The organism is Agromyces albus, from assembly GCF_004134825.1.
Classification (GTDB): domain Bacteria; phylum Actinomycetota; class Actinomycetes; order Actinomycetales; family Microbacteriaceae; genus Agromyces; species Agromyces albus.
In genome coordinates, this window is sequence record NZ_SDPN01000015.1 from 1 (window position 1) to 55948 (window position 55948).

Here is a 55948-nt window from a genome sequence, read left to right on the forward strand (position 1 = left end):
AGCCAGGGGCGACCACGGCGGCGGCTGCGTCGGCGGCAGTGCCTTCGCCTGCAGCGGCGGTGGCCTCGGTGCCCCCAGCGGCCATGGCCCCGCCGACGGTGGGGCAGCCGCCCGCGGCATCCGTACCCCGTCAGGGCGCGGGCCGCTCGGGCCGCTCCGGCGTGCAGGTGCTGCTGCTGACGCTCGGCGTCGTGCTCATCTCGGTCACGGCGATCGTGTTCCTCTTCGTCGCGTACCTCGTGGCGAGCCTCGAGGTGCGCTCGGTGATCATCGCGGCCGCGAGCGTGCTCGTGCTCGGGGTCGCGTGGCTGCTGCGGGTTCGTCGACTGCCGGGCACCGCAGAGGGCGTGGCATCCGTCGCCATCGTGCTGTTGCTGCTCGACGTGTGGATCGTGCGAGCCAACGGCCTGTTCGACACCGACACGATCGGCGCTGCCGGGTACACGGGCGGCGCCCTGCTCGTCGTCGCGCTGCTGCTCTCTGGGGTGCGTGCCGTGAGCGGCATCCGCGTGGCCGGGTTCGCTGCGGCGGGCCTCGCGCCGGTCGGCGTCTTCCTGCTCACGTTCGAGGCGGCGCCCGAGTCCGAGTTCGCCACCGGCGTGTGGCTCGGATCCCTCTCCGCGTCGCTGCTCGGCACGGCGGCCTTGCTCCTGCCTCGCTCGACCGAGCGCGTGATCCTGCTCTCCGCGGGATTCGCCGCCGGCGGCCTCGGGTTGCTGTCGGCTGCGTGGGCGCTCCCAGACGTGGAGTGGAACGAGCTCTGGACGTTCCTCGCGATCGCGGCAGCGTGGCTGCTCGCGCTCGTCGCGTTGCACCTCCGTGGCGCGGGCGTATCACCCGCGTGGGCGCGGATCGCGGCTCCCGCATTCGGAGCGGGCCTCGCCCTCGCACCCGCCGTCTCGATCGCCTTCGAGCTCGACTCCGACGTCGCCATCTGGCTCGCACCGGCGGGGGCCGTCGCCGTCGCATCGGTGATCGCCGCCGGTACCCGCTCGGCCCGGCCGCTCTCACGGGACGCGTTCCGGGCGTGCATCGCCGCTGCCGCCGTGACGGTCGCCGCGGCGATTCCGGGGGCGTTCTTCGGCATCGGTGCGGTCTTCACGCGGTTCTCCGCGAGTATTCCGCCGTGGCAGCTCGACGCCGATGCACGCATCGAGACCATCTGGCCCGAGTACGACTCGGGCGCTGTGCTCGTGCCGTTCGTGATCGCCGCCGGCGCTCTCATCGTGGTGTGGCTCATGGGCCACGCGCGCCGGCTCGCGGCAATCCCGGTCGGTTCGGCACTCACCGGCGTGCTCGTCACCGGCGCGCTCTCACCGGGCACCGCGGCCTCGGCGGCAGTGCTCCTCGCCCTCGCAGCCGGCGCACTCGCGCTCGCCGCCACGCTGCGGCGCTTCACCGTGCCCGGCCTTCTCGTGACCCTGCTCATCGTCGGCGCAAGCGGGGGCGCACTCGCGTGGTGGGTCGGCTATGCGAGCGTTGCGATCTGGCCGTGGGCGATCGCCGCCGCCATCGCGATCACCATCGCGGGCAGGGTGTTCGCACACAGGGTCTGGACCGCGGATGCCGCGCCTCGCGCCGGTGCAACGCTGCTCGCCATCGCCGCTGCGCTCCTCGCCGCCGCCCTGGTCTCGATCCCGCTCTGGCTCGACGCGGCCGATGTCGAACTCGTCGCGCCGTGGACGTCGCCCTGGATGTGGCTCGCGACCGGCGGTGCCGTGCTGCTGGCGGGTGCGGCGCTCGTGCGGCGCGGCACCCCGCGCGACCAACTCGCCGTCGTCGTCCCCCTCTTCGCTGCATCCGTCGTGGCGCTCGCGGCCCTCGCCTTCGAGCCCGAGCTCGACCTGCGCTGGCTTCCTACGCTCGTGTTCGTCGTCGCGGGCATCCTGTGGGTGCGTGTAGGCACTTCCTCGGCGATGCGCATCTCGTTCGCCGCCGCGACGCCGCTCGCCCTCTCCCTCGCATCATCGTTCGCCGTCGACGAGGTGTTCGGCCCCGAGTTCGCGGGAGTCGGCATCGCTGGAGCGACGCTGCTCTCCGCCGCGCTCGCGCACTCGGCTCCGCCGGCCCACGTGCGGAACCTGCGGTTCGCGTGGAGTGCCGCGGTCGGCCTCGCCGGCGTCATCGCCCTGCTGATGGGCGCAACGGGAACGTCCGCGAACGACGAGCTGTGGCTCGTGCTGCTGCTCCTCACTCCCGTGCCGATCGTGATGGCGGCGTTGTACGGCGACCCCGTCGGCAGCGAGCAGCCGAGTCGGCACCTCGCCTGGCTGAGCCTTGCGCTCGGTGTCGCGACGGTCTGGGCGTGGCTCGCCGGTGACGGCGTCGACAACGTCGAGGCCTACACACTCCCCCTCGCGGCCGCACTGGGCGTGGCGGGCGGGCTGATCACCTGGCGACGAGCCACCGGTGACTCCCGCGCTTCCGGCCGCACCGCGCTCTTCGGTACGGCTGCCGCGATCGCGGTGCTGCCGAGCGTGGGTTCGAGCGGAGACTCCGAGTTGCGCACCCTCGTGCTCGTGTCGATCGGCATCGTCGTGGCCGTCGCCGCCGCGTTCCTGCCGGAGTCGGCTCGTGGGGTACCCGTGCGACTGCTCGGCGTCGTTGCCGGCTGGACCGCGGTCACCGGCGCGGCTCTCGTGCGCGGCTCGGCGATCGCGAACGGCGCCGACGACAGCGTGCTGTTCGTCGAGTTCTGGCCGCTCGTGGCGCTGGCTGCGGGCGCGGCGATCGCGCTGACGTGGACGCGGGTCGAATCGCGGCCCGCGTGGATCGCCGAGGCGTTGCTCGCGGCATCCGTCGCCCTGACAGCCCTGCCGACGGTGCTCGCGATCGTGTCCGGCGAACAGCCGACACTGCGTGCCGCGGTGCTGTTCCCGCTGCTCGCGCTCGCGCACATCGCTGCCACCGCGACGACCGCGCGGCCGATCGCCGGGCCCGCCTTCAGCTGGGCGACGATCGGAGTGCTCGCGCTCGGCGGCCTCGCGGTCCTCCTGCCCGGCGAGGTCGATCCGTTCGACCTCGTCACGGCCTCAGTGGGCGTCGCGCTTCTCGGCGCGGGATGGTTCCGGATGCACCGCTCCCCCGAACTCGGCAGCTGGCCGGCGCTCGGTATCGGTCTCGCGGTGCTGCTGATCCCGTCGCTCGTCGCCGACTTCACCGATCCCGAGCTCTGGCGGAACGTCGCGCTCGGCATCGTCGCCGCCCTCGTGGTGCTCGCCGGGGCCATGCGGCGCCTCCAGGCGCCGCTGCTCCTCGGCGGCGGCGTGCTGCTCGTGCACGCCATCGTGCAGCTCTGGCCGTGGATCACCGACCTCTATGAGGCCGTGTGGTGGTGGCTGTGGCTCGGCATCGCGGGCGTGCTGTTCGTGGTGCTCGCCGCGACCTACGAGCGCCAATTGCGCCTCGCGCGCGGCACCATCCGCTTGATCGCCGAGTTGCGGTAGGAGCTCGTCACCACGGCCGCCTCGCAGCATCCGTCAGAAGCGCTCAACCCACTCCGCACGCCAGTCGGGCGCAGGGAACGGCTGCGACCAGTACGCCGTCTCCTTGGCGATCTTCCCATCGCGCAACTCGAAGATGAACACCGTCTGGTAGATCGCGCCGTCACCGTAGTCGAGGTCGGCCTCGGCGACCCAGAGATCGCCTTCTCCGGTCAGTCGCCGCGGTGTGATCTTCGGCAACTGCGGAAAGGCGCGGTAGACGCCCCGCCGATTGTCACCGCCGACGATGCGCTCGCCCGACTGCGGCCACTCCATGACGGCGTCCTCGTGGAATACGGCATCCATGCCGTCGACGTCACCGGCGTTCAGCGTTGCGATCAGCGCCTCGATCGTCTCTCGACCGCTCATGTGCATGCTCCTTCGAACGGAGGCCGCACGCACACCGTGCAAGGACGGACCCCTGCCGTGTATTACGATGATGCAGTGCCCGCGAGCGGGTGCTCGGGGATGTAGCTCAATGGTAGAGCCTCAGTCTTCCAAACTGATTACGCGGGTTCGATTCCCGTCATCCCCTCCAGATACGGCAACAACGCTCAGTCATCGTGATGGTGGTCGTGCGCCTCGCGTTCGCCCGTGAGCACCGCCACAGGCTCGGCGCAGGCGTCGCCGCGCCACGCCTCCACGCCCTCGCGCACCGCGAAGCCCGCGATCACGAGGGCAGCGACCGCGTCGGCCCACGCCCAGCCGAGCAGCGCGTTGAGGAGAAGGCCCACGAGCAGCGCCGCCGAGAGGTAGCTGCAGATGAGGGTCTGCTTCGAGTCGGCGACCGCCGACGCCGAGCCGAGCTCGCGGCCGGCGCGCCGCTCGATCCAGCTGACCACGGGCATCACCACGAGGCTCACGGCCGCGAGTGCGATGCCCACCGGGCTCGGCTCGGGCTCGCGCACCCCGGCGAGCGAGAACATCGCGTCGACCGAGACCCACGCGGCGAGCGCGAAGAACGACACCGCGATGATGCGCAGTGCCGTGCGCTCGCGGCGTTCAGGGTCGGGCGCCGCGAATTGCCAGGCCACCGCGGCCGCGGAGAGCACCTCGACGATCGAGTCGAGTCCGAAGCCGATGAGGGCAGCGGACGACGCGGCCGCACCGGCGGCGAGGGCGATGATCGCCTCGATCACGTTGTAGGCGATGGTGACGTAGACCACCGCACGGATGCGCCGCTGGAGCACGACCCGGCGCGAGGCATCCGTCGTCTGAAGCACAACTCGACGCTACCTCGATCCACCCTCGCGCCGGATCCTCCGCGTGGATATGCTCGCGCTCAAACGAGGAAGCGACACCGTTCGGAGGCGCCCATGACCAAGACATGGCTCTACCGATTGCGACTCAATCGCATCGAGCTGCTCACCGAGGGTCCGACGCCCGATGAGGCCACGGCACTCGAGGGGCACTGGAACCACCTCGTGCGGCTCCGAGAGGAGGGCCGCGTGATCTTCGTGGGTCGCAGCGACGAGACCGATCCCGAGCGCCTCTTCGGCGACGTGGTCTTCACCGCTCCAGACGAGGCGTCGGCGCGTGCCGTGATGGAGTCCGATCCGGCGGTCTTCGCCGGCGTGCAGAGCGCGACGCTCTATCCCATGAAGGTGTTCATGGTCGACGCAGCGGCGCTGCCGCCAGAGGAGGAATGAGGCGAATCGGCCGGCCCGCCGCATCCGTTCGACGCAGGCATCACACCCCGGTGAGCCGAGGCTCTCCTTCCTTGAAATACGCGGGGGGCGGCGTAGCGTTGACCAGGACATACGCCAGGGAAGGGTGGAATCGATGACCGACACCAAGGATGCACCGAAGACTTCGAAGACCGGATCCAACGCCGACGTCGCCGCGGGCGTCGCGCAGTTCCTGACGCCCGTCGTGCATGAGCTCGTCGCCCTCGCCGTGAACGGCAAGCAGGCGCACTGGCACGTACGCGGCGTGAACTTCATCGCCGTTCACGAGCTCCTCGACGAGGTCGTGGCGCACGCCCAGGAGTGGGCCGACCTCGCCGCCGAGCGAGTCGTCGCCCTCGGCCTTCCGATCGACGGGCGCCTCGCGACCGTGGCCAGCAAGAGCGACGCCGCGAACCCGAAGCTCGGATTCCAGCCCTATGAAGAGGCGATCGCGGATGTCGTCGCTCAGATCGACGTCGCTGCCGAGAAGGTGGGCGACGCCGTCGAGGGTCTCGAGAAGCTCGACCCCGTGAGCCAGGACGTCGCGATCGAGATCCGCCGCGGACTCGACAAGGACCGCTGGTTCCTCTTCTCGCACATCTCCGTGAAGTAACGCCGAGCCGACCCGCGATGGCGGGCTGACGGGCCCGGGTGCAGAATGCCGATATGACCGCGGATGCACCCGGGCCCGCGTCGTCTCCCGACGACGTCACGGGGCTCACCGATGCGCAGAAGTCGCTGCGGGCGCAGATGCTCGCGACCGAGCACTGGAGCCTGCTCGCCTCGCGCTCGACGACGCAGAGCGAGGTGCTGACCCGCATCGCGATCTTCCTCACGCTCGTCTCGGCGGGACTCGTCACCCTGGGCGTGCTCGGAAACGCCACCGAGTTCCGCGGCTGGTTCGGCGTCGCCGCGCTCGCGGTGCTGTTCCTGCTCGTGCTGCTCGGGGTGATCACGCAACTGCGCGTGTTCAACACCGCGACGGAGGACCTGGTCTACGTCCTCGCCATGAATCGCCTCCGCGGTGCCTATCTCGACCTCGACCCCGGGATAGAGCCGTACTTCATGACTGGTACGACCGACGACGGGGCCGGGGCTGGCAAGACGTACTACCCCTTCGCCGACCGCGACCGCTCGCAGGTCTTCGGAAGCTCCATGATGCTGATCCTCGTCGTGAACAGCGCGCTCGCCGGGCTCTTCGCGGGCGCTCTGACCTATTCGCTCGCCGGGTCCGTGGGCTGGTCGATCGCCGCGGGCGTCGTCATCGCGATCGCCGTGTTCCTGCTCTGGATGTCGTGGGGATACCGGGGCTACCTTCGGGTGATGCGGCTGCATGTGCCGATGCGCCGCAGTGACGGCGGATGACCCGACCTCCTAGCGCTGCAGCCAGGTGATCACCGCGAGCACACGTCGGTGATCGGTGCCCGAGTCCTCGAGCGCGAGCTTCTGGAAGATCGAGGTGACGTTCTTCTCCACGGCGCCCACGCCGATGAAGAGCTGCTTCGCGATGCCCGCGTTCGTTCGGCCCTCGGCCATGAGCTCGAGCACCTCGCGCTCTCGCGGGGTGAGCGACTCGAGGGGGTCGCTGCGCCGCGAGAGCAGTTCGCGCACGACTTGCGGGTCGAGCACGGTGCCGCCCTCGCTCACGCGCTCGACGGCGTCTTTCAGCTCGTCGAGCGAGGCGATGCGATCCTTCAGGAGGTACCCCATGCCGCCCTCGCCTGACGAGAGCAGCTCGTGCGCATACGTGCCCTCGACGTATTGGCTCAGGAGCAGCACGCCGAGCCGCGGCCTGCGCCGGCGCAACTCGATGGCCGCACGCACGCCCTCGTCGCGGAACGTCGGCGGCATCCGCACGTCGAGCACCGCGACGTCGGGCCGGGTCTCGTCGAGCTCGGCGAGCAACTCGTCGGCGTCGCCGTAGGCGGCGGCCGTCTCGAAGCCGGCCTCGTCGAAGAGCCGCACGAGACCCTCACGCAAGAGCACCGAGTCCTCGGCGAGCACGACGCGCAACGGGCCGCGGGCGGAGTCGGTCATGCCCCCACATTAGCTGCGGAGCACCACGCGAGGCCGCCCACGGCCCGTCGTCGGTCATCGATTCAGTCGGCGGATGCCGCGAGCGGCACATACGGGATGTGCGCGCCGATCGTCGTCGGCCCGCCCACCGGGCTGTCGATCACGAGCATCCCGCGCAGGCCGTTCACGCGCTCCTCGAGCCCCGCGAGCCCATGACCGGGAGCCGGCGCCGCGCCGCCGCGGCCGTTGTCGATCACCCACAGGTCGAGCCAGTGTCCGGATTCGCCCGTATCGCGGGTCGACACGCGCAAGCGGATGCCGGTGGCTCCTGCGTGCTTCGCGGCGTTCGTCAGCAGCTCGGCGGCGATGAAGTACGCGTTGCGTTCGATGACGGCCGGCAGGGCGGCATCCGTGGGCACCTCGACCTCGCGGGTCACGGGCACCGGGCTGCGCGACGCGAGCGACTCGAGGCCGGCGGCGAGCCCGCGGTCCTGCAGGATCGGCGGGGCGAAGCCACGGGAGAGCGCCCGCAACTCGTCGAGCGCCTCTCGCGCCTGGTCGCGCGCCTCGAAGAGCAGGGTACGAGCCGAATCGGGGTCGCCGTCGAGCTTGCGTTCGATCGCGGCGAGATCCATCTGCAGGCGCACGAGCCGCTGCTGCGGCCCGTCGTGGATGTCGCGCTCGAGACGGCGGAGGGAGGTGTCCTCAGCCTGCACGGCCGCACCGCGTGACGCGGAGAGATACTGCACCTCGCGTTCGAGCGCCTCGGAGCGCCAGGCGCCGAGGACCCCGCGGGCGATGAGGTCGTGGAGCACCGTGAGGCCGCGGAAGACGAACGGCAACATGAGGAGGAACAGCACGCCGAGGATGATCTCGAACACCGTTTCGCCGACCTGCGGGTCGAAGTCGAACGTGTTGCCCGGCACGAGAAAATCGAGCACGACGTCGTGCAGCCAGAAGTCGCGTCCATCGCCATCGGGGATGTACCGCTGCCAGATCCAGCCGGTGGTTCCGGCGAGCGCCACCGAGGTCCACGCGACCGTGATGCTCCAGGTGACGACGCTGACGATGGGATTGATGACCATCCCGTGCAGCAGGTAGAGCCAGTAGTGGCCATCGATGAACGGTGCGAACATCGTGCGCCAGAATCCCTGGTTGCGATCGGCGTGGTCCCACGCCGGGCGCCGCACTTCGGGGCGCCCAGCCCACCGCAGGCGCACGAGCTCGAGCGTGCCGAAGCCGCGCGCGATGAAGAGCGATGCGACGACGATGAAGATTCCGAAGACGATGAAGATCAGGCCGAGCCCGGTGAAGAACGTGGTCGCGAGCACGACGAGGCCGAGGATCGCGATCGGCATCGTGAGGATGAGGAAGGCGAACTCGCGCGGCACGCTCGCCCACAGGGCGCCGTAGCCGGGGCGCCGCCGGGGCGGGGCATCCGTTCGCTCGAGAGTCATCGTGCTCGTCTCAGTGCTCGGCTCAGTGGTCATGGTGCTCATGGCTGGTCTCCTCCGTCATTGTCGCCTGTTGGCCGGGCTCCACGACGGCGAATTGCCCCATCATGCCCTGATCTTCGTGCCACAGCAGGTGGCAGTGGTACATGTACGGCGTGTCGGGATCGGCGTAGTCCTCGAAGCGCAGGATGAGTTCGAACTCGGTCTCGGGCTGCGCGAAGAACGTGTCCTTCCAGCCCGCGAGCTCAGGGGGCGGCGCGGCCCCGTCGATCGAGGCGATGCGGAACTGCACGTCGTGCACGTGGAAGCTGTGCGGCATCGAGCTCGTGTTCGTCACGATCCACCGCTCGGTCGTGTCGACGGTGACGGTCTCGTCGATGCGGCCCATCTCCATCTCGTCGTCGTTGATCTCGAATCCGTTGAGGTCGAACGTGCGGGTCGTCGTCACCGCCGTCTCGTCAACGGGAGGAATGGTGTTGAGTCGCTCGGGAACGGCGGGTGCAGGGTCGAGCGTGTCGGCGGCCCGCAGTTCGAGCACGTCGAACGAGTCGGTACCGCCGTTGCTCGCCGCGATCATCGACTGCATGCCGGCGATCTCGGGGGTCATCTTCGACTGCAGCACGATCCGCTCGCCGGGCACCATGCGCACGAGCACTTCGGCGCGCTCGCCGGGCGAGAGCAGCACCCGGTCGAGTTCGACGGATGCCTCGAGCAGCCCGCCGTCGGTCGCGATGAGCTCGATCGGCCGCCCGTCCGACCAGCCGAACGCATAGCTGCGCGCCGTCGAGGCGTTGAGCAGGCGCAGTCGCACGAGCTCGTCGTCGACGTCGAGGAACGGGCCGCGCGTGCCGTTCACGATGAGCTCGTCACCGAGGGCGCCGGCGAATCCGTGTCCGCGGCCCTCCTGCTCGCCCTCGGCGGAGAATCCGGCATCCTGCACGATGACGGGCACGTCGTCGACGCCGTACTCGCGCGGAAGGTCGAGTACGGCTTCAGCGTCGTCCTGCACGAGGAACATGCCGGCGAGGCCGCGAGCGACGTGATCCTCGGTGTCGCCGTGCGGGTGCGGGTGGTACCAGAGTGTCGCCGCCTGCTGGTCGATGTCCCACTCGGGCGACCACGAGGCGCCGGGCTCCACCATCTGGTGCGGGCCGCCGTCCATCTCGGCGGGGAGGTGCATGCCATGCCAGTGCACGGTCGTGGGCTCGTCGAGGCTGTTGGTCAGATCGACGCGCACGTGCTCGCCGCGCTTCGCGACGATCGTGGGGCCGAGGTAGCTGCCGTTGAAGCCCCACGTGTTGCTCGGCTCCCCCGGCTCGAACTCGGTCGAGCCGGCTTGCGCGTCGAGCGAGAAGACCCGGGTGCCGTCGGTATCGACGGTCGACGCGGCGAGCGGCGGAATGCTGAGCGGGGTGTCGAACTCGACATCGCCGACGGTGGACACCGGAGAGGGGCCGACGAGGCCGCAACCGGCGAAGGACACGGCCACGAGGCCGCCGGCGGCGATGGCCGCGAGGGCGCTCAGCGTCGCGCGCGGGCGGCGCAGGCGTTCAGGTGAGAGACGGGGTGCAACTGGCATGCCTCCAGCCTCGCGAGCGGGGGTTCGACGCCCCAGCCGGTGTGCGCCCGGATCGGGGCGGGGGTTTTCCCCCGCCCGCCGCGGTCAGAGCGAGTCGTGCGTGAAGCGGCCCGCGAGGAGGGTCGCCGCCACGGGCATCCGTCTGAGGTCGTCGCCGGATGCCGCGAAGGGGTCGAGCTCGATCACCGCGAGATCAGCGACCGATCCCGCCGTCACCGTGGCGCCGTGCCCGCCCGTCGACGCGGCGAGCGCGACACGCACGTCGATCGCCTGCTCGGCGTGCCAGGGCTCGCGCCCGTCGCGGCTGCGAGCGACGGCGGCCGACATCGCGATCCACGGGTCGAGCGGCGCCACGGGGGCATCGGAGCCGAGGGCGAGCTCGACGCCCGCCTCGGCGAGGTCGGCGAGCATGAAGGCGCGGTCGGTGCGGCCGGGCCAGTACCGTTCGGCGACGTCACGGTCGTCCATGGCGTGCTCGGGCTGCACGCTCGCGACGATGCCGAGCGCGGCGAAGCGGGCGACGTCTTCACGACGGAGGAGTTGTGCGTGCTCGATGGAGCCGCGGCATCCGACGTCCTCGAAGGCGTCGAGCACGATCGCGTTCGCCTGGTCGCCGATGGCGTGCACGGTGGGCGTGATGCCCGCCTCGTGGGCCGTGCGCATGAGCGGCACGAGCTCGTCGTAGGGCACGGTCGAGAGCCCGTAGGGATGCTCGCCGGGGCCGCGGCCTGGATAGGGATCGAAGCACCAGGCCGTTCGGGTGTTCAGCGAGCCGTCGGTGATGATCTTGTGCCCGCCGACGGTGACGAGGCCGCCGGTTCCCGGCACCTCATCGCCCGTGTGCAGCCCCTCGGCGATCGCGCGATCGAGGTGCTGCGTGTAGATGCCGAAGGCGACGCGCAGCGCCGTCGAGCCGTCGGCGGCGCGGCGCGCCCAGTCGTCGCGGTTCCAGCGCATCTCGAGGTCGACGATGCCGACGACGCCGCGAGCGGCGGCCCGGCGTGCGGCGTCGGCGACCCAGCCATCGAGCACGTCGTCGGCCACGTCGTCGATCTCGCGCAGCATCCGGAAGGCGTCGTCCTCGCGGAGCAGTCCGCTCGCGTCGGTGAGGTGTTCCATCCCGTGGCGGCGCAGCGCCACCGAGTTCAGCCAGCAGGAGTGCAGGTCGGCGGAGACGAGCACGACGGGCACGTCGCCCGAGACGGCGTCGAGCACTGCGCGGCTCGGGGCATCCGTCCAGAGCGCGTCACGATAGCCGAAGCCGATCACCTCGAGGTCGCCGCGGTCGACGGATGCCGCGACGAGCGCCGCGGCCGCGGAGGCCGAGCGGGCCTCGGCGAGATCGAGCCGGCGCGACACCATCGCCCACTGGGAGAAGTGCACGTGCCGGTCGTGGAGGCCCGGCACGACGAATCGGCCGTCGAGCTCGATGCGACGGGCATCCTGCGCGGGCCGCTCGGATTGCCCCGACGGCTCGACGCCCGCGGGCGTGATCTCGGTGACCGTGCCGCCGGCGAGGTGCAGGTCGACCGCGCTGTCGGCGCCGGGCAGCCGTGCTCCGGCGAGGACGAGCGGCGTCGCGCCGCTCATGCGCGGGCTGCCCGGATGGTCTCGTGCGTGCGGCGCATCTCTGCGGCGAGCGCGGGGCTCGCGTAGGGGCCGTCGCCCTCGAGTTCGGCGATGATGCGGTCGACGGTCTCGGCGGGCTTGTTCTGGCTCATCTTGTTCTTCGCGACGAACCGGGTGATGGGAATGCGCAGGCCCACGGTTCCCGTGGCGATGGAATCGGCATAGGCCGAGTTCTCGGCGGTGCCCCGCATGCGACGCGGTTCGGGCATCGGATCCTCGAAGTGGTCGACGAGCGCTTCGAGCACGCGCAGGTTCTCGTCGGCGCTCAGGAGCTCGGGGGTGCCGTAGAGGTGCGCCGTCACGAAGTTCCACGTGGGCACGGCGGGGCTCGCGTCGTACCAGCCGGGCGAGATGTAGCCGTGCGGGCCCTGCACGATGACGAGGATCTCGTGGCGGCCGAGCTCGTGCACGACGTCGTCGGGACGACCCACGTGGGTGAGCAGCACGATGCCCTCGGCGGTCTCGTCGAGCAGCACGGGATAGTGGGAGGCGACGAGGCCCGCGGCGGACGTCTGGCTGACGATCGTCATCCACGGGTGCTCGCGGATCAGGCGCTTGACGGCGTCTTCGCTCGCCATGGTGAAACTCGGGTTCTGTCGCATGTCTGTTCCTGGTTCCTCGGAGGTCTCGTACCGCCCTGCGGGCAGTGCACTCAGCCCACTCTCGCCTCGCGCCGCGCGCGCTGCGCGACGGGGTCGGCGACCGGCGCCGCGTCGAGCAATTGCCGCGTGTATGGATGGTTCGGCGCCGAGAGCACCTGCTCGCGCTGCCCGATCTCGACGATACGCCCGCGCTGCATGACCGCGATGCGATCGCTCAGCGAATCGACGACCGCGAGATCGTGGCTGATGAACAGGCACGCGAAGCCGAGGCGCTCCTGCAGCTCGCGGAACACGTCGAGCACGCGAGCCTGCACCGAGACGTCGAGCGCGCTCGTGGGCTCGTCGGCGATGAGCAGCTCGGGATCGAGCGCGACGGCCCGGGCGATGGCGACCCGCTGGCGCTGACCGCCCGACAACTCGTGCGGATACCGCTCCTGCCATCCTCCGCTGAGCCCCACGCCGTCGAGCAGCCGGTCGACGGCATCGTCGAGCGCGCGCCCGCGGAGTCGCCGGTGCACACGGAGTGGCTCGGCGACCGCGTCGCGCACCGAGAAGCGCGGGTTCAGCGACGTCGTCGGATTCTGGAACACGACACCTACGCGTTGGCGCAACTCCCGCAGCTCACGACCCTTCGCCGTCTTGAGCTCTCGCCCCGAAATCCGGATGGAGCCGCTCGCCACCGGCGCGAGCCCGACGCTCGCGAGTCCCGTCGTGGACTTGCCCGAGCCCGATTCCCCCACGAGCGCGACGATCTCGCCGCGTCGAACGCTGAGGCTCACGCCGTCGACGGCGCGAACCGTGCGTCCGCGGCTGCGGTATTCGACGACGAGCTCGTCGATGTCGAGCACGGGGGCCGGCTCGCGCGGCGGCGCGGTGGCGGCATCCGCTGTCTCCGTGATGGCCCGAGCGGATGCCGGGACCGACGGTCGCTCGGTCACGACCAGACGAGCGCCGATGCGCGGCACCGAAGCGAGGAGCTCCCGCGTGTAGTCGTTCCACGGCTCGGCGAAGAGCCGCTCGGCGCTGTCGCACTCGACGACGACGCCGCGGCGCATCACGGCGACCCGGTCGGCGAGGTCGGCGACGACGCCCATGTCGTGGGTGATCAGCAGGATGCTGCTCTGCAGCCGCCCACGCATGCGACGGAGCACGTCGAGCACCTCGGCTTGCACCGTCACGTCGAGCGCGGTGGTCGGCTCGTCGGCGATCAGGAGCTCGGGGTCGCCCGCGAGGGCCATGGCGATCACGACACGCTGGCACTGCCCGCCCGAGAGCTGGTGCGGATACTGACCGAGTCGGGTCTCGGGATCGGCGATCTCGACGAGACGCAAGAGCTCGATCACGCGGGCGCGCACAGCAGCTCGATCTCGACGGCGATCATGCAGGCGCACCGCCTCGGCGATCTGGAACCCGATCGTGAGCACCGGATTCAGGGCGGCGAGCGGGTCTTGGAAGATCATCGCCACGCGAGAGCCGCGCACCTCGCGCAGGCCCTTCGGGTCGAGGCCGATGAGCTCCTGGCCGTCGAGCATCGCCGATCCCGTGACCGTAGCGTTCCGCGGCAGCAGGCCGAGGAGCGACATCGCTGTCATGCTCTTTCCCGATCCCGATTCGCCGACGAGCGCGAGCACCTCGTTGCGGCCGATCTCGAACGAGACGTCCTCGACGGCGACGTTCCGCTGCCCGTCGACATCGAACTCGACGCCCAGGCCGGCGACGCGCAGCAGCGCATCGGGGGTCGGCTCAGTCATCGCCGAGCCCTCGTTCGGCCTTGTAGGCCTCCCACTCGCCGAGCATCTTGCGGTGGTACTGCGCGAGCCACGTCATGTAGTCGCTTCCGTTGCGGAGGCGACGGCGAACGTCGGTCTCGTCGTCGCCGGCGATATCGAAGCCGTGCTCGATGAGCTCGCGCTGGCGATCGAGATAGCGCCGCTCGCCCGCGAGGAAGCTCCCCCACGGGTCGTCGTCGGCACGGAAGTAGTGGTTGCGATCGCCCGGCACGACGTGCCGCTTGATGAAGCCGGCATCGACCATGCGGCGCGTGGACATCGACACCGACCCCGCGCTCGCGTTCAACACCTTCGCGAGCTCAGCCGACGAGATGTACGGCTCTTTCATGATCATGAGGTAGCCGAGGATGCGGCCGTCCATGCGCGGGCTGCCCGCTTGCTCCCAATAGAGCCCGAAGTCCTCGGCGAACTCACGCCGCCGCCGCTCACGGTCGTCGGTCTCCTGAACTCTGTCCGGCGTCGCGGTGTCGTCGTGTGCTGCCATGGATCAGGCCCGTTTCCCTCGGTTTCGCTGACGTGCTGCGTCGTGCCGCAGCCTATTCGATCGGTCGTGGTCATCGATCTCGCCGACTTCATTGCTGCCTCCTGGGATCGAGGGTCGAACGGAGGGTGTCGCCGAGCGAGATGATGCTGAGCACGGTGACCGCGAGGAAGAGCGACGGGAAGACGAGCAAGTGGGGGCTGCTCAGGAACTGGCTCGACGCACTCGCGAGCTGGAGTCCCCAGGAGATCGCCGGCGCCTCGAGACCGATGCCGAGGTAGGTGAGCGAGCTCTCGGCGACGATCACGGATCCGGTCGTGATGGTCGCGATGACGAGCACCGGCGCAAGCGCGTTCGGCAGCACGTGGTGCGAGATGATCCGGCCGGTGCCGATGCCCATCGTTCGCGCCGCACGCACGTAGTCGGCATTCCGCACGGAACGCACGGAACCGCGAACGAGTCGTGCCATGAGCGGCCAGCCGAACAGCGAGAGCACGAGCGAGACGGTCAGCACCGACCGCTGGCCGATGCTCGTCAGCACGACGATCGCCCCGAGCAGGAACGGGAAGCCGAGGAACACGTCGGTGAGGCGCGAGATGATCCAGTCGGCCGCTCCCCCGCGGTACCCCGCGATCGTGCCGAGCACCACGGCTGCGACGGTCGCGAGCATCGTCGTGAAGACGCCGACGGCGAGCGAGGACTGCGTGCCGTAGATGACGTTGGCGTAGACGTCGCACCCCTGCAGGTCGTATCCGAACGGATGCCCCGGGGCAGGCGCATCACCGCTCATGCGCAGATCGCAGACGCGCGGATCCCCGTTGCCGAAGAGCCCTGCGAACAGCGACGGGAAGAGCGCGATGACCACGAGCAGTGCGAGCATCGCGGCAGGCACGAGGAAGCGGATGCTGCGCACGGTGCGCCGCCACGGGGTGCGCCGCCACGGGGTGCGCCGCCCGGCCGGAACGGGCGCGGGTGCGAGGTCAGCGAGCTGGCTCATCGGCGGATCCTCGGGTCGAGTGCGATGTGCAGGCCGTCGACGATGAGGCTCGTGATCAGGAAGATGACAATGAGCGCCGTCGACACGCCGACGACCGTCGGGCCCTCGTGGCTGCGGATCGCCTGGAACAGGAGATTCCCGACGCCGGGAAGGTTGAAGATCCCCTCGATGATCACGGTGCCGCCGAGGAGGAATCCGAGGTCGGTCGCGAGATAGGTGACCGCGGGGATCATCGAGTTGCGCATGACGTGCACGCCGATGACCTTCCCCTCGTCGAGGCCCTTCGCGCGCGCCGTGCGCACGTAGTCGGCGTTGATGTTCTCGAGCACCGAGGTGCGCATGAGTCGCGAGACCGCAGCAAGGCCGAAGACGGCGATGACGAGCGCAGGCAGGAGGTAGGCGGTCGGCCAGCCTGCAGCCGTGCCGGCAACGGGAAACCACCCGAGGCGAACCCCGAGCACGAGCTGCGCCGTGGATCCGAGCACGAAGACGGGAACGGCGCTCGCCACGATCGTGACGCCGAGGATCGACTTGTCGACGACCGTGCCGGCCCGGATCGCCGCGATCACGCCGAGCACGAGTCCGACGATGAGTTCGATGGCCCAGGCAGTGAGCGCGAGGGCGATCGTCACCGGCCAGCGCGCGGCCATCTGCCCACCGACCGATCGGCCCGTGAAGTCGATGCCGAAGTCACCGCGCAGGAGTCCGGCCAGATAGTCCACGTACTGCTGCCAGAGCGGCGCGTCGAGGTTGTACCGCTCGCGGAGGGTCGCGACGACCGAATCCGTGAGCGGCCGGTCACCGCCCAGCGCCCGGATCGGATCGCCCGGGAGGCCGAACACCATCAGGTAGATGAGGAACGTCACGCCCACGAAGACGACGAGCAGCCCACCCGCTCGCGTGCCGATCCCGACGGCGATCTTCATGCGCCGGAGTCCCGCACGGCGACCGCGGCAGCGAGGGTGGCGCCGTACTGCACGCCCACGAGCAAGGCGAGCGGCACGACGGAGGCGTCATCGGCGATCGAGGGACGCGACTGCCACTCGCGGTAGAGCTCGGCCGTCTCCGCCGCCAGTCGATGCAGTTCGGGTCCTGCCGTGCCGGCCGAGGTCTCGGCCTCGAGTGCTCGCAGCAGCATGCCGCCGTAGCGGAGCCGGAAGCACTGCAGGATGTCCTCGCAGCCGAACCGCTCGGCGACGGTCGCAGGGCGCGCGGCCGCGGCATCCTGTGCGCGCGCTTCGTCGGCCTCGGCCGCGCTTGCGAACATCGGCACGAAGGCTCGCGTCGCCTCGAGGAACGGCGTCTCGAGCACGAGGTGCGGTTCTGCCCGCTCGAGGATCGACGCGAGGCTCGAGTGCAACTCGCGCATGCCGTGAGCGGTGCGCCGGAGCAAGTGTGCGTACGTCTCGTCGATCGGACTCACGTCGTCGGAATCGGGGTGCGTCCAATACGGCAGCTCCGCGATCAGTGAGAGCGTGCCGTAGCGCGAGGCGTATTCGCTCGAGCTCGATCCCCCGACGACGCTCACGGGGTCGACGCCAAGGGCCTCGTAATAGTCGTAGGTCTCGCCGATCGTGCCCATGCCGAAGATCGCCGGCGCGAACGACTCGAGGTGCGGCGCCTCGGGCTCGCCCGTGTCGAGCGGGAGACCGAGACCGGCCGGGATCGCATGCAGCACCTCATGGAGGGCCGGCACCGGCCGTGAGAGGTAGTAGTAGACGCCGCCCATCTCGCCGTTGTGGAGCGCGACGTAGAGGTCGGGCTGCACACGGTCGATGACCCGCATGAGTGCCTGGCTCTCGGAGGTGACCTCGTCGAAGTACGCGCGCTTGTAATCGGTCGGGAACGACCACTCCACTTGCTGGGTGGGCGCCGGGCGGTAGAAATGCCGCCCGTAGTGCCGGCGGTCGCCCGGCTCGGAGAACCACGCCTCGTTCAGCCGTGCCCCGTCTGGGTCGATGCAGGGCACGATGTGCCAGCGGGCGTCGAGCGCCTCGAGGAACGGGTCGCGATCGGCGAGCGCCTGGGCGAGGTGCAGCGCCGTCAGGGCTCCGATCGGCTCGTTCGGATGCACCCCGCCGACGACCAGGTGGTTGCGTCGTCCGGAGCCGACGGAGTACATCGGGATGGGCTCACCGCGCCGGCTCGTGCCGATCCGCCGACGCTCGATCGAGCCGGGATGAGCAGCGGCGATCGCATCGAATCGTGCGATGAGCTCATCGACGCCCGGGAACGAGGTTGCCGCGGGCACTGCGCCGGCCCGGTGGAGGATCTCCTCCACCGAGCCGGCGAGCGCAGGGCCCTCGCCGGAGCGGGCGGTGTTGCCGATCACGCGGTGCCTATCCTTCCGAGAGCTCGACGAGCGAGAGCACGACGCTGCCCGACACGGCCGGGAGCTCGGCGATCTTCGGCGAGGTCACGTACGGGTACTTGTTCGAGAACGTCGGCACCGTCGGGAAGTCCTCCAGCACGACCTCCTGCACCTCGGCGTACAGCGCGTAGGACTCGTCGAGCGTCGGTGCAGCATCGGCCTCGGCGAGCAGTGCGTCGACCTCGGCATTGCTGTACGCCGTGCAGTCGTAGCATCCGCCGGTCTCGGTGAAGAGGCTGCGCAAGGTGTTCTGCTGGCTCGCGTAGAGCGCGCCCCAGTGACCGAAGTGCGGCCCGGTCACCGTCTTCGAGGTCAGCGACTCGTAGTACTCGGCCCAATCTGTCGTCGGCTTGGCCACGACGTCGGCGATGCCGAGGTTCTGGCGGATCTGGTTGGCGTACGCCTCGAAGAGCGAGTCGATGCCGAGGCCGCCGGGATAGATGATCTCCATCGTGCCCTCGAAGCCGCCGGCCTGCTCGAGCAGCGCCTTCGCGGCGTCTGGATCGAACTCGCAGTACTCACCGCAGACGCCTTCGGGAGTGCCGGCCATGCTCGGCGCCGTGAGCGCCGTGGCGGGTTCGTGGATGCCGCCGTAGATCGCCTCGTTGACAGCGTCGCGGTCGATCGCCATCGAGATGGCCTGTCGCAACTCGGTGCTCGCGTAGCGCGGATCCCACAGCGGGAAGCCGAGGTAGTCCACGCCGGGTGCCTCGAACGCGTACAGGCGGTCGCCGAAGTCGGCCCCGGCGTTCGTCATCTTGCCCGCGGGCACGAAGACGACGTCGGCGTTGCCGGCGAGCACGTCGGTGTAGGCGGTGTTCATGTCGGTGTAGCTGCGGAAGGTGACGCCGTCGATGGTCGGCTGCTCGCCGGCGTAGTCGTCGTACGCACTGACCGTGAACTCGGCGTTGTCCTCCCACGGCTCGGTCATCTCGAACGGGCCGTTCCCGATGGGCCGACGGTCGTAGGCATCGAGGTCTTCGTACGCGGCCTCGGGCATCGGATAGAACCCCGTCTGGCCCGAGCTCAACTGCAGCGGGAACTGGCTGTCGGGTCCGATGAGCTCGACCGTGAAGGTGAGCTCGTCGACCACGGCGAGGCCGCTCATGGTCTCGGCGACCGGCTCTCCCTCAGTGGGGTTCAGGTCGGCGTAGCCGGAGATGGAAGCCAGCTGTCCACTGTTCTCCCATGAGTTCGGACCATAGGCGGTGTGGTTCCACGCGTCGACGTAGCTGTGTGCCGTGACCGGCTCGCCGTTGTGGAAGGTCCAGCCGTCCTTCAGCGTGATCGTCCACGTCGTCGCGTCGTCGGACTCGATCGACTCGGCCTGCACGTACTCGAGCTCGTTCTGCTCGTTGAGCGTGACGAGCGGGGCGAAGACGCTGAGCACCTGGTCGAAGGCGACGGTCTGGCGACCGGGCGTGAGGTGGTCGGGCTCCCCCGTCGCGAAGACGATCGTGCGATCGCCGGTGGCGTCGGCGCCCTCGCCTCCGCTCGTGCACGCAGAGAGTGCGAGAACCACGACGGACGCCGCGCCCAGGAGCGCAAGTGCTGGGTGTTTCACAGTTCCTCCTCATGGACCGGCGACTGGGATGTCGCGGCCGCCCGGGCCTGAGCCTGCAGCGGGGGTCGCCGGCTCATCGTTGAGGCAATGGTAGGGAGCGGGACACCAAGAGTCCATGCTTCGTTCATGAACTTTCAGAATTCATTGAACTTTTAACGACGCGGTAACACCATGGATGACCCGGCGACATGTTCGGATTCCCGCCGGAAGCTGCGACCTACGCCTGGCAGTACGGGCACCAGTAGAGCTTGCGGGCGCCCAGCTCCTCGAGCACGATGTTGGTGCCGCACACCCGACAGGGCAGCCCCTCGCGCTTGTACACCCAGTGCCGATCGGCACGATTCGCCATCGCTGCACGGAAGGCTTCGTCGTCGAGGTCGTCCATCGTCATCATCTGGCCGGTCTCCACGCCGAGGCGGAGCAGCTTCGCCCAGTCGCGCCACAAGTGCCGCACGTGCTCTTCCGGCACGAGCCTGCCCGGCGTGTGCGGATTCTGCCGCGCGCGGAACAGGAGCTCGGCGCGATAGACATTGCCGATGCCCGCGATCACGTTCTGGTCCATGAGCAGCAGCGCGATCGGGGTCGGCTTCTTCGTGACGGATGCCGCGAACCGGTCTTCTGCGGCCTTGCCCTCGTCGATGAGCGGATCGGGCCCGAGCCGGGCCACGACGGCCTCGACCTGCGCGGGATCGAGCACCTCGCACGCCGTGGGCCCCCGGAGGTCGGCGCTCACCGTGTCGGTCAGGAGCCGCACGCGCACCTGCCCCACGGGTTCGGGCGGGAAGGTCGTGAGTTCGTTGCTCTCCTTCTCGGACTCCGACATCCGCAATCGGGTGCGCCGAGGCGCGCCGATGGAGGTGATGGAGTTCTCCCCCGCCGTGTCGAATACGACCGCATCGGGGTTCGAGCCCTCTAGGAACGTGCCTTTCTGGCCTGTGTGCCCCATGCGGCCGTTGGCCGAGGCGATCGTCGCGTCCATGAGGATGTCGCCGGCGAAGTCCCACGCGCCGTACATGCCGAGGTGCACCCGGAGCCAGCGGTCGCCCTCGAAGCCGAGGAACATCTGCTTGCCGACAGCGCGGGCATCCGTCATCCGTCGCCCGTCGAGCTCAGCGGCGCCCGCCGCGAACCTGCCCTGCGGACTCGACGCATGCACGACGTGCCCCACGAAGTTGCGCTCGAACTGCCGCGTGATGCGGTGGACGGAGTGGCCCTCGGGCATTGCGCTCGTCTACTCCGAAGCGGCGGTCGAGCCCGTCGAGACGTCGACGCCCTTGCCCGCGATGTCGCCGGTCTCCTCGTACTCGGCGAGCTGCGCGATGCGGCGCACGTGGCGTTCGTCGCCCGAGAACGGCTCGGCGATGAACGCGTCGATGTAGCGGATGGCCTCTTCGACCGTGTGCTGGCGCGCACCGATCGAGATGACGTTCGCGTCGTTGTGCTCGCGCGCGAGAATCGCCGTGTCCATGCTCCAGACGAGGGCAGCACGGATGCCGCGCACCTTGTTCGCGGCGATCTGCTCGCCGTTGCCCGAGCCGCCGAACACGATCCCGAGCGCGCGCACGCCCGCGGCCTGGTCTCGCACGACGGCGAGCGCCGCGTTGATGCAGAACGCCGGGTAGTCGTCGAGCGGGTCGTACACCGACGGCCCGTGGTCGAGCACCTCGTGCCCACCGTTGGTGAGGTGGTCGACGAGGGTGCGGCTGAACTCGAGGCCGGCGTGGTCGGTCGCGATATGGATGCGCATGCGCCAAGTCTAGGGATTCGCGACCCAGCGGAGCGCGCGCCCGTGCGGTTGCGCCCACGCGAGCTGTTCGCCGTCGAGCGCGAGCACGAACTGGGTTCCGTCGCGGGCGGAGTCCTCGCGCACGGCGATGCCGGGCACGATCGTGCGTCCCTCCACCGAGACCCAGTGACCGGGCAGCCCGCGCACGGTGCCGACGAACTCCGCACGCGCGGCCTCGTCGAGGTAGGCGAGGACCGCGGTGTGGAAGACGACGAGGGTCGCGTCTGAGGGCGCCTCGGCCGCGAGGCCGGCGAGACGCTCGTTGAGGTCGCCCGCGACGATGTGGGGCGGGTCGGCGGCGGCGATGCGCGCGGCAGCCTGCAGCCGGGCCCTCCGATCGTCGTGTTCGGGCCAGATGAGCGCATCGAGCCACGCGAGGTCATCGGGTCGCCGTACGTCGAGCGGGTTCAGGTCGATGCCCGCCCGCCAGACGACGTCGGGGAGCAGCTCGGGAATCGGAACGGCGGCGGATGCCTCGCAGTCGAGCACGACCTCGCTCGGTCCGTCGACGGGGTCGAGCTGCGGATGCCCCGTGTACCGGTAGCTGTACCGGTCGGGGTAGAGGCAGAGACCCGCCGAGGCTCCCACCTCGAGCAGGGCGAGCGGGCCTTGCAGCCGGGCGAGCACCGGGAGGTGGAGCGCGCAGCGCGCGGCTTCGTTCGTCTGGGTGGCATGGGTGAGCGCGGTGGCCCGCACCTCCACCCAATGCGCGTGCAGCCATTCCCGGAAGAGGGAGTAGGGCCCGGCCGGCACACCCTGGAACCGCGCCGCGGCGAACACGAGGTTCGGCTGGCGCTTCGCCGGAGGCAGCTCGTCGATGAGCCGCAGCGTGGCCGGGTCATCCGCCGCACCGAGCGCCCACGCCTCATACGTCGTCGACATTCCTCGGGACTCGACCTCGGCGAAGGCCCGATACCGATCGGGCGTGGGTGCACTGGGATCGACGCTCGTGTGCATATCGCCACGCTAGATCCGGGGCGCGAGACGGTCAATGCGCAGGGCCTGCTGCGCGGGCCGCCTGCGGGCTAGGCTGATGGGCATTGCCTGCGGCCACGAGCCGCGTCGATGACCGCGAAGGAGCCCCACACGTGCCCGGAGAGAACCTCACCCGAATCGAAGCCGAGGAGCGCGCCGCGCTGGTCTCGGTGCACGACTACGACGTCGTGCTCGATGTGACCACCGGTCCGGAGGTGTTCCGCAGCCAGACGACCGTGCGCTTCGCCGCCACAGAGGGCGCCTCGACGTTCATCGATGCGATCACGGCGACCATGCACTCGGTGACGCTGAACGGCGCCTCGCTCGACCCCGCCGAGGTCAGCGACGGCGTCCGCATCCAGCTGCCGAACCTCGCGGCCGAGAACGAGCTCGTCGTCGTCGCCGACGGCAACTACATGAACACCGGCGAGGGCCTGCACCGCTTCGTCGATCCGGTCGACGAAGAGGTCTACCTCTACACGCAGTTCGAGGTGCCCGACTCGCGCCGCATGTTCGCGGTGTTCGAGCAGCCCGACCTGAAGGCCTCGTTCCGGTTCACGGTCACTGCACCGGCGCACTGGGAGGTCGTGTCGAACTCGCCGACGCCCGAGGCCGTCGCCGCGGGCGCCGACGCCAAGACCTGGGCCTTCGCGCCCACCCCGCGCATCTCGAGCTACATCACCGCCCTCGTCGCGGGCCCGTATGCCGTCGTGCGCGACGAGCTCACGAGCCGCGACGGCCGCGTCATCCCGCTCGGCGTGTACAGCCGCAAGAGCCTCTCGCAGTACCTCGACGCCGACTACGTCTTCGAGAAGACGAAGCAGGGCTTCGAGTACTTCGAGTCGAAGTTCGACCTCGCGTACCCGTTCGAGAAGTACGACCAGCTCTTCGTGCCCGAGTTCAACGCGGGTGCGATGGAGAACGCCGGCGCGGTGACCTTCACCGAGGCCTACGTGTTCCGTTCGAAGGTGACCGACGCGATCAGGGAGCGCCGCGTCGTCACGATCCTGCACGAGCTCGCCCACATGTGGTTCGGCGACCTCGTCACGATGAAGTGGTGGAACGACCTCTGGCTGAACGAATCGTTCGCCGAGTGGGCGTCGACGATCGCGACCGCCGAGGCCACTGAGTGGCACGAGGCCTGGACGACGTTCAACTCCATGGAGAAGAACTGGGCATACCGCCAAGACCAGCTGCCCTCGACGCATCCGGTCGTCGCGACCATCAACGACCTCGAAGACGTGCAGGTGAACTTCGACGGCATCACCTATGCCAAGGGCGGCTCGGTGCTGAAACAGCTCGTGGCCTGGGTGGGCATCGACGCGTTCTTCACGGGCGTCTCGGCCTACTTCAAGAAGCACCAGTGGGGCAACACCACGCTCGCCGACCTGCTCGCAGAGCTCGAGACGGCGAGCGGCCGCGACCTCTCCAGCTGGTCGGAGCTCTGGCTCGAGACAGCCGGCGTCAACACGCTGCGTCCTGAGATCGAGACGGATGCCTCGGGCACGATCACCGCGTTCACGGTGCTGCAGTCGGCGGCCGCCGACTACCCCACCATCCGCCCGCACCGACTCGCGATCGGCTTCTACAACCTCAAGGGCGACAAGCTCGTTCGCGAGCACCGCCTGGAGCTCGACGTCGACGGCGAGCGCACCGACGTCGCCGAGCTCGTGAGGCTCGCCCGCCCCGCGCTCGTGCTCCTGAACGACGACGACCTCGCCTACGCGAAGATCCGCCTCGACGAGGCGTCGCTCGCGGCCGCGACCGAGCACCTCTCGGGCATCGAGAACCCCCTGGCCCGCGCCCTCGTCTGGAGCTCGGTGTGGGATGCCACGCGCGACGCCGAGACGAGTGCGACCGAGTACTTGCGGCTCGTGCTCGGGAACATCGCCACCGAGACCGAGTCGACGACGCTGCGTATCGTGCTCGGGCAGGCGGTGCTCGCTGCGAGCTCGTACACCGCGCCTGAGCGCCGCGTCGAAGCGCTGCGCAGCCTCGCCGACACGTTCTGGGATCTGGCACGCGCCGCGGCTCCTGGCAGCGACGCGCAGTTCCAGTTCGTGAAGTACTTCGCCTCGATCGCGGAGTCCGGCTCGAACGTCGACGTGCTGCAGGCGCTCTTCGACGGTTCGCTCGCGCTCGATGGACTCGACATCGACACCGATCTCGGCTGGGAGCTGCTCATCGCGCTCGTGGCCGCCGGTCGCGCGGGCGACGCCGAGATCGATGCGCGCCTCGCGGAAGACAACACGGCAACCGGACAGCAGTCGGCCGCGCACGCCCGAGCGGCCACTCCCACGCTCGCGGGCAAGCAGCGCGCCTGGTCGTCGCTCATCGACGTCGACACCGCGCCCAACACCATCGTGCGCACGACCGCGCTGGGCTTCCTCCGGGCCGCAGACCCGGCGCTGCTCGAGCCGTTCGTCGAGCGGTACTTCGCGATGCTCGAAGACGTGTGGGAGTCGCGCAGCTACGCGATCGCCGAGAAGCTCGTCGACGGTCTCTACCCGTCGACGCTCGCGAACCGCTCGCTCGCCGACGCGTCGCGCGCGTGGCTCGACTCGCACCCCGAGACGCCGGCGCTGCGCCGCCTCGTGATCGAGAACCTCGCCGGAGTCGAGCGCGCGCTCGCAGCGCAGGAGCGCGACACGCAGGAACGCGGCGCGTCGGAGTTCGCCGCGCGGGAGCACGCCGCGCGGTAGTCGCTGCCGTACTTCGGGGCGGCGGCGGGTGGTACCTCGGTACCATCCGCCGCCGCCCCGAAACCATTCCCCCGGCCGATGCCCGAGCGTTCGGCGATCCCTAGCGTTGCTAGCATGATCACCGCAGAAGGACTGGCCAAGCGCTATGGCGCGAAGACGGCCGTCAACGACATCAGCTTCACCGTCCGCCCGGGGCAGGTCACCGGCTTCCTCGGCCCGAACGGCGCCGGCAAATCCACGACGATGCGCATGATCGTCGGCCTCGACCGGCCGAGCGATGGCCGCGTCACGGTCAACGGCAAGCCGTACGCGGCGCACCGGGCGCCGTTGCACGAGGTCGGCGCGCTCCTCGACGCGAAGGCCGTGCATACGGGCCGGAGCGCGTTCAACCACCTGCTCGCCATGGCCGCCACGCACGGCATCGGCGCGCGCCGCGTGCACGAGGTCATCGAGCTCACGGGGCTCGAGTCCGTGGCGCGCAAGCGCGTCGGCGGGTTCTCGCTCGGCATGGGCCAGCGCCTCGGCATCGCGGCGGCGATGCTCGGCGACCCCGCCACCCTGATCCTCGACGAACCCGTCAACGGGCTCGACCCCGAGGGCGTGCTGTGGGTGCGCCAGTTCGTGCGGCACCTCGCCTCGGAGGGCCGCACGGTCTTCCTCTCCTCGCACCTCATGAGCGAGATGGCCGTCACCGCCGATCACCTCATCGTGCTCGGCCGCGGCGAGATCATCGCCGATGCGCCCGTCGCCGACATCATCGCCGGCGGAACTCGCCCCCGGGTCCGGGTTCGGTCGCCGCACGCCTCGGAACTCGCCGACCTGCTCGCCGCACCCGAGATCGCCGTGGTGCGCTCCGAGGCGGGCGTGCTCGAGGTCACGGGCGTCGCGGCATCCGGTATCGGCGACCTCGCCGCCGAGCACGGACTCGCGATCCACGAACTCACCCCGCAGAACGCGTCGCTGGAAGAGGCCTACATGGCCCTGACCGCCGACTCGGTCGAATACCGCACGGAGGCCGTCCGATGACCACGATCACCCCAACCACCGCGCGACCCTCGCAGCGCACTCGCCCCACCTCGCTGTCATTCGGCGGTGTGCTCCGCTCCGAATGGATCAAGCTCCGCAGCCTCCGCTCGACGATCTGGTCGTACGTGATCCTCGTGGTGCTCTCGCTCGGCATGGCGCTCATCATGACGCTGAGCTACGTGAGCGGCGGCGGCCCAGCGGGCGAAGCGGATGCCGCCGGCCTGTCGAGCGAGGCGCAGGCCGGGTTGCTCGTGCAGGCCTCGACGTTCGGCGCGTTCTTCGGACAGCTCGTCGTCGCCGTGCTCGGCGTGCTCGTGATCACCGGTGAGTACTCGACCGGGATGATCCGCTCGACGCTTGCAGCCGTGCCGAACAGGCTGCCGGCCCTCGCGGCCAAGGCCGTCGTGCTGTTCGCCGTGACCTTCGTGATGGCGACGATCTCAGCAGTGGGCGCCTTCTTCGTGGCGTCCGCGGTGTTCGCCGACTCGGGCATCGGCGCGAACCTGCTCGACGCCAGCGTCATCCTGCGGATCCTCGGCGCCGGGCTCTACCTTGCCCTCATCGCGTTGTTCGCGCTCGGGGTGGGCACCATGCTCCGATCGAGCGCCGGCGGCATCGCAACCGTGGTCGGGGTACTGCTCGTGTTGCCGCTCGTGTTGCAGATGATCCCCGCCGACTGGGTGCAGGACGTCCTGCCGTACGTGCTCCCGAACGCAGGGCACAGCCTCTTCGCCGACACCTCGGCCGCGGCTGACGCGGTGCCGTTCTGGGAGAACCTCCTCATCGTGCTCGGCTGGGTGGGGGCACCCATCGTCGGAGCCGTCGTGCTCCTGAAGCGGCGAGACGCGTAGAGTCCAGTCCATGACGGAAGCACCGCTCTCCCCCGGCTACCCGGCATCGGTAGTCGGGGGAGAGCTTCGTCTGCCGAAGCCGCCGGGCGTCGTGCGCCAGTTCTGGGGGCGGCATCCGCGGCTCACCGATGCACTGATCGCCGCGCTCTACTTCGTGCCGACGCTCCTCGGCACGCTCTCGTTCGCGTTCGAACCGTCTGGGCCGTTCTGGTTGGGACTCGCCCAACTCGGTTCCGTCGCCGCATCCGCCGCCGCGATGCTCTACCGCCGAACCAGGCCCTGGCTCCTCATGGGCGTCGGCTGGTTCAGCTGCCTCGTCATCTACCCGCTCGGCTCGATCGACCTGTTCCCGGTGCTCGTCGCGCTGTACGCCCTCGCCGTCTACCGGTCGACGAGAGCAGCGTGGGTCGGGTTCGGCGCCTCGGTCGTGGTCGGGACGGCGTCGGCGTACCTCTCCGTCGCGGCACAAGCCGACGACATGGTCTCCCCCTTCGACATCGGCGCCCCGGAATCCGCCACGCAGTACGCAATCTTCATGCTCATCGCGACGCTCATCGGCGTGACCGTCGGCAACCGGCGCCGCTACCTCAACGCCCTCATCGCCCGAGCGCACGACCTCGCCCGCGAGCGCGACCAGCAGGCGCTGCTCGCGACCGCCGTCGAGCGCTCTCGCATCGCTCGCGAGATGCACGACGTCGTCGCGCACAGCGTGACCGTGATGGTGACACTCGCCGAGGGCTCCGCCGCGACGGCCGAACGCGACGCAGCACGAGCCGGCGAGGCCATGCGGCTCGTCGCCGACACCGGGCGAGGCGCCCTCGCTGAGATGCGCCGCATGCTCGGCATCCTCGCCGAGTCCGAATCCCGGGATGCCGCGCGGTCACCGCAGCCCGGCACCGCCGACCTGCCCGAGCTCATCGAGGGCTTCCGCGGGGCGGGCATGCCCGTGCGGCTCACGACGATCGGCCGCCCCGACGCCGACCCGGCCCTCGAGCTCACGATCTACCGCATCGTGCAGGAAGGCCTCACGAACACGCTCAGGCATGCTGCCGCGGCGAGCCGTGTCGAGGTGACGATCGAGTATCGCGGCGATGCCACCGAGGTGCTCGTGGTTGACGACGGCCATGCACCGTCGACGACGCAGGTCGAGGGCAGCGGCCGGGGCCTCATCGGCATGCGCGAGCGCGTGGCGCTCTACAGCGGCTCGCTCGAAGCCGGCCCGCGCACAGGTGGCGGGTGGCGGCTCCGCGTGGTGCTCCCCCGCGACGAGCGTGCCGCGATCCCCACGATCTCCGAGGTCGACGCGTGAACACCTCGCCCATCGCCATCCGTGTCGGCATCGTCGACGACCAGGCGCTCGTGCGCATCGGATTCCGCATGCTGCTCGAAGCTGAGCCCGGCATCGAAGTGGTCGGCGAGGCTGCCGACGGCCGCGGCGCGATCGAGCTCGCTCGCACGCACGAACTCGACGTGCTGCTCATGGACGTGCGGATGCCGGGCATCGATGGGATCGCCGCGACGGAGACGATCGTCTCGACCGTATCGAACGGCGGCGGCGCAGCACCGCCCCGGATCATCGTGCTCACGACCTTCGACCACGACGAATACGCGTTCGCTGCACTCCGGGCGGGTGCGAGCGGGTTCCTCCTGAAGGACGCTCGCCCGCAAGAGCTCATTACCGCCATCCGCACCGTGCACGCCGGCGACGCGAGCCTTGCTCCGAGGGTGACGCGACGCATGATCGAGCTGTTCGCGGCCCAATTGCCCACGCCGACGGCGCAATCGGATCAGGGCGCGATGGTGCTGGCGACGCTGACCCCTCGCGAACGCGAGATCCTCGTCGCGGTGGCGCAAGGGCAGAGCAACGGCGAGATCGCGTCTGCGTTCCACCTCTCGGAGTCGACGGTGAAGACCCACGTCGGCCGTGTGCTGCAGAAACTCGACGCGCGCGATCGCGTGCAGCTCGTGATCTTCGCGTACGAGAACGGCGTCCTCCCGGCGCCGGGCGCGGCGGCGAGCTGAGTCAGGAGGCTCGCGAACTGAGTCAGTAGGCTGGCGGTCGACCCGATCGATGGAGGCTACTCGCCGATGCCCGCTGCCAACCTCACGCGCACCGAAGCCGAACAGCGCGCCTCGACCGTCTGGGCCCCGCGCTACGAGGTGCTGCTCGATCTCACCGGCAGCGGCGAGACGTTCCGCAGCGAGACGGTCGTGCGCTTCGAGGCGACTTCCGGAGCGTCGACGTTCATCGAGGCGTGCAGCGACGCAGTGCACGAGGTCGTGCTCAACGGACGCACGCTCGAGCCGAACGCGGTGAGCGACGGCACCCGCATCCGGCTCGACGGTCTCGATGCCGAGAACGAGCTGCGCGTCGTGGCCGAGGCCCGGTACATGAACACCGGCGAGGGACTGCACCGATTCGTCGATCCCGTCGACGGCGAGACCTACCTCTACACAGAGTTCGCCGTCGCCGAGGCGAACCGGGTCTTCGCGGTCTTCGACCAGCCCGACCTGAAGGCCTCGTTCCGCTTCACGATCGCGGCTCCCGCGCACTGGCAGGTGCTGAGCAACGCGCCGACGCCGACGGCCACGGCCGGGCCGGTCGACTCGCGCAACCCATCGTCGACCGCAGTCTGGTCGTTCGATCCCGGCCCGGTGATCTCGAGCTACATCGTCGCGATCATCGCCGGCCCGTATCGCGCCTGGCACGCCGGCGCGCGAAGCGCCGACGGCCGCGACATCCCCCTCGGCCTCTTCACGCGTGCCTCGCTCGCCACGTACGCAGAGCCCGACGTGATGTTCGAGACCGTGCAAGCCGGCCTCGCCTTCTACGAGAGTGCCTTCGGCGTTCCCTACCCCTACGGCAAGTACGACCAGATCTTCGTGCCCGAGTACAACTGGGGCGCAATGGAGAACGTCGGCGCGGTCACCTTCAACGAGTCCTACCTGTTCCGCTCGCGAGTGTCGGATGCGCGTCGCGAGCAGCGCGCCATCGTCGTGCTGCACGAGCTCTCGCATATGTGGTTCGGCAACTCGGTGACGATGAAGTGGTGGAACGACCTGTGGCTCAACGAGTCGTTCGCCACGTGGGCGTCGACGCTCGCGACCTCGCAGGTCACCGAGTTCACGGGCGTCTGGGCCACCTTCGCGAGCGACGAGAAGACCCACGCCGCCGAGCAGGACCAGCTGCCGTCGACGCATCCCATCGTCGCCGACATCGACGATCTCGCCGACGTCGAGGTGAACTTCGACGCGATCACCTATGACAAGGGTGCGTCCGTGCTGAAGCAACTCGTCGCGTGGGTCGGCCTCGACGCGTTCCAGCGTGGGGTCGGCGCCTACCTCACGGCCCACGCCGGCGGCAATGCCACCCTCCGCGACCTGCTCGACGAGCTCGAGCGGGCCAGCGGTCGTGACCTGACCCGCTGGTCGGAGTTCTGGCTCGAGACGGCGGGCGTGAACACGCTGAGAACGGTGGTCGAGACGGATGCCGCGGGCACGATCACCGCCGCACGTGTCGAGCAGACGGCGAGCGCGTCGCATCCGACGCTCCGCCCTCACCGACTCGCGATCGGCTGTTATTCGCTCGGCGACGCCGGACTCGCGCGCACGCACCGCGTCGAACTCGACGTCGACGGCGCGACCACCGACGTGCCCGGCCTCGTCGGGCTCCCCCGGCCCGAGGTGCTGCTCGTGAACGACGACGACCTCACCTACGCCAAGGTGCGCCTCGATGCGCGCTCGCTCGCCGCCGCGACGACGCACCTCGCGGAGCTGAGAGACCCCGTCGCGCGAGCGGTCGTGCTCGGGTCCGCTTGGGACGCGGTGCGTGACGCCGAGGTCGCCCCGAGCGACTTCGTGCGGCTCGTGATCGGCAGCATCGGGCACGAGACGCAGTCGGCGGCTCGCGGACTCGCGCTCTCGCGCCTCGAGCTCGCCGTGGGCCGGTATCTCGCCGAGGAGCACCGGGAGCAGATCGCCGCCGAGACCGGCGACGCGGTGTGGGCGCTCGCCGAGCTCGCCGGCGCCGGCTCCGATGCGCAACTGCAGTTCGTGAAGGCGTTCACTCGCATCGCGGCGACGCCGGCGCACGCCGACGTGCTCGGGAGCCTGCTCGATGGTGCGATCAAGCTCGATGGCCTCGAGATCGACCTCGACCTGCGCTGGGAGCTCGTGATCGCGCGCGCGGCCCTCGGCGCGGCATCCGACGACGAGATCGACGACGCACTCGCTCGCGACGACACCGCGAAGGGCCGCCAGCTGGTCGAGACGGCACTCGCTGCGCGGCCCGACCAGGCCGTGAAGGACACCGCGTGGCGGCGGGTGGTCACCGACACGAGCCTGTCGAACGACCTCGCCCGCGCGATCGCCGACGGATGGCGACGCACGCTGTGGCCAGAGCTGCTCGCCTCGACCGTGAACGAGTACTTCGCCGAGCTGCAATCGGTGTGGGCGAGCCGCGGCTTCACGATGGCCTCGCTCGTCGTCTCACGCCTCTACCCGGCGCCGCTCGTCTCGCCCGAGGTGGCCGCGGTCACGCGCGCGTGGCTCGACGCCAACCCCGAGCCGGCACCGTTGCACCGGCTCGTCGCGGAGCAGCTCTCGGAGCTCGAGCGCGCCCTGGCCGCGCAGGCCCGCGATGCCAGCGATCTCTCGGGCGACGCTCAGTAGACTTTCACACCATGTTCTTCGCAGAGGTCCTCCCAGACGATACGCCGCTGAGCGTCGATTTCTGGACCGGCGTCGCGCAGTTCTGGGCCCAGAATTGGGGCACGATCGTCGGCAAGCTCGTCTCGGTCGTCGTGATCGTCGCGATCGCGTTCCTCATCCGCTGGGTCTTCCACTTCGTCATCGACCGGGTCGTCACCCGCATCGTCTCGGGAGTGAAGAAGAAGCAGGACGTCACCGACACCCAGGCGCTGCAGGCGTCGCCGCTCGCCGCAGTGCGCCTCGTGCAGCGCACCCGCACGCTCGGCACCCTCCTCCGCAACGTCGTGAACGTGACGCTCTTCGTCGTCGGCACGCTCATGATCGTGGGCGTCATCGATGCGACCATCCTCGGTTCGTTCGCGCTGCTCTCGGCGGCGATCGGCGCCGGCCTCGGCTTCGGCGCGCAGAACATCGTGAAGGACGTGCTCAACGGCCTGTTCATGGTCATCGAGGACCAGCTCGGCGTCGGCGACGTCGTCGACCTCGGCCCTGCCACGGGCATCGTCGAAGAGGTGCAGATCCGCATCACGAAGGTGCGCGACGTGAACGGCACGCTCTGGTTCGTGCGCAACGGCGAGATCCTGCGGGTCGGCAACATGTCGCAGGGCTGGTCGCGGGTCATCCTCGACCTCGCCGTTCCCTATGAGGCCGACATCGAGACGGTCGAGGCCGAGATGCTCCGCACGGCCGCCGAGCTCGCCCAGACGACCAAGTGGCGCTCACGCGTGCTCGAGAAGCCCGAGGTATGGGGGCTCGAGTCGATCTCCGACGACGCGATGGTGATCCGCATCGTCATGAAGGTGCGCACCTCGTCGAAGGACGACATCGCCAGGGAGCTCCGGATGCGCCTGAAGCGTACGCTCGATGCAATGGACGTGAAGCTTCCGAGTCTCAACAGCGTCGTGCTCACCGGCTTCGACGGCGCCACCCGGGTGAAGGGTGCGAAGCCCCCGAAGACCGCGCCGAGCGCGGTCGTTGCGGGCCCCGACGACGCCGGCGCCGTCAAGGGGCGACAGCCGAAGGCACCTCGAGCTGCGAAGACGAAGACCCCGCCGAACGGAGGCACCGCGTGACCGACCAACCGCAGAACATCGCACCCGGCTCGGGTCCTGCGCAGCCCGCCACCGTTCCGCTGCGGGGCAGCGAGCACGGTGCCGCCGTCGGCCAGTCGTTCTACGAGTCCGTCGGCGGGCGCCCGACCTTCGAGCGGCTCGTCGCCGAGTTCTACCGGGGTGTTGCCGACGACCCGGTGCTGCGGCCGATGTATCCCGAAGACGATCTCGGTCCTGCGGCCGAGCGCCTGCTGATGTTCTTGGAGCAGTACTGGGGCGGACCGGGCACCTACAGCGAGCAGCGGGGGCATCCACGTCTCCGGATGCGCCACCAGCCGTTCAAGGTGAACCCCGAGGCACGCGACCGCTGGCTGGCGCACATGCGGGCCGCCGTCGACACGCTCGATCTCCCGCCGCTCGCCGAGGCCACCCTCTGGGACTACCTGCAGCGCGCCGCCCTCGCTATGGTGAACACCTTCGACGACTGACGCCGCACAGGCAATCGCAGCACCACCCGAGACGAAGGAGTCCATGTGGCCGCCACCCCCTCCCCTGCATCCGCGCCCGACGCGATCATCGTCGGAGCGGGCCTGTCGGGGCTCGTCGCGGCCGCGGAACTCGTCGATGCGGGCAAGCGCGTCGTGATCGTCGACCAGGAGCCCGAGGCCACCCTCGGCGGCCAGGCGTGGTGGTCGTTCGGCGGCCTCTTCCTCGTCGATTCGCCCGAGCAGCGCCGCATGGGCGTGCGCGACTCGCTCGAGCTCGCGCGACAGGACTGGGACGGCACGGCGGGCTTCGACCGCGACGAAGACGAGTGGGGGCGCCGCTGGGCCGACGCCTATCTCGAGTTCGCCGCCGGCGAGAAGCGCGCCTGGCTGCACGAGAAGGGCGTGCGATTCTTCCCCGTCGTGGGCTGGGCCGAGCGCGGCGGGTACAACGCGATCGGGCACGGCAATTCCGTGCCGCGCTTCCACATCACGTGGGGCACGGGTCCCGGCGTGCTCGCGCCGTTCATCGCGCGCGTGAAGGCCGGCGAAGCAGCGGGTCTCGTCGAGATCCGCCATCGTCACCGCGTCGACGAGCTCATCGTCGAGGGCGGCGCGGTCGTGGGCGTGCGCGGTGCCGTGCTCGCAGACGATCCTGCCGAGCGAGGCGAGCCGAGCAATCGCGAGGTGACCGGCGACTTCGAGTTGCGCGCTCCGGCCGTGGTGGTCGCTTCGGGCGGCATCGGCGGCAACCACGAGCTCGTGCGCCAGTTCTGGCCGAAGCGCATGGGTGAGCCGCCCGCCGCGATGCTCTCGGGCGTGCCCGCGCACGTCGACGGCCGCATGCTGCCGATCTCCGAGACCGCCGGCGCACGACTCGTCAACGGCGACCGCATGTGGCACTACACCGAGGGCATCACGAACTGGCATCCGGTGTGGCCGCTGCACGGCATCCGCATCCTGCCCGGCCCGTCATCGCTCTGGTTCGACGCGAACGGCAAGCGGATGCCGGTGCCGCTCTTCCCCGGCTTCGACACGCTCGGCACGCTCGAGCACATCGTCGCCACCGGGCACGCGCATTCGTGGTTCGTGCTCACGCAGAAGATCATCGAGAAGGAGTTCGCGCTCTCGGGCAGCGAGCAGAACCCCGACCTCACCGGCAAAGACGTGCGCCTGCTCGCGCAACGCGTGCGACCGGGAGCCCCGGCGCCCGTCGAGGCGTTCAAGCAGCACGGCGTCGACTTCGTCGTCGCCGAGACCCTGCCCGAACTGCTCGAGGGCATGCGCGGGCTCTCCCACAGCACCGAGCTCGACACCGCGAACATCGAACGCGAGATCGTGGCGCGCGACCGCGAGCTCGACAACGAGTTCTCGAAGGACCTCCAGCTCATCGCCGTTCGCGCCGCCCGCAAGTATCGCGGCGACAAGCTCATCCGCGTCGCGACGCCGCACAAGATCCTCGACCCGAAGGCCGGGCCGCTCATCGCCGTGAAGCTCCACCTGCTCACACGCAAGAGCCTCGGCGGCATCCAGACCGACCTCGAATCGCGAGCGCTCGGCGCCGACGGCGCGCCCGTGCCCGGCCTCTACGCGGTCGGCGAGGCCGCCGGGTTCGGCGGCGGCGGCGTGCACGGGTACCGCGCGCTCGAGGGCACCTTTCTCGGCGGATGCCTCTTCACCGGGCGAGCCGCCGGGCGGTCGATCGCGAGCGCCTAGGCCTTCAGCGTCCAGGGCTTGCGGCGCACGAGCACGTGGCCGCGCCGCGAGGAGAGCCGGGTCCATGGGCCCGTCTCGAAGAGCTTGACGGTGTCGTCGCCGAGGAACCCCAGGCTGTATGCGGCGAAGGCCGCACCGGTCGGCACGTACTCGAGCCCCTCGACGCCGCGCCCCCAGACCTCGGAGCGCACGCGCTGCACGAGCTGCTCTCCGGTGCCCGCCGGGATCGCCTGGGCGACCTCGTCGATACCGCGTCGGGCCGCCGTCTCGAGCGTCGCGGCATCCGTCTCGCCAAGGGGCCGCCAGCCTCCGCGCGGCGGCGAGATGCCCGCCCACGTGACCGTGTTCACCTCGGGCGGTCGCGACATCGACACCGGGCGCGACTCGTCGTCTTCGCCGATCTCGGCGCGCGCACGCACGATGCGGTCGACGAGGGAGCGCATCGGCACGACCGAGTCGAACTCCTCGTCGTCGGCGAGCGCGAAGGTGCGCAGGCCGAGCACCGTGGGACTCTCGTCGAGGATCCCGCGCGGATAGAGGATCGCGGTGTACACCGCGAGGATGCCGGAACCGGCGATAAGGCGCACCGAACCGTCTTCGACGCGGCCTGCGCGTTGAAGATAGGTGTGCAGGTCGCCGAGTGAAAGGCTGTCCGCGAGCGTGAGTTGTTGAACCATCTCCTGTCTAAACTACCAAGGTGCGCCGCCGCCACCGGCGACCCGCGCTCCGCCGGCGATCGGGCGGCCCCTGCCAACCGACACGGAGGAACGATGACCAGCCCCATCGACGGCCTGCTGAGCACCCTGCACCTCACCGACACCGGCGCTCGCACCACCGAAGACATCTTCACCGGGCCGTCGCAATGGATGCCGCTCGGGCGTGTCTTCGGCGGGCAGGTGCTCGCGCAGTCGCTCGTCGCCGCCATGCACACGGTGCCCAGCGACCGTGCGATCCACTCGATGCACGGGTACTTCCTGCGACCGGGCGATGTGCAGCATCCGATCACCTTCTCGGTCGACCGCATCCACGACGGACGGTCCTTCTCGACTCGCCGCACACAGGCCTTCCAGCACGGCGTGCCCATCCTCTCGCTCATCGCCTCGTTCCAAGACGGCGACGAGGGCATCGAGCATCAGGTCGACATGCCCGACGACATTCCCGACCCCGAGAGCCTGCCGTCGACCGCCGACGTGCTCGGCGGCATCGACCACGACGCCGCGCGCTACTGGTCGAACGATCGGGCGTTCGACGTGCGGCACATCCCCTCGCCGATCTACCTCTCAGTCGAGGGTGAGCGGATGCCGCGGCAGGCCGTGTGGATGAAGGCCTTCGGTCGTCTCTCCGACGATCCGAAGCAGCATCGCGCCGCGCTCGCCTACGCGAGCGACTACTCGATCCTCGAGCCCGTGCTGCGCGCACATGGCGTGCCGTGGGCGACTCCGGGGCTCAAGGTCGCGAGCCTCGACCACGCGATGTGGTGGCACCGCGACGCGCGCGTCGACGAGTGGCTGCTGTTCGTGCAGGAATCGCCCTCCGCCAGTGGCGGGCGCGGCCTCTCCCTCGGCCGCATCTACACGCGGCAGGGCGTGCTCATCGCGAGCGTCGCCCAAGAGGGCATGGTGCGCGTGCCGGGTTTCGATGCATTCGACTGAATAAATCCTGTGGGATTCCGCATGTGCTCGCTCGGATAGCCCACAATTGGGGCATTGGGCGCGCACACTGCGCGAGCGACTCCAGCGAAGGAGTTCCTGCGATGACCGATCCCACCGACATCACGAGGCGCACCGCACTGACCATCGGGTCGGTCGGCGCGATCGGGGGTGCACTCGCACTCGCCGCGTGCTCGACGGATGCCCCCGATGGCGCGCCCACCGCGACGACGACGCCCACTCCCCCGCCCACGGTCACCGACGAGGCGCCCGTGGAACCGACCACTGCGCCCGACGCGCCGCCTGCCGGCGGTGATGTCGCCGCTCTCGCGGATGTGCCGGTCGGCGGTAGCATCGATGCGATCATCGATGGAGAGAAGGCGCTCCTCGCGCAGCCGACCGCAGGCCAGGTCGTCGCGTTCAGCGCGATCTGCACGCACCAGAAGTGCACGGTCGCCGCGGCCGGCGCGGAGTTCCATTGCCCGTGCCACGGTTCGATGTTCGACGCGGCGACGGGCGACGTGATCCAAGGCCCCGCCCTCGAACCGCTCTCACCCATCGCCGTCGCCGTCGCGGGCGACCGGATCGTCGCGGCGTCCTGACCATGGGCGACTTCGACTACACCTTCGCGGGTCTGCCGCTGCACGTGCTCCTCGTGCATTTCCTCATCGTGGCGACGCCGCTCACTGCTCTCGCCCTCGTGCTCATCGCGGCGTGGCCGGCGGCGCGACGCGTGCTCTGGCTTCCGGTGCTCCTGGCCGCGGCCGCCCTCCTCCCCTTCGGTCTCTTCACGATTGAGGCGGGCAAGTGGCTCGAGCAAAGAGTGCCGCCGGCGCCGCTCATCCAACAGCACACGGCGCAGGGTGAGGACATCGTGCCGTGGCTCATCACGATCCTCGTGCTCGCCGGGGTGGCCGCTGCGTGGGCGGTGGTGGAGCTGGTCGTCGCCCGGCGCGCAACGCAGCCTCAGCATGTGGTGCTCGGCAGGGGCATCCGGACCGCGGTGGGTGCTCTGCTCACCGTTGGGGCGATCGCGGTCGCCGCGGGCTCGACGTGGACGCTCGTGCAGATCGGTGAGGCCGGAAGCCGGGCCGTGTGGGAGGGGTCGTTCAGCGACGAACCGCTCGAGCAGTGATGCTCAGCGTCGGCGGAACTCGATCGGCTCGCCGAGGTAGGGCTGCCACGCCGCGCGCTCACGGTCGTCGATGCGCCGCGGACGCTCGGTGGCGGCGTCGACGAGCACGATCGTCGTGACGGCCCGCGTGTAGAGCACCCGGGGGGAGTTGCCGTCGGGCGAGTACACCTCGTAGCAGACGTCGAGGCTCGCACCGCCCATGTGGCCGATCCAGAGCTCGATGTCGACCGGTTGGCGCTGGTATGGGATCGGCGCGAGGTACTCGACCTCCTGCCGGGCGATGAGCGTGATCGTGTTCGCGCCCGGCGTCGCGTCGAGCACCGCGGTGCTCGCGCCGACCGCGTGCTCCGACGTGTCGTCGCTGATCCAGAAGGCCTGGATGCGGGCCTCTTCGAGCAGGCTCAGCATGCGCGCGTTGTTCACGTGCCCGTACGCATCGAGATCGGACCACCGCAATGGTGTGGGCACATGCAGGCGCATGTCAGTCCCTGGTGAGCTTGCGGTACGCCGACCGGTGCGGCTTCGCCGCGTCGGGGCCGAGACGCTCGATCTTGTTCGCCTCGTACGACTCGAAGTTGCCCTCGAACCAATACCAGTTCGACGGGTCGTCGTCGGTGCCCTCGTAGGAGAGGATGTGCGTCGCGATGCGGTCGAGGAACCACCGGTCGTGGGTGATGACCACGGCGCAGCCGGGGAACTCGAGCAGCGCGTTCTCGAGGCTCGACAGCGTCTCGACGTCGAGGTCGTTCGTGGGCTCGTCGAGCAGCAGCAGGTTGCCGCCCTGCTTCAGGGTGAGCGCGAGGTTCAGGCGGTTGCGCTCACCGCCCGAGAGCACGCCGGCCGGCTTCTGCTGGTCGGGTCCCTTGAAGCCGAACGTCGACACGTAGGCACGCGACGGCACCTCGGTCTTGCCGACCTGGATGTAGTCGAGGCCGTCGGAGACGACCTCCCACAGGGTCTTCTTCGGATCGATGCCGCCGCGGCTCTGGTCGACGTAGGAGATCTTCACCGTCTCGCCGACCTTGAGCTTGCCGTCGTCGAGCGGCTCGAGACCCACGATCGTCTTGAACAACGTGGTCTTGCCGACGCCGTTCGGCCCGATGATGCCGACGATGCCGTTGCGCGGCAACGAGAAGCTCAGGTTGTCGATGAGCACTCGCTCGCCGAAGCCCTTCTCGAGGTTCTTCGCCTCGAGCACGATGTCGCCGAGACGCGGGCCCGGCGGAATCTGGATCTCCTCGAAGTCGAGCTTCTTCGTGCGATCGGCCTCGGCCGCCATCTCCTCGTATCGCGCGAGACGGGCCTTGGACTTGGCCTGGCGGCCCTTGGCATTCGAGCGCACCCAGTCGAGCTCTGCGGAGAGGCGTTTGGCGAGCTTCGCGTCCTTCTTGCCCTGGACCTCGAGCCGCTCGTGCTTCTTCTCGAGATAGGTGGAGTAGTTGCCCTCGTAGGGGTAGAGGCGACCGCGGTCGACCTCGCAGATCCACTCGGCGACGTGATCGAGGAAGTACCGGTCGTGGGTGACGGCGAGCACGGCGCCGGGGTACTTCGCGAGGTGCTGCTCGAGCCAGAGCACGCTCTCGGCGTCGAGGTGGTTCGTGGGCTCGTCGAGGAGCAGGAGGTCGGGCTTCTGCAGCAGGAGCTGGCAGAGCGCCACGCGACGCTTCTCGCCGCCGGAGAGCACGGCGACGAGCTCGTCGCCGGGCGGGCAGCGGAGCGCGTCCATCGCCTGCTCGAGCTGTGAGTCGAGATCCCACGCGTCGGCGTGGTCGATCTCCTCTTGCAGGACGCCCATCTCGGCGAGCAGCGCGTCGAAGTCGGCGTCGGGATCGGCCATCGCGAGTGAGATCTCGTTGAACCGGTCGAGCTTCGCCTTGATCGGACCGACGCCCTCCTGCACGTTCTCGAGCACGGTCTTCGTCTCGTCGAGCACGGGCTCCTGCATGAGGATGCCCACCGAGTAGCCGGGGGTGAGCTTCGCCTCGCCGTTGGACGGCTGGTCGAGCCCCGCCATGATCTTCAGGATCGTGGACTTACCGGCACCGTTCGGGCCCAGGACGCCGATCTTCGCTCCGGGCAGGAACGCCATCGTCACGTCGTCGAGAATGACCTTGTCGCCGACCGCTTTGCGGGCGCGCACCATCGAGTAAATGTAATCCGCCATATCGCCTACCAGTCTATGGGGATCACGTGAGCGACCCGTCCAGACGTAAGGTCGACGATCCGCCTACCAGTCGATGGGGCGCGTCTGGCCGACGAGACAGGTGCCCGTGCCGAGCACCGGGCGTACCACGCCGTGGTAGCCGCCCGATTTCGGCCCGTACTGGCCCACGAGGCATTCGCCTTGGAAGAGCACCGAGAATTGCACCGAATCGGCTTGCAGGTCGACGGTGGTGCGATCGGCCGTGACTTGCATCTGCGACTTGTCGAACCCGGCGGCGACCAGGGCGTCGATGAAGTCACGACCGCCGGCCCCAGGGTTCGCTGCGACGACGGCGATGCCCACCGAATCGAAGAAACCGAGGTTCTCGGATGCCGAGAGTTCGGGCCGCAGCGCCGGTGGTGCACTCGGCTCGGGGCGGGGAGACGCAGACGGCGCCGTCGTCGTGGGCGTGGGCGTCGGGTCGGGCGCCTGCGTCGTGCACCCGGCAACACCGAAGATGATCGCGACTCCGGCCATCGCCAGAGTCGCGGTTATGCCGATTCGCCGAGCCATTGTTCCCCTTGTCCGGCGGTGGCGACCGCCCGAGCAGAGTCTATGCGGTGTGCTCGACCTGCGCCCGGGCGGCCGCGCCGAGCGCGATCAGGAGGCGACTCCTGCGGATTCGAGCTCGCCGGCGGGCTCGAACGGCTCGAGCGCCGCGGCTGCATCGGTCGCCGCCTCCTCGCCGGCCGCGTCGGCATCCGGCTCCGCAGCGGTTCCGGCCACGCCGGGCCATGCACTTCCATCGCCCGCGGCTGCGCCGGCGCGCTCGTCGTCGCCCCCTTCGGAGGCACGCGCGAGCCGCACCTTGGTGAACGTCGAGACACCCCACGTGAGGTCGTGACCGATCGCGTCGGCTTCGATCTCGACGGCGGTGCCCGACTTCTCGCCCGTCTCCCAGGCGCGCAGCCGCAAGCGCCCGTGCACGACCACGCGCTCGCCGCGAACGATCGAGGTGCTCGCGTTGAAGGCGAGCTGGCGGAACGCCGAGACCGTGTACCAATTGGTCTCGCCGTCTTCCCACGTGCCCTTGCTGCGGTCGAAGTAGCGCCGGGTCGACGCAAGGCGGAAGGACGTGATCGCGAGCCCCTGGCTCGTGACGTGGTGCTTCGGGTCGCTTCCCACGACTCCGGTGACGGTGATGGTGTCGGTCATGTGCACTCCTCGGTTCGACGCCGGCGGAATCGACGGCTCGCGGCATCCGGGGCGCCCTCGTGCCGGACGACGCCCCGGACCCGCGTCGCACCAGCATCACGCGCAGGCCGCAGCGCCGGACGCGATCGAGGGCTCTCGTGCACACGCGGTCGCTCGGCGGCGCTGTGGAGGAGAAGTGAGGCTACGCGAGCACGTACTCGGCGTACGAGCGACGGATCTTGTTGACCTTCGGCAACGCGACGGCGAGGCAGTAGCCCTGGCCGGGATTCTTGGCGAAGAAGTCCTGGTGGTACTCCTCGGCATCGTGGAAGGCGCCGAGCGGCTCGATCGTCGTGACGATCTCGCCGGGCCACCACTCGGCGGCCCGTGTGCGAGCCTGCTCGAAGCGCTCTCGCTGCTCGTCGTTCGCCGGGAACATCGCCGAACGATACTGGGTGCCCACGTCGGCCCCCTGGCGGTTCAGCTGCGTCGGGTCGTGCAGCGAGAAGAACACGTCGAGGATCACGTCGCGCGGGATGACCGCTGGGTCGAACTCGACCCTCACCGCCTCGGCATGACCGGTGGTGCCGGTGCAGACGGCCTCGTAGTCGGGATGCAGGGTCTGGCCGCCCGTGTAGCCCGACACCACCTCGTCGACGCCCCGAAGCGTGCGATACACGGCGTCGAGACACCAGAAGCAACCGCCGGCCAGAACGTAGCTTTCCATCGCTCTAGAGTATCTGGATGACCTATGTCGCCTCCCCCGAACGGTACGAACGGATGCGGTACAACCGCGTCGGACAAAGCGGCCTGAAGCTGCCGGCGCTCTCGCTCGGCCTATGGCACAACTTCGGCCACGACCGACCGCTCGACACGCAGCGCGCGATCGTGCAGCGCGCCTTCGACCTCGGCATCACGCACTTCGACCTCGCGAACAACTACGGGCCGCCCGCCGGAAGCGCCGAGGAGAACTTCGGGCGCATCCTCGCGAGCGATCTCGCGCCCTACCGTGACGAGCTCATCATCTCGTCGAAGGCCGGGTACGACATGTGGCCGGGTCCGTACGGCGACTTCGGCTCGCGCAAGTACCTGCTCGCGTCGCTCGACCAGAGCCTCGGCCGGCTCGGGCTCGAGTATGTCGACATCTTCTACTCGCACAGGCCCGACCCCGAGACGCCCATCGAGGAGACCATGGGCGCCCTCGCGACCGCGGTGCGCCAGGGCAAGGCCCTCTACGTCGGCATCTCGAACTACTCCCCCGACCAGACCCGTGCGGCGGCGGCAGCCCTCGAGGCCGAAGGGGTTCCGCTGCTCATCCACCAGCCGCGCTACTCGATGTTCGACCGGCACGTCGAAGACGGCCTCTTCCCGGCACTCGAGGAGGTCGGCGCGGCGAGCATCGTGTTCTCACCGCTCGCGCAGGGGCTCCTCACCGATCGGTACCTCGCGGGCGAGGTGCCCTCCGGCTCACGAGCGGCGACGAGCCGATTCCTCTCGGCCGACCGCATCAGCTCGGAGTACCTCGAGCTCGCTCGAGCGCTCGACGGCGTCGCGCGCGAGCGTGGGCAGACCCTCGCACAGCTCGCCCTCAACTGGGTGCTCCGGCAGCCGCTCGTCGCGAGCGCGATCATCGGCGCCTCGAGCGTCGACCAGCTCGAGCAGAACGTCGCCGCCCTCGACGCTCCGCCCCTCACCGAAGAGGAGATCGCCCGCATCGAGCCGCACGCGGTGCACGGCACGGCGATCGGCTGAACGGGCTTCACTTCCGCATCGCGGCGCTGCGCTCGGCGTGGTCGGCTCGCTACGAAAGCGGCGGGCGGATGTCGGTGGGCACCCATACTCTCGTGGCACACCCGCAGGGCCGGCTGCGCCGAGAGGAGCGACATGTCCGTCATCACCCTCGCGCGACCTCGCGAGCCGTTCCCCATCGACCTGCCCGGACTCCTGATCTCACCAGCAGGCCCCGGGCTCTGGCGCGTCGCCAAGCCTGAGGGAACAGTGCTCGGGCACATCGAGCGCCGCGATTCCGGTGGCGGTGTCGAGCGCTACCGTGCGAGACGCCTCCTGCCCGGCGCCATCCGCTCGATGGATCTCGGTGAATTCTGGTCTCCCCGCGACGCCGCCGAGTGTTTCCGGTGACGCTGTGAACTCGAAACGGGGCGCGCCGCGGCGGCTCGGGTTGCCCGCGCCGAGCGCGGGATAACCTACGGCCATGCAGTGGTGGAACGACATTCTCTCCTGGCTCCCGTCGAGCGCGGCCCGTCCTACGGTCTTCTCGGCGGTGGTGCTGTTCATCGCGGTCCTCGCCGCCGGACTCCTCGCCGCCTGGATCTCGAGCATCGCGATCAGACGCGTCGTCGCCCAGCGCGACCGCGAGGTCAAGGCAGCTGCGATCTCCGCCCTGGTCGATGCCGCGACCGAAGCCTCGGTGTGGAACTCACTGACTCCCCAAGAGCAAGTGCTCGCCGATCGGAGCGTCGGTCAAGCCGACATCCTCGTGCGACTGCTGCCGATTCGCGGCTCGGATGTCGCGGCGAACTGGGCTGCGCACCAGCTCCACGAGTTGAAGCGCGCCTCCGCCACGTTCGGATACCAGCTCGATCCGGCGGTCGTGGAATTCCGCGATCGACTCATCGAATGGCAGAAGCATCCGTCTCGCACGCGCCGCCAGTTCCAGAACGATCTCACCCGGTGGCGTTCGCAGCGGCCCGAGCCCGAGCAGGCCGCCATCGAGGAGCAAGACGCCTGGGTCGCCGAACAGCACCACGAGCGCTACCGCGCGCCCGTGAGCGTCGCCGAGAACACGGGTTCATCGACGGCGCCGACGCGCACCCTCGAGACCGAGTCACCCCGCTGACGAAAGCGGCAGCCTGACCAACGGGTCGCCGTGTCTCAGATCCACCAGTCGTCGAACATCGAGACGGGCACCGCGCGCTTGTGGCGCGTCTGCAGGAACCTCGCCTCGATGAGTTCGGCGACGCCCGGGTCGATCTCGCGGCCCTCGAGGTACGCATCGATGTCGTGATACGTGAGGCCGAGGTTCGCCTCGTCGGCCTGGCCGGGGTCGCCGTCGAGCAGGTCTGCGGTCGGAACCTTGACAGACAGCCGTTCGGGGGCGCCGAGGTACTCGAGCAGGGCGCGGCCCTGCCGCTTGGTGAGGCCCGTCAGCGGCAGGATGTCGGCTCCGCCGTCGCCGTACTTCGTGAAGAACCCCGTGACCGCCTCTGCGGCGTGATCGGTGCCGACCACGAGCAACGCGCCCTCACCGGCGAGTGCATACTGCGAGACCATCCGCATGCGCGCCTTGACGTTGCCCTTTCCGAAGTCGCTGAGGGCGACACCGTTGGCCTCGAGGAACTCCTCGAGGAGTCCGTCGACCCCGCGCTTGATGTTGAAGACGACCGTCTCCTGGGGTTCGACGAAGCCGAGGGCGAGCTGAGCGTCGACCTCGTCGTGCTGCACCCCATACGGCAAGCGCACCGCGACGAAGCGAGCAGCGTCGCCTTCGGCGATGAGCTCATCGACGGCGAGCTTGCAGAGTCGTCCGGCAAGGGAGGAGTCCTGCCCGCCGCTGATGCCGAGGATGAACCCCTTCGCACCGGTGGTGCGCGCGTAGGCCTTCAGGAAATCGATGCGCGAGCGAACCTGCTCGGCTGGGTCGATGACCGGACTGACATTGAGTTCCGCGATGATTCGCGACTGCAGGTCTCGCATGTCACGACGATACCGCTGGCATGTTTCCTGGGCGAAACACGGCGCGTTGCCGCATCCGCTCGCCTCCCCTGCCAAGCCGCGCGGCTCGGATAGCATCGCGGCAGGCGCACACCGCTGCGCCGGCAGGAGGCGCGGCGTGGAGGTGTCCCTCGGCACGATGGTGCTCATGCCGGCGATCGCTGTCGCAGCGCCGCTCCTCGTGCGGGCGATCGGCCGCTGGGTTGCGATTCCCCTCGTGGTCTTCGAGATCGTGCTCGGCCTGCTGCTCGGACCCGCCCTGCTGGGCTGGGTCCAGCCCGACGACTTCACGAGCCTCCTCGCCGACTTCGGTCTCGCGATGCTCTTCTTCCTCGCCGGCAACGAGATCGACTTCCGTACGATCCGCGGCAGGCCCATCTCTCGGGCCGCGATCGGATGGCTCATGTCGCTCGCCGCCGGCATCGGCGTCGCGGCACTCCTGGTGCCGAATCTCCCGGCCGCCGTCTTCATCGGCATCGCCCTCACCTCGACGGCGCTCGGCACGATCATGCCCGTGCTGCGCGACTCGGGCGACCTGCGCACTCCGTTCGGCATCGCCGTCATCGCGCTCGGCGCGGTCGGCGAGTTCGGGCCGCTCCTCGCGATCTCGCTGTTCCTCAGCGGTCGTTCGGAGCTGCTCGCCGCAGGGTTCCTCATCGCGTTCGCGGTGGTCGCCGGACTCGCGATCTGGCTCGCCTCGCGCGGCATCGGACGGGGCATGCACGCGACCATCGCCGCGACCCTGCACACGAGCGGGCAGTTCGCGGTGCGCCTCGTGGTGCTCGTGCTGCTGTCCCTCGTCGCGCTCAGCATCCTGCTGGGCCTCGACATGCTGCTCGGGGCATTCACGGCCGGTGTGCTCTACCGGATCCTGCTCACGGGGGCTCCACGGCATGACGCCGAGATCGTCGAGACGAAGATCGAGGCGCTCGGATACGGATTCCTCGTGCCGGTCTTCTTCATCAACACGGGGGTGACCTTCGACCTGGCGGCACTGTTCGCCGACGCGCGCACCCTCGTGTTGCTGCCGATCTTCCTCGTGCTGTTCCTCGTCGTGCGCGGGCTTCCGTCGATGCTCGCCGCACCGCCCGGATCGAGCCGACGCGACCTCGCGGCGACGGCGCTCTTCGGCGCGACCGGGCTGCCGATCATCGTGGCCGTCTCGGCGATCGGCGTCGATGAGGGATATCTCACGAGTGGCACGGCCGCCGCCCTCGTCGGCGCCGGCATGCTCTCGGTGCTGCTGTTCCCGCTCATCGCGCTCGCCTTGCGACGGCGGCGATCGAGGGGCGCCGACCGGCCTCCGGTCGACGACCTCCGCACGCCGACTGCGGGCTGATCCGACCGAGGCCGGTATGCTGGCCATGCCGGCCCCCGTAGCTCAGCGGATAGAGCAGCAGCCTTCTAATCTGTCGGTCGCAGGTTCGATTCCTGCCGGGGGCACCGCAGCAATCGTCTCACTGGCTCGTCGTCAGCCTCGATCGAGCGAGCGAACACCGGCGGCGGCATCCGTCGGCTGGTATCTCATGTCGGCCGTTCGCCGCGGATCGAACGCCGACATGAAGTCGCGCTCGTTCGGCCCCCAGACGTCGTCCCAGAGGTGATCATGATCGTGGCCCGCCGCACGGTCGCGCTCCTTCCCGCGAGCCGTCGCGGTCTCGAGATCCACATCGACCCAGATCCGCAGGTCGATCGCGCCGTGCAGCTCGGGATGGAACAATCCGACGGCGTCGACGACGAGCACCTCGGCGGCGGGGAGCGGCTCGGGTGCACCGAGTTCACCGAGCTCCCAGTCGAATCGCCGGAACTCCGAAGCCCGTCCCTCCCGGAACGGGTCGAGCACCTCACGGCGAAGACGCCGTCGTTCGACTCCGTCCCACTCACCCGAACGACGATGCGAACGATCAGGGTCGAGGAAGTCATCCCCCCGGATCCGGGCGATCGCCGGCACGGTGGAGACCAGGAACCGGGTGAGCGTGGACTTGCCGGAGCCGCCGAAGCCCGACACACCGACCACGATGCGCGACCGTTGGCGTCGCAGCGCCTCGATCGCCTGCACGACGTCTTCCAGTGTGGACACCACGCCAGCCTATGAGCCGGATGACGCGCACCGCACGCCGTCGGACGGTGTCGCAGCCCGCCGGTAGACTCACCGCATGGCATCACCGAGCGACCGACTGGTCTGGATCGACTGCGAAATGACCGGCCTCGACCTCGATGTCGATGAGCTCGTCGAGATCGCGGTCGTCATCACCGACTACGACCTGACTCCCGTCGACGCGGGACTCAGCATCGTGATCAAGCCCGATGCGAGCGCGCTCGAGTCGATGGGCGAATTCGTGCGCACGATGCACACCGAGTCCGGCCTCATCGAGGAGATCCCCAACGGTGTGAGCGTGGCCGAGGCGGAGTACGAGGTGCTCGAGTACGTGTTGAAGCATGTGCCCGACGAGCAGAAGGCGCCGCTCGCCGGCAACTCGATCGGCACCGACCGCGCGTTCCTCACGAAGTACATGCCGCGCCTCGATGCGCACCTGCACTATCGCAACGTCGACGTGTCGTCGATCAAGGAGCTCGCGAAGCGCTGGTACCCGCGTGCGTACTTCAACTCCCCCGCCAAGAACGGCGGTCACCGCGCCCTCGCCGACATCCTCGAGTCGATCCGCGAGCTCGAATACTACCGTCGCGCGCTCTTCGTGGCGGCCCCCGGTCCCACCAGCCAAGACCTCCAGGCGCTCGCGACCTCTGTGGTGGACGAGTTCGACAGCAAGTTGTAGTAGTCTCTTTGAGTTGCCTGATCACTCCGGTGGTCGTCACATGGTGGGTATAGCTCAGTCGGTAGAGCGCCTGGTTGTGGTCCAGGAGGTCGCGGGTTCAAGCCCCGTTACTCACCCCAATTTCCCCTAGTCAGTTGCCTGATCCCGTTGGCCTCGATCGGAGCTGTCGTGGAACTCGATGCCGAGGCCTTCGAAGCGATCGTCGTCGACGAGCTCGACGAATTGCCCGATGACATGGTCGACGGACTCGAGAACGTCGTCTTCGTCGTCGAGGATCGCCCCGAAGACGGCACCCTCGACCTGCTCGGGCTCTACGACGGCTGGGCGCTCACCGAACGCGATCGCTACGGCTTCGGCGAGACCCCCGACCGCATCGTGCTCTACCGTGAGCCGCTGCTCGCGATCTCGAGCGATGAGGAGCAACTGCGCGAGGAGATCCACGTCACCCTCGTGCACGAGATCGCGCACTTCTACGGCATCGACGACGCCCGCCTGCACGAGCTGGGCTGGGCATGACGACGCTCGGGATACGCTGATTCCATGAGCCTCGCCCCCGGCCGCATCGTCGGCATCATCGTCGGCGCGCTCGCGATTCTCGGCATCGGGGTCTACGGCCCGGCGATGCTCCTCGGCCCCCTCCCCGACGTCACGGTGAAGGTCGAAGGAGCCGCGGATGCCGCCGGCGAACCCCCCGCTCCCATCGTGCTGCCCGGCACCGGCGCCAACGCGCTCGCGGTGATCGCCGACGACGGCTCGGCCAAGACGCTCGCCCTCGGCGGCGAGGCGGGCGTGGTGCCGGTCGGCGGAGCGGCGAAGCTCGTGGCAGTGCTCGCCACCCTCGAATCGCTACCCCTGCCCGCTGAGGGCGCCGGACCCGGCATCCCCATCGGTCCGGCCGACTACACCGACTACCTGAAGTACTCGGGCGAGGGCTCGCGCGCCCTGCAGGTGTCGCCCGGTGAGACCTGGACGGAGCGCGACGTCGTGCGGGCCGTGCTGCTCGCGTCGAGCAACAATCACGCCGACACGCTCGTGCGCTGGGCGTTCGGCGGCGTGGAGCCGTACGTCGCGGCGGCGAACGAGTGGCTTGCCGAGAACGGCTTCGAGTCCACCCGGGTCGATGACGCCACTGGGCTCTCGGGCGACAACGTCGGCACGGCCGAAGAGCTCACTCGCCTCGTGGCTCTCGCCCTCGCCGACCCCGAGATCGCCGAGATCTTCGATGGGTCGGCGACCCCGACCCCCACCCCGGGCACCCGGAACGTGCCCGACATCGCCGCGCACCTCGAAGGCGACGGCGTGCGCTCGATCTCCCGCAGCTTCACCGATCAAGCCGGCCTCTGCTTGCTCTTCACCGCCGAGATTCCCGGTGCAGAGGGCGACGAACCACGGCGGATCGTCGGCGCGATGCTCCGCATGCCCGACTACGAGACGCTCGACCCGGCCGTGCTCGCCGCCCTCGAATCCACGAAGGTCGCGGCGCAACCGATCACCGTGATCACCTCGGGAACTGCGTACGCCGAGGTCGAGGCGCCATGGGGCGATCGCGGTGAGCTCGTGGCGTCGACCACGCGCACGGCGGTCGCCTGGGGCACCGCGCTCGGCGAGACATCCGTCACTGTGGAGCCGTTCTCGACGGCGGCGAAGGGCCGCGACGTGGGCCGCGCTGCGGTGCCGACCGCCACGGGCGAGATCGCGTCACCGCTCGAGCTCAGCGCTGACATCCGCGATCCCGGGCCGTTGTGGCGCCTGAGCCACCCGGTCGAGCTCATCTCGGCGTTCGTCGCCGACCAGGAGAGGTGAACTGGAATCCGATTCGGCCTGCGCAGGCCTCATGCTGCGCCGGATGCCTCAGTCGTTCTCGTCGTCGGACTCCACCGGATCTGAGTCGTCGGCGTCGAAGCGGAAACGCACGCGAAGCTGGCCGTTCACCTCGCGCTGCTCGACGGCGTCGTACCAGAACACCGACTCGAGGCCGTCGACCGCGGCGAACATGCCGACTCGTGACTCGGGCTTGCCGCCGACGAGCACGCGGTGCTCGAACTCGCCCTCGAGCGGCCCATCGAGGAACTCCGCGACATACTGCGCACCTGCGGTGTCTGCACTCATGTGACTACCGTATCCCTCACGCGCGTGCGGCGGCAGACGGCGCGCTCTGCGCAGATGCCGGCTCCAGGCGCCCGTCATCGGTGCGGCGCACGTGGATCGAGGCCCGCCGCTCGGGTACGGTGCGATGCACGTATCGCCGCCACTGCCGCTCCCAGACGGCCCAGAACGGGTCGTAGAGGCCGCCGTCGCGTTCGAGTGCACGACGCTTGCGGAGGGCATCTGGCGCCGCCACCCACACGTGCACCGCATCGGACGCGAGCGCACCCGCCTCGAACGCCCCGCACCCTTCGATGATGAGCGCACGGCCGGGACGTCGTCGTTCGAGGGCGCCCGGAGCATCGGCCACCCAGTCCCAGCGGGTCCAGCGACCGACACTGCCGCGGCGCAGGGGCGGAACGAGTGTTCGGGAGAGGTCGGATCCGGCGCGAGCCAGCCCGTTCCAGCCACGGTATGCGTCGTCGAGGCGAACCAGGGACGGCGCCGGGCCCGGCCAGCGGTCGAGCACGGCATCCGCGAGTGTGCTCTTGCCCGCGCCGCTCGGCCCGTCGATGAGCACGATCGGCGCGCGGCGGCCCCGTACTGCGGCGAGGATGCCGCGCACAGCGGAGGCCGCGACGATCGGCTCGGACTCGAGGTCCGCGCGCTCGGCCTCGGGGCTCTGGGCGACGGACGTGGCGGGAGCAGGGTCGGCGGCCCGATCGAGCGCACGCGCCGACCGGTCACGACCAGACAAGGTTCCAGCTTCCCGTGACCACTGCGGCGGTGACCGATATTGCTGCCACGAGGCATCCGACCACGATCACCACCCACTCGGTGCCGCCGAAGTGCACACGGCGCGCCCACGTGCGCTCGGCGGAAGCCCCGAATCCGCGCGCCTCCATCGCCGTGGCGAGAGTACTGCCGCGGCGGATGGCGAGCACGAGCAGCGCGAAGGCCTGGCCGAGGGAGCGACGGATGACGCCGCGGTCGGCCACTCCTCGTGCACGACGCGCGAGCGCGAGGGTGCGCCAGTCGTCGATGCTCGATCCGACGAGCCGGAGTGCGGCCAGGGCGCCGAGCACGAATCGCGCCGGCAACCGGAGCGTCTGCGCGAGGCCGTCGGCGAAGTCGGTCGGATCGATCGTGAGGAAGAGCACGACCGCGGGCAACGCGATCGCGATCACGCGCGTCATGGTCGCGAGGCCGATCTCGAGCGATCCTTCGCTGATGTGGATGAGGCCGAACTCCCAGAACGTCGCACCGGAGGGCGCGCCGTAGAGCACCATGCTGAGGCCCGTGAGCGGAGCTGCGATCCACACGGGAAGCGTGCGCGGCGACCAGAGCAGCGACCCGAGCCCGATCGCCATGAACACGATCAGCTCGCACACGATCGCCACCCCCGCCGAGACCGGGTCGAGTGTGAGCACGAGCGCGATGCTGAGCGGGATCGTCGCGGCGACCTTCGCGACCGGATTGACGGCGGCGAGCGGCAGATCGGGACGCACCATGCCGATGCTCATGCGCGAACCCCGCGTTGCGTGCCGTGCGCAGCGCGATCACCGTGCCGCGCAGGAGAAGTGCCGGCGCGCTCATCGCCGTCATCGGGCGGAGCGGCGAGCACAAGACGCGTGTCGGCGACTGCTTCGACGAAGGTCTCGTCATGCGTGACCGCCACGACGCCGACGCCCTCATCGCGGAGCTCGACGATCAGGCGGGCGAGCTCGCGCCAGGTGTTCGCGTCCTGACCGAACGTCGGCTCATCGAGCACGAGCATGCGCGGACGGCTCGCCAGCACCGTCGCCACCGACAGCCGGCGCTTCTCGCCTCCCGAGAGGGTGAACGGGTTCGCGTCGGCGAGCGGGTCGAGGCGAAGTGCGGCGAGCAGCCGATCGACCCGTGCCGTGCGCTCGCGCGGCGACAACTTGAGTGCCCGCGGCCCCACCTCGAGCTCGGCGCGCACGCTCCCCGTCAGGAACTGGTGCTCGGGGTTCTGGAAGACCGTGCCGATACGCGTGAGCAGGTCGCGCGAACGCCACCTCCACGGCTCGGAGCCGAGGTCGCCGGCGAGGGCCACGCCCGCGGCGAGCTCGCCGGCGTCGGGCCTCACGAGGCCGGCGAGGGTGAGCGCGAGCGTCGACTTGCCCGCGCCGTTCGGCCCGGTGACAGCGAGGATGCGGCCGGCATCCACGCGCGTGTCGATGCCGCGCTGCACCGGGTCGCCCGGAACTCGCGCGACAGCGAGTGCCGCGGCGGTCATGAGATGCTCAGCGGACGTCGGGGCGGGCGCGTGGGCGCGCCACGGGACATCCGTCGGCAGCCAGACGCCGGCTGCACGCAGTTCTCCGGCGCGATCGTCGAGCACGTCAGCAGGCCGACCGTCGGCGATGAGCCGGCCGCCCTGCCCCAGCACGACCACGCGATCGACGACCGGAAGCCACACCGAGACTCGGTGCTCGATGACGACGAGGGTCGCGCCGCTCTCCTCGGCGACCCGCGCCACCGCGTCGCGCACCTCTCGCACGCCGTCGGGATCGAGGTTCGCCGTCGGCTCGTCGAGCAGGATCAGCCCCGGCCGCATCGCGAGCACGCCGGCGAGCGCAAGCCGCTGCCGTTGCCCACCCGAGAGATTCGCCGTGGAGTGCTGATGCGGCAGCCGCAAGCCGACCGCATCGAGTGCGTCGGCGACCCTCGGCCAGATCGCGTCGGCGGGCACGCCGAGGTTCTCGAGACCGAATGCGACGTCGTCGCCGAGCCGCGCCATGATGAGCTGGCTGTCGGGGTCTTGCAGTACGAGTCCCGATCGGCCACGGGATGCCTCGGGCGGTCGCCCGTCGATGAGCAGCTCGCCCCTCGACTCGCCGTCTTCGTCACCACCGAGCACTCCGGCGAGCCCGTGCAACAGCGTGGACTTGCCGGAGCCGGATGCCCCGAGCAGGAGCACCCGCTCCCCCGGCGCGATGCGCAGGTCGAGACCGGCGATCGCGGCCTCGCGCCGGCCTCCGTGCCGCCAGCCCCAGCGCCGCGCCTGGATCTCGACCGGGCGGGAATCGGCGACGGATTCGCCGATGCGCATGTCAGGACGCTCGGATCTCGCGGCCTGCGGCGAAGCGGCCGAGCGCGCCCGACCGGGCGAGTCCGCGTGCAGCGAGCCAGGACAGTCCGCCGGCGATGATCGCGCCGCCAACGATCGCCGAGGCGGTGTAGATCACGGCGAAGGCGGGTGCGGCGCCCGCGTACCAGAGCACGAGGTCGTTGATCGCCATAGCGAGCCCGGCGGCCGCGCCCGCGAGGAGCGCGACCGGCAGGCGCCAATAGCGGTACAGGAACAGCGCGAAGACGATCTCGGCGCCGAGGCCCTGCACGAGCCCGGCCTCGATCGTGAGAAGACCGCCCCACTGGCTGCCGATGAGCGAGGAGACGACCGCGGCGACGAGCTCGGTGTAGAGCGCGGCACCCGGCTTGCGGATGATGAGCGCGCCGAGCACGCCGGCGATCAGCCAGACACCTGCGGGAGCTGCCTGGAGCCCCGGCAGCAGTGCCTCGATCGGTGCCGAGACCGGGCCCCAGGCGACGCCCCAAGCCCAGAAGATGACGCCGACTGCGACGCCGATGATGCTCGCGACGACGATGTCGACGACGCGCCAGCGGAAGCGGCGACCGCCGGTGGTGATGGCGGATTCGGATGTGGTGACGGTTGCGTGCACTGTCGTGCCCTTTCGATTCGTGGAAAGAGGCACGGGATTGAGATGTGATGCCCTCCCTGCGCTGGCATTACCCAGATCAGGTTCGACGGTCGAAGGTTGAGAACCTTCCTCTCAGCCCGGCTCACCGGACTCCCGTGTTCGACATCGAGTATACGCTGCAGGGTTCGCCGACTTGCGACGACCGGCAGCCTGGATGACGCCATGCCACAACACGACGCGGCAACGATGCGGGGCTCGGCTCCGCGAGCGGTCAGCGCTTGAGCGCGCGGATGACCACCTTCAGGGCCTTGCCCGTCACCCAGATGAGTGGTGTCGCGACGAGCATCAGCCCGATGAGGTTCGGCTCGAAGCGCACGTCGCCTCCACGACCGATGTATGCGCCGATCGGAATGGAGACGCCGCCTCCTCCGCCGCCGCTGCCCTGGTCGCCTTTCTCATCGCTCCCGCCACCGCCGCCGAAGCCGTAGTAGCCGAGCGCCACCGGAACCACCTTGGTGCCGTCGATGTCGAGTGTCTCGCCGTAAGACGTCTTGACGCCGACGCCGGAAACGGTCTCTGCGAGTTCCAGTACGAGTTCAGCCATGCGGGCAACGCTACTCGCGGATGCCTCGGCCTACCAGCCCCACCCCGCCGCCGCGGTCGCCGCGTCGTCGTCACCACCGGCTCGCGACTGCTCACCGCGTGCCTCGCCCCGCTCGCCCCGCTCGCCTCTGCGGCGGACGAGGGTCGCCGGACGCACCGACCCCTTGCCGAACTTCGCCGTGACCTCGTCGATCGTGCGCTCGGCGTCGCGCCACTCCTCGTCTGGATCCCACAGCATCGCGCCGCTGCCCGACACCTGCAGGTGCTCGGCGCGCACGCCGATGAGCCGAATGCGCTGCCCGTCGCCGATGAGCTCGGTGAGCGCTTCGGATGCCTCGTCGTAGATGCGGCGCGCGACATCGGTGGGCTCGGCCAGCGTGCGCGACCGCGTGACCGTGCGGAAGTCGCCGTATCGGAGCTTCAGCACCACGGTGCGGCCGACGAGACCGGCCTTGCGCAGCCGCACACCGACGTTGTCGGCGAGACGGAGCAGCTCGCGGCGGATGTCGACGGGATCGGTGAGGTCGTAGCCGAACGTGTTCTCGTGGCCGATGCTCTTCTCGACGCGAGTCGTGTGCACGTCGCGCGGATCGATGCCGTTCGCGAGCCGCTCGAGCCTCGATGCGAGCGCCGGGCCGACCGCGCGCACGAGTGCGTCGTGCGGCATCGTGGCGACGTCGCCCACGGTGCGGAGCCCGAGCCTGAGGAGCGACTCCTCGGTGACCCGGCCGACGCCCCACAGCGCCGACACCGGCAGCGGATGCAGGAAGGCGACCGTGTCGGCGGCCGGTACGACGAGCATGCCGTCGGGCTTCGCGCGACTCGAGGCGACCTTCGCGACGTACTTGGTCGCCGCGACCCCGACAGAGCAGGTGAGCCCGGTCTCTGCGCGCACGCGCTCACGGATGGTCCACGCGATCTCGGCCGGACTGCCGTGCAGGCGCCTGGCCCCTGACACGTCGAGGAACGCCTCGTCGATGGAGAGCGGCTCGACCAGTGGCGTGAGCTGCTCGAAGATCGCCATGACCTGCTTGGAGTACTTCGCGTAGCTCGCGTAGTCACCGCGGAGCACGATGGCGTTCGGGCAGCGCTGCAACGCGATCGACATGGGCATCGCGGAGTTCACGCCGAATCGACGCGCCTCATAGCTCGCGGCGGCCACGACGCCGCGACCGGCGGTGCCACCGACGAGCACGGGCTTGCCGCGCAACTCGGGGCGGGTGAGGAGCTCGACCGAGACGAAGAAGGCGTCCATGTCGACGTGCAGGATCGGCGTCGCCGAGTCGTCGACGGGACCCGTCGTGACCTGACGCGACGAGCCGTCTTGCTTGCTCATGCTGCGACCCTAACCCGTGCCGCCGTCATCGACCCCTGCATCACGCAGGCACGCTCGCCCTGCTCAGAAGCCGAAGTCGCCGCCACCGCCGAAATCGCCACCGCCGAAGTCGCCGAAGCCGCCTCCGCCGTCGTACCCACCGGCATCGGCACCGGATGCATCCGCCGAACCGGCATCGGCACCGGATGCATCGGCAGCACCGGCGTCGGCACCTGCATCACCGCCCGTGTCGGCGCCGGCCTCGGCGGACGATGCGTCGGGCAGGAAGGCCTGGGCGATCGCGGAACCCACGACGACGCCGGCGATCGCGCCGAGCATGGAACCGCCGAACATCGAGCCGAACGACGGGCCGCCCATGTTCCCGCGGCCGTCGGCGGCGTTCCCGCCGGCGAACGCGCGTTCCATGGTTCCCGGGGAGCGGACCTCGGCGCGCGTGGCGGCGCGGGCGAGCGCGGACGGCTCGTCGGAGGCGATGCGTTCACCCGGCGGCGCCTGCTCGGCGAGCGTGCGGTAGACCTCGGCGCGCTGCTCAGGGGTGAGCTTCGCGAACGCCTCGGCGTGCACCGCCTCGATCGATTCGGGCGGAGCTGTACGGAGCAGGTAGCGGTAGCGCTCGATGGCCAGTTCATCCTCGCTCAGCTGCGGCGCGGGCGGCACTGGCCGCTCGGGCTGT

At 69.7% G+C, this 55948-nt stretch carries 55 protein-coding genes, 3 tRNA genes and 1 riboswitch (1 of these 59 cut by a window edge); of the genes, 26 read left to right on the forward strand and 32 right to left on the reverse strand.

All coding sequences use genetic code 11. The features are described 5' to 3' along the window. Positions 1-3446 (forward strand): SCO7613 C-terminal domain-containing membrane protein (locus ESP51_RS09690; protein WP_206737267.1); only part of this gene is annotated, 3446 nt, incomplete at its 5' end. 33 nt (positions 3447-3479) lie between these two features. Here ESP51_RS09690 and ESP51_RS09695 read toward each other — a convergent pair. Continuing rightward, a complete protein-coding gene (locus ESP51_RS09695) occupies positions 3480-3851 on the reverse strand; it encodes a nuclear transport factor 2 family protein (RefSeq protein WP_241843091.1) in 372 nt (123 codons plus the stop codon). A gap of 95 nt (positions 3852-3946) precedes the next feature. Here ESP51_RS09695 and ESP51_RS09700 point away from each other — a divergent pair. Next, positions 3947-4020: transfer RNA gene (locus ESP51_RS09700), tRNA-Gly, on the forward strand. A gap of 16 nt (positions 4021-4036) precedes the next feature. Here ESP51_RS09700 and ESP51_RS09705 read toward each other — a convergent pair. Then, positions 4037-4705, reverse strand: coding sequence for a cation efflux transmembrane domain-containing protein (locus tag ESP51_RS09705; protein WP_129520707.1), 669 nt, complete (start codon positions 4703-4705; stop codon positions 4037-4039). A gap of 93 nt (positions 4706-4798) precedes the next feature. Here ESP51_RS09705 and ESP51_RS09710 point away from each other — a divergent pair, with 93 nt between their 5' ends. The 3 genes from ESP51_RS09710 to ESP51_RS09720 all read left to right on the forward strand — a co-directional run bounded on the left by ESP51_RS09710 (position 4799) and on the right by ESP51_RS09720 (position 6514). Next, on the forward strand, positions 4799-5131 hold the full coding sequence (locus ESP51_RS09710; RefSeq protein ID WP_129520708.1) for a YciI family protein: 333 nt from the start codon (positions 4799-4801) through the stop codon (positions 5129-5131). A gap of 133 nt (positions 5132-5264) precedes the next feature. After that, on the forward strand, positions 5265-5762 hold the full coding sequence (locus tag ESP51_RS09715) for a Dps family protein (RefSeq protein ID WP_129520709.1): 498 nt from the start codon (positions 5265-5267) through the stop codon (positions 5760-5762). A 53-nt stretch (positions 5763-5815) separates the two neighbouring features. Beyond that, the gene (locus tag ESP51_RS09720; protein WP_129520710.1) at positions 5816-6514 is read left to right on the forward strand and encodes a hypothetical protein; all 699 of its coding nucleotides are present in this window, start codon (positions 5816-5818) and stop codon (positions 6512-6514) included. Positions 6515-6523: 9 nt separating this feature from the next. On the opposite strand, the gene ESP51_RS09725 is transcribed toward ESP51_RS09720, so the two are convergent. The 14 genes from ESP51_RS09725 to ESP51_RS09790 form a co-directional block, all read right to left on the reverse strand. Further along, entirely contained in the window at positions 6524-7186 is a 663-nt protein-coding gene (locus ESP51_RS09725) for a response regulator transcription factor (RefSeq protein ID WP_129520711.1), read from the reverse strand. A 62-nt stretch (positions 7187-7248) separates the two neighbouring features. Beyond that, a complete protein-coding gene (locus ESP51_RS09730; protein ID WP_241843092.1) occupies positions 7249-8664 on the reverse strand; it encodes a sensor histidine kinase in 1416 nt (471 codons plus the stop codon). Then, the gene (locus ESP51_RS09735; RefSeq protein WP_129520712.1) at positions 8645-10198 is read right to left on the reverse strand and encodes a multicopper oxidase family protein; all 1554 of its coding nucleotides are present in this window, start codon (positions 10196-10198) and stop codon (positions 8645-8647) included. Before ESP51_RS09735 ends, ESP51_RS09730 begins: the two co-directional genes overlap by 20 nt. Before the next feature lie 84 nt (positions 10199-10282). Then, positions 10283-11788 carry an amidohydrolase gene (locus ESP51_RS09740; RefSeq protein ID WP_129520713.1) on the reverse strand — a complete coding sequence of 502 codons (1506 nt, stop codon included), beginning with the start codon at positions 11786-11788 and terminating at the stop codon, positions 10283-10285. Next, the gene (locus ESP51_RS09745) at positions 11785-12429 is read right to left on the reverse strand and encodes an FMN-binding negative transcriptional regulator (protein ID WP_129520714.1); all 645 of its coding nucleotides are present in this window, start codon (positions 12427-12429) and stop codon (positions 11785-11787) included. Before ESP51_RS09745 ends, ESP51_RS09740 begins: the two co-directional genes overlap by 4 nt. 50 nt (positions 12430-12479) lie before the next feature. Beyond that, on the reverse strand, positions 12480-14180 hold the full coding sequence (locus ESP51_RS09750) for a dipeptide ABC transporter ATP-binding protein (RefSeq protein WP_129520715.1): 1701 nt from the start codon (positions 14178-14180) through the stop codon (positions 12480-12482). After that, positions 14173-14703 (reverse strand): GbsR/MarR family transcriptional regulator, encoded by a 531-nt coding sequence (locus tag ESP51_RS09755; protein ID WP_129520716.1) that lies wholly within the window; start codon positions 14701-14703, stop codon positions 14173-14175. The genes ESP51_RS09750 and ESP51_RS09755 overlap by 8 nt, the downstream gene beginning before the upstream one ends. An 88-nt stretch (positions 14704-14791) precedes the next feature. Further along, the gene (locus tag ESP51_RS09760) at positions 14792-15697 is read right to left on the reverse strand and encodes an ABC transporter permease (RefSeq protein ID WP_129520717.1); all 906 of its coding nucleotides are present in this window, start codon (positions 15695-15697) and stop codon (positions 14792-14794) included. Beyond that, on the reverse strand, positions 15694-16623 hold the full coding sequence (locus tag ESP51_RS09765; RefSeq protein ID WP_129520718.1) for an ABC transporter permease: 930 nt from the start codon (positions 16621-16623) through the stop codon (positions 15694-15696). The genes ESP51_RS09760 and ESP51_RS09765 overlap by 4 nt, the downstream gene beginning before the upstream one ends. Next, the gene (locus tag ESP51_RS09770) at positions 16620-18029 is read right to left on the reverse strand and encodes a M14 family zinc carboxypeptidase (RefSeq protein WP_129520719.1); all 1410 of its coding nucleotides are present in this window, start codon (positions 18027-18029) and stop codon (positions 16620-16622) included. The genes ESP51_RS09765 and ESP51_RS09770 overlap by 4 nt, the downstream gene beginning before the upstream one ends. 7 nt (positions 18030-18036) lie before the next feature. Continuing rightward, entirely contained in the window at positions 18037-19632 is a 1596-nt protein-coding gene (locus ESP51_RS09775; RefSeq protein ID WP_241843093.1) for a peptide ABC transporter substrate-binding protein, read from the reverse strand. 217 nt (positions 19633-19849) lie between these two features. After that, positions 19850-20854 carry an Fpg/Nei family DNA glycosylase gene (locus ESP51_RS09780; protein ID WP_129520720.1) on the reverse strand — a complete coding sequence of 335 codons (1005 nt, stop codon included), beginning with the start codon at positions 20852-20854 and terminating at the stop codon, positions 19850-19852. A gap of 9 nt (positions 20855-20863) precedes the next feature. After that, positions 20864-21379: a ribose-5-phosphate isomerase gene (locus tag ESP51_RS09785; protein ID WP_129520721.1), complete on the reverse strand. Its 516-nt coding sequence runs from the start codon at positions 21377-21379 to the stop codon at positions 20864-20866. A 9-nt stretch (positions 21380-21388) separates the two neighbouring features. Continuing rightward, positions 21389-22375 (reverse strand): DUF2332 domain-containing protein, encoded by a 987-nt coding sequence (locus tag ESP51_RS09790; RefSeq protein ID WP_129520722.1) that lies wholly within the window; start codon positions 22373-22375, stop codon positions 21389-21391. Between the two features lie 131 nt (positions 22376-22506). Between ESP51_RS09790 and pepN (ESP51_RS09795) the strand changes: the two genes are divergently transcribed. From pepN (ESP51_RS09795) to ESP51_RS09835, 9 genes are all read left to right on the forward strand, one after another. After that, a complete protein-coding gene (gene pepN / locus ESP51_RS09795) occupies positions 22507-25095 on the forward strand; it encodes an aminopeptidase N (RefSeq protein WP_129520723.1) in 2589 nt (862 codons plus the stop codon). A gap of 114 nt (positions 25096-25209) precedes the next feature. Further along, positions 25210-26121, forward strand: a complete 912-nt coding sequence (locus ESP51_RS09800; protein WP_129520724.1) for an ABC transporter ATP-binding protein — start codon at positions 25210-25212, stop codon at positions 26119-26121. Continuing rightward, positions 26118-26972 carry an ABC transporter permease subunit gene (locus tag ESP51_RS09805; protein WP_129520725.1) on the forward strand — a complete coding sequence of 285 codons (855 nt, stop codon included), beginning with the start codon at positions 26118-26120 and terminating at the stop codon, positions 26970-26972. Before ESP51_RS09800 ends, ESP51_RS09805 begins: the two co-directional genes overlap by 4 nt. A 10-nt stretch (positions 26973-26982) precedes the next feature. Further along, on the forward strand, positions 26983-28281 hold the full coding sequence (locus tag ESP51_RS09810) for a sensor histidine kinase (RefSeq protein ID WP_129520726.1): 1299 nt from the start codon (positions 26983-26985) through the stop codon (positions 28279-28281). Then, complete coding sequence (locus ESP51_RS09815) at positions 28278-28994, forward strand: response regulator (RefSeq protein WP_206737268.1); 717 nt, start codon at positions 28278-28280, stop codon at positions 28992-28994. The genes ESP51_RS09810 and ESP51_RS09815 overlap by 4 nt, the downstream gene beginning before the upstream one ends. 66 nt (positions 28995-29060) lie before the next feature. Next, complete coding sequence (gene pepN, locus ESP51_RS09820; RefSeq protein ID WP_129520727.1) at positions 29061-31643, forward strand: aminopeptidase N; 2583 nt, start codon at positions 29061-29063, stop codon at positions 31641-31643. Positions 31644-31654: 11 nt separating this feature from the next. Then, on the forward strand, positions 31655-32755 hold the full coding sequence (locus ESP51_RS21035) for a mechanosensitive ion channel family protein (protein WP_129520728.1): 1101 nt from the start codon (positions 31655-31657) through the stop codon (positions 32753-32755). Between the two features lie 59 nt (positions 32756-32814). Then, on the forward strand, positions 32815-33222 hold the full coding sequence (locus ESP51_RS21040) for a globin (protein ID WP_241843099.1): 408 nt from the start codon (positions 32815-32817) through the stop codon (positions 33220-33222). Positions 33223-33267: 45 nt separating this feature from the next. Next, on the forward strand, positions 33268-34935 hold the full coding sequence (locus ESP51_RS09835) for an FAD-binding dehydrogenase (RefSeq protein ID WP_129520730.1): 1668 nt from the start codon (positions 33268-33270) through the stop codon (positions 34933-34935). Here the strand turns inward: ESP51_RS09835 and ESP51_RS09840 are convergent. Continuing rightward, positions 34932-35612: a DUF8185 domain-containing protein gene (locus ESP51_RS09840; protein ID WP_129520731.1), complete on the reverse strand. Its 681-nt coding sequence runs from the start codon at positions 35610-35612 to the stop codon at positions 34932-34934. The two genes, ESP51_RS09835 and ESP51_RS09840, sit on opposite strands and share 4 nt — an antisense overlap. Positions 35613-35705: 93 nt before the next feature. Between ESP51_RS09840 and ESP51_RS09845 the strand changes: the two genes are divergently transcribed. The 3 genes from ESP51_RS09845 (at position 35706) to ESP51_RS09855 (ending at position 37719) form a co-directional block, all read left to right on the forward strand. Beyond that, positions 35706-36587 carry an acyl-CoA thioesterase gene (locus tag ESP51_RS09845; RefSeq protein WP_129520732.1) on the forward strand — a complete coding sequence of 294 codons (882 nt, stop codon included), beginning with the start codon at positions 35706-35708 and terminating at the stop codon, positions 36585-36587. A 101-nt stretch (positions 36588-36688) separates the two neighbouring features. Continuing rightward, positions 36689-37186, forward strand: coding sequence for a Rieske (2Fe-2S) protein (locus tag ESP51_RS09850; protein ID WP_129520733.1), 498 nt, complete (start codon positions 36689-36691; stop codon positions 37184-37186). 2 nt (positions 37187-37188) lie between these two features. After that, the gene (locus tag ESP51_RS09855; protein WP_129520734.1) at positions 37189-37719 is read left to right on the forward strand and encodes a hypothetical protein; all 531 of its coding nucleotides are present in this window, start codon (positions 37189-37191) and stop codon (positions 37717-37719) included. 3 nt (positions 37720-37722) lie between these two features. On the opposite strand, the gene ESP51_RS09860 is transcribed toward ESP51_RS09855, so the two are convergent. The 5 genes from ESP51_RS09860 to msrA form a co-directional block, all read right to left on the reverse strand. Next, the gene (locus ESP51_RS09860; RefSeq protein ID WP_129520735.1) at positions 37723-38199 is read right to left on the reverse strand and encodes an acyl-CoA thioesterase; all 477 of its coding nucleotides are present in this window, start codon (positions 38197-38199) and stop codon (positions 37723-37725) included. Position 38200: 1 nt separating this feature from the next. After that, the gene (gene ettA, locus ESP51_RS09865; RefSeq protein ID WP_129520736.1) at positions 38201-39883 is read right to left on the reverse strand and encodes an energy-dependent translational throttle protein EttA; all 1683 of its coding nucleotides are present in this window, start codon (positions 39881-39883) and stop codon (positions 38201-38203) included. Positions 39884-39946: 63 nt separating this feature from the next. Beyond that, positions 39947-40399 carry a DUF6993 domain-containing protein gene (locus ESP51_RS09870; protein ID WP_241843094.1) on the reverse strand — a complete coding sequence of 151 codons (453 nt, stop codon included), beginning with the start codon at positions 40397-40399 and terminating at the stop codon, positions 39947-39949. A gap of 123 nt (positions 40400-40522) precedes the next feature. Beyond that, entirely contained in the window at positions 40523-41077 is a 555-nt protein-coding gene (ssb, locus tag ESP51_RS09875; RefSeq protein WP_129520738.1) for a single-stranded DNA-binding protein, read from the reverse strand. A gap of 181 nt (positions 41078-41258) precedes the next feature. After that, positions 41259-41783, reverse strand: a complete 525-nt coding sequence (msrA, locus tag ESP51_RS09880) for a peptide-methionine (S)-S-oxide reductase MsrA (protein ID WP_129520739.1) — start codon at positions 41781-41783, stop codon at positions 41259-41261. 17 nt (positions 41784-41800) lie between these two features. Here msrA and ESP51_RS09885 point away from each other — a divergent pair, with 17 nt between their 5' ends. The 3 genes from ESP51_RS09885 to ESP51_RS09895 all read left to right on the forward strand — a co-directional run bounded on the left by ESP51_RS09885 (position 41801) and on the right by ESP51_RS09895 (position 43913). Further along, entirely contained in the window at positions 41801-42808 is a 1008-nt protein-coding gene (locus ESP51_RS09885) for an aldo/keto reductase (RefSeq protein ID WP_129520740.1), read from the forward strand. A gap of 132 nt (positions 42809-42940) precedes the next feature. Next, complete coding sequence (locus tag ESP51_RS09890) at positions 42941-43195, forward strand: hypothetical protein (protein WP_129520741.1); 255 nt, start codon at positions 42941-42943, stop codon at positions 43193-43195. 73 nt (positions 43196-43268) lie between these two features. Further along, positions 43269-43913, forward strand: a complete 645-nt coding sequence (locus ESP51_RS09895) for a hypothetical protein (RefSeq protein ID WP_129520742.1) — start codon at positions 43269-43271, stop codon at positions 43911-43913. A 35-nt stretch (positions 43914-43948) separates the two neighbouring features. Here the strand turns inward: ESP51_RS09895 and nadE are convergent, their stop codons facing one another. After that, a complete protein-coding gene (nadE, locus tag ESP51_RS09900) occupies positions 43949-44770 on the reverse strand; it encodes an ammonia-dependent NAD(+) synthetase (RefSeq protein ID WP_129520743.1) in 822 nt (273 codons plus the stop codon). A gap of 136 nt (positions 44771-44906) precedes the next feature. Between nadE and ESP51_RS09905 the strand changes: the two genes are divergently transcribed. Both ESP51_RS09905 and ESP51_RS09910 read left to right on the forward strand, forming a co-directional pair. Then, complete coding sequence (locus ESP51_RS09905; protein ID WP_129520744.1) at positions 44907-46127, forward strand: cation:proton antiporter; 1221 nt, start codon at positions 44907-44909, stop codon at positions 46125-46127. A 31-nt stretch (positions 46128-46158) separates the two neighbouring features. Then, positions 46159-46231, forward strand: a tRNA-Arg gene (locus ESP51_RS09910). Between the two features lie 28 nt (positions 46232-46259). On the opposite strand, the gene ESP51_RS09915 is transcribed toward ESP51_RS09910, so the two are convergent. Continuing rightward, positions 46260-46868 (reverse strand): nucleoside/nucleotide kinase family protein, encoded by a 609-nt coding sequence (locus ESP51_RS09915; RefSeq protein WP_129520745.1) that lies wholly within the window; start codon positions 46866-46868, stop codon positions 46260-46262. Between the two features lie 76 nt (positions 46869-46944). Between ESP51_RS09915 and orn the strand changes: the two genes are divergently transcribed. The 4 genes from orn to ESP51_RS09935 all read left to right on the forward strand — a co-directional run bounded on the left by orn (position 46945) and on the right by ESP51_RS09935 (position 49368). Continuing rightward, entirely contained in the window at positions 46945-47565 is a 621-nt protein-coding gene (orn, locus tag ESP51_RS09920) for an oligoribonuclease (protein ID WP_129520746.1), read from the forward strand. A gap of 43 nt (positions 47566-47608) precedes the next feature. Next, a tRNA-His gene (locus ESP51_RS09925) sits at positions 47609-47684 on the forward strand. A 49-nt stretch (positions 47685-47733) separates the two neighbouring features. Further along, a complete protein-coding gene (locus tag ESP51_RS09930; RefSeq protein ID WP_129520747.1) occupies positions 47734-48081 on the forward strand; it encodes a metallopeptidase family protein in 348 nt (115 codons plus the stop codon). 24 nt (positions 48082-48105) lie between these two features. Further along, positions 48106-49368 (forward strand): serine hydrolase family protein, encoded by a 1263-nt coding sequence (locus ESP51_RS09935; RefSeq protein WP_129520748.1) that lies wholly within the window; start codon positions 48106-48108, stop codon positions 49366-49368. Between the two features lie 48 nt (positions 49369-49416). On the opposite strand, the gene ESP51_RS09940 is transcribed toward ESP51_RS09935, so the two are convergent. The 8 genes from ESP51_RS09940 to ESP51_RS09975 all read right to left on the reverse strand — a co-directional run. Beyond that, positions 49417-49674 carry a hypothetical protein gene (locus ESP51_RS09940; protein ID WP_129520749.1) on the reverse strand — a complete coding sequence of 86 codons (258 nt, stop codon included), beginning with the start codon at positions 49672-49674 and terminating at the stop codon, positions 49417-49419. Positions 49675-49690: 16 nt separating this feature from the next. Further along, positions 49691-50407, reverse strand: a complete 717-nt coding sequence (locus ESP51_RS09945) for a nucleoside/nucleotide kinase family protein (protein WP_129520750.1) — start codon at positions 50405-50407, stop codon at positions 49691-49693. Further along, the gene (locus ESP51_RS09950) at positions 50394-51173 is read right to left on the reverse strand and encodes an energy-coupling factor transporter transmembrane component T family protein (RefSeq protein WP_129520751.1); all 780 of its coding nucleotides are present in this window, start codon (positions 51171-51173) and stop codon (positions 50394-50396) included. Before ESP51_RS09950 ends, ESP51_RS09945 begins: the two co-directional genes overlap by 14 nt. Next, on the reverse strand, positions 51170-52726 hold the full coding sequence (locus ESP51_RS09955) for an ABC transporter ATP-binding protein (protein WP_129520752.1): 1557 nt from the start codon (positions 52724-52726) through the stop codon (positions 51170-51172). The genes ESP51_RS09950 and ESP51_RS09955 overlap by 4 nt, the downstream gene beginning before the upstream one ends. A gap of 1 nt (position 52727) precedes the next feature. Next, complete coding sequence (locus ESP51_RS09960) at positions 52728-53357, reverse strand: ECF transporter S component (protein ID WP_129520753.1); 630 nt, start codon at positions 53355-53357, stop codon at positions 52728-52730. A gap of 36 nt (positions 53358-53393) precedes the next feature. Further along, positions 53394-53503: riboswitch (TPP riboswitch) on the reverse strand. A 104-nt stretch (positions 53504-53607) separates the two neighbouring features. After that, positions 53608-53940 (reverse strand): hypothetical protein, encoded by a 333-nt coding sequence (locus ESP51_RS09965; RefSeq protein ID WP_129520754.1) that lies wholly within the window; start codon positions 53938-53940, stop codon positions 53608-53610. A 30-nt stretch (positions 53941-53970) separates the two neighbouring features. After that, complete coding sequence (locus tag ESP51_RS09970) at positions 53971-55275, reverse strand: DNA polymerase IV (protein WP_129520755.1); 1305 nt, start codon at positions 55273-55275, stop codon at positions 53971-53973. 63 nt (positions 55276-55338) lie between these two features. Continuing rightward, positions 55339-55948, reverse strand: partial view of a hypothetical protein gene (locus tag ESP51_RS09975; RefSeq protein ID WP_129520756.1) — the 3' portion only. Its footprint extends 47 nt past the window's final position; 610 of the gene's 657 nt are visible here — the last part of the coding sequence; its start codon lies off the right edge, out of view — the gene reads right to left on this strand; its stop codon occupies positions 55339-55341.

What these genes read in the sequence shown, in the direction of transcription:
- ESP51_RS09695 (WP_241843091.1), bottom strand. Translation starts at nt 3,851, where the DNA reads ATGAGCGGTCGAGAGACGATCGAGGCGCTGATCGCAACGCTGAACGCC.
- ESP51_RS09710 (WP_129520708.1), top strand. Translation starts at nt 4,799, where the DNA reads ATGACCAAGACATGGCTCTACCGATTGCGACTCAATCGCATCGAGCTG.
- ESP51_RS09715 (WP_129520709.1), top strand. Translation starts at nt 5,265, where the DNA reads ATGACCGACACCAAGGATGCACCGAAGACTTCGAAGACCGGATCCAAC.
- ESP51_RS09720 (WP_129520710.1), top strand. Translation starts at nt 5,816, where the DNA reads ATGACCGCGGATGCACCCGGGCCCGCGTCGTCTCCCGACGACGTCACG.
- ESP51_RS09725 (WP_129520711.1), bottom strand. Translation starts at nt 7,186, where the DNA reads ATGACCGACTCCGCCCGCGGCCCGTTGCGCGTCGTGCTCGCCGAGGAC.
- ESP51_RS09730 (WP_241843092.1), bottom strand. Translation starts at nt 8,664, where the DNA reads ATGAGCACCATGACCACTGAGCCGAGCACTGAGACGAGCACGATGACT.
- ESP51_RS09735 (WP_129520712.1), bottom strand. Translation starts at nt 10,198, where the DNA reads ATGCCAGTTGCACCCCGTCTCTCACCTGAACGCCTGCGCCGCCCGCGC.
- ESP51_RS09740 (WP_129520713.1), bottom strand. Translation starts at nt 11,788, where the DNA reads ATGAGCGGCGCGACGCCGCTCGTCCTCGCCGGAGCACGGCTGCCCGGC.
- ESP51_RS09745 (WP_129520714.1), bottom strand. Translation starts at nt 12,429, where the DNA reads ATGCGACAGAACCCGAGTTTCACCATGGCGAGCGAAGACGCCGTCAAG.
- ESP51_RS09750 (WP_129520715.1), bottom strand. Translation starts at nt 14,180, where the DNA reads ATGACTGAGCCGACCCCCGATGCGCTGCTGCGCGTCGCCGGCCTGGGC.
- ESP51_RS09755 (WP_129520716.1), bottom strand. Translation starts at nt 14,703, where the DNA reads ATGGCAGCACACGACGACACCGCGACGCCGGACAGAGTTCAGGAGACC.
- ESP51_RS09760 (WP_129520717.1), bottom strand. Translation starts at nt 15,697, where the DNA reads ATGAGCCAGCTCGCTGACCTCGCACCCGCGCCCGTTCCGGCCGGGCGG.
- ESP51_RS09765 (WP_129520718.1), bottom strand. Translation starts at nt 16,623, where the DNA reads ATGAAGATCGCCGTCGGGATCGGCACGCGAGCGGGTGGGCTGCTCGTC.
- ESP51_RS09780 (WP_129520720.1), bottom strand. Translation starts at nt 20,854, where the DNA reads ATGCCCGAGGGCCACTCCGTCCACCGCATCACGCGGCAGTTCGAGCGC.
- ESP51_RS09785 (WP_129520721.1), bottom strand. Translation starts at nt 21,379, where the DNA reads ATGCGCATCCATATCGCGACCGACCACGCCGGCCTCGAGTTCAGCCGC.
- ESP51_RS09790 (WP_129520722.1), bottom strand. Translation starts at nt 22,375, where the DNA reads ATGCACACGAGCGTCGATCCCAGTGCACCCACGCCCGATCGGTATCGG.
- ESP51_RS09800 (WP_129520724.1), top strand. Translation starts at nt 25,210, where the DNA reads ATGATCACCGCAGAAGGACTGGCCAAGCGCTATGGCGCGAAGACGGCC.
- ESP51_RS09805 (WP_129520725.1), top strand. Translation starts at nt 26,118, where the DNA reads ATGACCACGATCACCCCAACCACCGCGCGACCCTCGCAGCGCACTCGC.
- ESP51_RS09810 (WP_129520726.1), top strand. Translation starts at nt 26,983, where the DNA reads ATGACGGAAGCACCGCTCTCCCCCGGCTACCCGGCATCGGTAGTCGGG.
- pepN (WP_129520727.1), top strand. Translation starts at nt 29,061, where the DNA reads ATGCCCGCTGCCAACCTCACGCGCACCGAAGCCGAACAGCGCGCCTCG.
- ESP51_RS21035 (WP_129520728.1), top strand. Translation starts at nt 31,655, where the DNA reads ATGTTCTTCGCAGAGGTCCTCCCAGACGATACGCCGCTGAGCGTCGAT.
- ESP51_RS09840 (WP_129520731.1), bottom strand. Translation starts at nt 35,612, where the DNA reads ATGGTTCAACAACTCACGCTCGCGGACAGCCTTTCACTCGGCGACCTG.
- ESP51_RS09845 (WP_129520732.1), top strand. Translation starts at nt 35,706, where the DNA reads ATGACCAGCCCCATCGACGGCCTGCTGAGCACCCTGCACCTCACCGAC.
- ESP51_RS09850 (WP_129520733.1), top strand. Translation starts at nt 36,689, where the DNA reads ATGACCGATCCCACCGACATCACGAGGCGCACCGCACTGACCATCGGG.
- ESP51_RS09855 (WP_129520734.1), top strand. Translation starts at nt 37,189, where the DNA reads ATGGGCGACTTCGACTACACCTTCGCGGGTCTGCCGCTGCACGTGCTC.
- ESP51_RS09860 (WP_129520735.1), bottom strand. Translation starts at nt 38,199, where the DNA reads ATGCGCCTGCATGTGCCCACACCATTGCGGTGGTCCGATCTCGATGCG.
- ettA (WP_129520736.1), bottom strand. Translation starts at nt 39,883, where the DNA reads ATGGCGGATTACATTTACTCGATGGTGCGCGCCCGCAAAGCGGTCGGC.
- ESP51_RS09870 (WP_241843094.1), bottom strand. Translation starts at nt 40,399, where the DNA reads ATGGCCGGAGTCGCGATCATCTTCGGTGTTGCCGGGTGCACGACGCAG.
- ssb (WP_129520738.1), bottom strand. Translation starts at nt 41,077, where the DNA reads ATGACCGACACCATCACCGTCACCGGAGTCGTGGGAAGCGACCCGAAG.
- msrA (WP_129520739.1), bottom strand. Translation starts at nt 41,783, where the DNA reads ATGGAAAGCTACGTTCTGGCCGGCGGTTGCTTCTGGTGTCTCGACGCC.
- ESP51_RS09885 (WP_129520740.1), top strand. Translation starts at nt 41,801, where the DNA reads ATGACCTATGTCGCCTCCCCCGAACGGTACGAACGGATGCGGTACAAC.
- ESP51_RS09890 (WP_129520741.1), top strand. Translation starts at nt 42,941, where the DNA reads ATGTCCGTCATCACCCTCGCGCGACCTCGCGAGCCGTTCCCCATCGAC.
- ESP51_RS09895 (WP_129520742.1), top strand. Translation starts at nt 43,269, where the DNA reads ATGCAGTGGTGGAACGACATTCTCTCCTGGCTCCCGTCGAGCGCGGCC.
- nadE (WP_129520743.1), bottom strand. Translation starts at nt 44,770, where the DNA reads ATGCGAGACCTGCAGTCGCGAATCATCGCGGAACTCAATGTCAGTCCG.
- orn (WP_129520746.1), top strand. Translation starts at nt 46,945, where the DNA reads ATGGCATCACCGAGCGACCGACTGGTCTGGATCGACTGCGAAATGACC.
- ESP51_RS09935 (WP_129520748.1), top strand. Translation starts at nt 48,106, where the DNA reads ATGAGCCTCGCCCCCGGCCGCATCGTCGGCATCATCGTCGGCGCGCTC.
- ESP51_RS09940 (WP_129520749.1), bottom strand. Translation starts at nt 49,674, where the DNA reads ATGAGTGCAGACACCGCAGGTGCGCAGTATGTCGCGGAGTTCCTCGAT.
- ESP51_RS09950 (WP_129520751.1), bottom strand. Translation starts at nt 51,173, where the DNA reads ATGAGCATCGGCATGGTGCGTCCCGATCTGCCGCTCGCCGCCGTCAAT.
- ESP51_RS09955 (WP_129520752.1), bottom strand. Translation starts at nt 52,726, where the DNA reads ATGCGCATCGGCGAATCCGTCGCCGATTCCCGCCCGGTCGAGATCCAG.
- ESP51_RS09965 (WP_129520754.1), bottom strand. Translation starts at nt 53,940, where the DNA reads ATGGCTGAACTCGTACTGGAACTCGCAGAGACCGTTTCCGGCGTCGGC.
- ESP51_RS09970 (WP_129520755.1), bottom strand. Translation starts at nt 55,275, where the DNA reads ATGAGCAAGCAAGACGGCTCGTCGCGTCAGGTCACGACGGGTCCCGTC.